General features: G+C 65.0%; 50 protein-coding genes (1 of these 50 only partly in view). 32 read left to right on the top strand and 18 right to left on the bottom strand.

All coding sequences use genetic code 11. The features are described from left to right. Positions 1-272: 272 nt before the first annotated feature. Together B6V73_RS07010 and B6V73_RS07015 are read right to left on the bottom strand one after the other, a co-directional pair. Positions 273-1,298, bottom strand: a complete 1,026-nt coding sequence (locus B6V73_RS07010) for an SH3 domain-containing protein (RefSeq protein WP_168174873.1) — start codon at positions 1,296-1,298, stop codon at positions 273-275. A 74-nt stretch (positions 1,299-1,372) separates the two neighbouring features. Beyond that, complete coding sequence (locus B6V73_RS07015) at positions 1,373-2,764, bottom strand: oligosaccharide flippase family protein (protein ID WP_088724869.1); 1,392 nt, start codon at positions 2,762-2,764, stop codon at positions 1,373-1,375. A 198-nt stretch (positions 2,765-2,962) separates the two neighbouring features. Here B6V73_RS07015 and B6V73_RS07020 point away from each other — a divergent pair, with 198 nt between their 5' ends. From B6V73_RS07020 to B6V73_RS07040, 5 genes are all read left to right on the top strand, one after another. After that, positions 2,963-4,201, top strand: a complete 1,239-nt coding sequence (locus tag B6V73_RS07020; protein WP_088724870.1) for a Coenzyme F420 hydrogenase/dehydrogenase, beta subunit C-terminal domain — start codon at positions 2,963-2,965, stop codon at positions 4,199-4,201. Further along, positions 4,198-5,361, top strand: coding sequence for a polysaccharide pyruvyl transferase family protein (locus B6V73_RS07025; protein WP_088724871.1), 1,164 nt, complete (start codon positions 4,198-4,200; stop codon positions 5,359-5,361). Before B6V73_RS07020 ends, B6V73_RS07025 begins: the two co-directional genes overlap by 4 nt. Continuing rightward, positions 5,361-6,221, top strand: coding sequence for a glycosyltransferase family 2 protein (locus B6V73_RS07030; protein ID WP_088724872.1), 861 nt, complete (start codon positions 5,361-5,363; stop codon positions 6,219-6,221). Before B6V73_RS07025 ends, B6V73_RS07030 begins: the two co-directional genes overlap by 1 nt. Positions 6,222-6,354: 133 nt before the next feature. Next, positions 6,355-8,496 (top strand): right-handed parallel beta-helix repeat-containing protein, encoded by a 2,142-nt coding sequence (locus tag B6V73_RS07035; RefSeq protein ID WP_088724873.1) that lies wholly within the window; start codon positions 6,355-6,357, stop codon positions 8,494-8,496. Further along, positions 8,496-9,896, top strand: coding sequence for an O-antigen ligase family protein (locus B6V73_RS07040; protein WP_088724874.1), 1,401 nt, complete (start codon positions 8,496-8,498; stop codon positions 9,894-9,896). The genes B6V73_RS07035 and B6V73_RS07040 overlap by 1 nt, the downstream gene beginning before the upstream one ends. Here B6V73_RS07040 and B6V73_RS07045 read toward each other — a convergent pair. From B6V73_RS07045 to B6V73_RS07055, 3 genes are all read right to left on the bottom strand, one after another. Next, positions 9,893-10,876, bottom strand: coding sequence for a glycosyltransferase family 2 protein (locus B6V73_RS07045; protein ID WP_088724875.1), 984 nt, complete (start codon positions 10,874-10,876; stop codon positions 9,893-9,895). The two genes, B6V73_RS07040 and B6V73_RS07045, sit on opposite strands and share 4 nt — an antisense overlap. A gap of 11 nt (positions 10,877-10,887) precedes the next feature. Continuing rightward, positions 10,888-11,448 carry an acetolactate synthase small subunit gene (ilvN, locus tag B6V73_RS07050; RefSeq protein ID WP_075775634.1) on the bottom strand — a complete coding sequence of 187 codons (561 nt, stop codon included), beginning with the start codon at positions 11,446-11,448 and terminating at the stop codon, positions 10,888-10,890. Between the two features lie 86 nt (positions 11,449-11,534). After that, positions 11,535-13,280: an acetolactate synthase 3 large subunit gene (locus B6V73_RS07055; protein ID WP_088720194.1), complete on the bottom strand. Its 1,746-nt coding sequence runs from the start codon at positions 13,278-13,280 to the stop codon at positions 11,535-11,537. A 549-nt stretch (positions 13,281-13,829) separates the two neighbouring features. Between B6V73_RS07055 and B6V73_RS07060 the strand changes: the two genes are divergently transcribed. The 4 genes from B6V73_RS07060 to B6V73_RS20745 all read left to right on the top strand — a co-directional run bounded on the left by B6V73_RS07060 (position 13,830) and on the right by B6V73_RS20745 (position 16,667). After that, the gene (locus B6V73_RS07060; protein ID WP_075775632.1) at positions 13,830-14,402 is read left to right on the top strand and encodes a TRAP transporter small permease subunit; all 573 of its coding nucleotides are present in this window, start codon (positions 13,830-13,832) and stop codon (positions 14,400-14,402) included. Beyond that, positions 14,402-16,153, top strand: coding sequence for a TRAP transporter large permease subunit (locus B6V73_RS07065; RefSeq protein WP_075775631.1), 1,752 nt, complete (start codon positions 14,402-14,404; stop codon positions 16,151-16,153). The genes B6V73_RS07060 and B6V73_RS07065 overlap by 1 nt, the downstream gene beginning before the upstream one ends. A 76-nt stretch (positions 16,154-16,229) precedes the next feature. After that, positions 16,230-16,400, top strand: coding sequence for a hypothetical protein (locus B6V73_RS20740; protein ID WP_166504604.1), 171 nt, complete (start codon positions 16,230-16,232; stop codon positions 16,398-16,400). Positions 16,401-16,499: 99 nt separating this feature from the next. Beyond that, the gene (locus tag B6V73_RS20745) at positions 16,500-16,667 is read left to right on the top strand and encodes a hypothetical protein (RefSeq protein ID WP_157771598.1); all 168 of its coding nucleotides are present in this window, start codon (positions 16,500-16,502) and stop codon (positions 16,665-16,667) included. A gap of 76 nt (positions 16,668-16,743) precedes the next feature. On the opposite strand, the gene B6V73_RS07075 is transcribed toward B6V73_RS20745, so the two are convergent. The 5 genes from B6V73_RS07075 to B6V73_RS07095 form a co-directional block, all read right to left on the bottom strand. Continuing rightward, a complete protein-coding gene (locus B6V73_RS07075) occupies positions 16,744-17,856 on the bottom strand; it encodes a TRAP transporter substrate-binding protein (RefSeq protein WP_075775630.1) in 1,113 nt (370 codons plus the stop codon). Between the two features lie 291 nt (positions 17,857-18,147). Beyond that, on the bottom strand, positions 18,148-19,245 hold the full coding sequence (locus B6V73_RS07080; protein WP_075775629.1) for a TRAP transporter substrate-binding protein: 1,098 nt from the start codon (positions 19,243-19,245) through the stop codon (positions 18,148-18,150). A gap of 235 nt (positions 19,246-19,480) precedes the next feature. Continuing rightward, positions 19,481-20,311, bottom strand: coding sequence for an arginyltransferase (locus B6V73_RS07085; protein ID WP_075775628.1), 831 nt, complete (start codon positions 20,309-20,311; stop codon positions 19,481-19,483). Between the two features lie 139 nt (positions 20,312-20,450). After that, complete coding sequence (locus tag B6V73_RS07090) at positions 20,451-20,906, bottom strand: DUF2852 domain-containing protein (RefSeq protein WP_075775627.1); 456 nt, start codon at positions 20,904-20,906, stop codon at positions 20,451-20,453. Positions 20,907-21,033: 127 nt separating this feature from the next. After that, entirely contained in the window at positions 21,034-21,501 is a 468-nt protein-coding gene (locus B6V73_RS07095) for a YbaK/EbsC family protein (protein WP_075775626.1), read from the bottom strand. Positions 21,502-21,627: 126 nt separating this feature from the next. Between B6V73_RS07095 and B6V73_RS07100 the strand changes: the two genes are divergently transcribed. Further along, on the top strand, positions 21,628-24,402 hold the full coding sequence (locus B6V73_RS07100) for a glutamine-synthetase adenylyltransferase (protein WP_088724876.1): 2,775 nt from the start codon (positions 21,628-21,630) through the stop codon (positions 24,400-24,402). A gap of 15 nt (positions 24,403-24,417) precedes the next feature. Further along, on the top strand, positions 24,418-24,684 hold the full coding sequence (locus tag B6V73_RS07105) for a hypothetical protein (RefSeq protein ID WP_075775741.1): 267 nt from the start codon (positions 24,418-24,420) through the stop codon (positions 24,682-24,684). An 8-nt stretch (positions 24,685-24,692) separates the two neighbouring features. Here B6V73_RS07105 and eda read toward each other — a convergent pair whose 3' ends face one another. Beyond that, entirely contained in the window at positions 24,693-25,334 is a 642-nt protein-coding gene (gene eda, locus B6V73_RS07110; protein ID WP_075775624.1) for a bifunctional 4-hydroxy-2-oxoglutarate aldolase/2-dehydro-3-deoxy-phosphogluconate aldolase, read from the bottom strand. 133 nt (positions 25,335-25,467) lie between these two features. After that, entirely contained in the window at positions 25,468-27,273 is a 1,806-nt protein-coding gene (gene edd / locus B6V73_RS07115; protein WP_075775623.1) for a phosphogluconate dehydratase, read from the bottom strand. Between the two features lie 240 nt (positions 27,274-27,513). Between edd and B6V73_RS07120 the strand changes: the two genes are divergently transcribed. The 7 genes from B6V73_RS07120 (at position 27,514) to B6V73_RS07150 (ending at position 34,116) form a co-directional block, all read left to right on the top strand. After that, positions 27,514-28,722 (top strand): class I SAM-dependent rRNA methyltransferase, encoded by a 1,209-nt coding sequence (locus B6V73_RS07120; RefSeq protein WP_088724877.1) that lies wholly within the window; start codon positions 27,514-27,516, stop codon positions 28,720-28,722. After that, positions 28,722-29,264, top strand: a complete 543-nt coding sequence (locus B6V73_RS07125; RefSeq protein ID WP_088724878.1) for a PIN domain-containing protein — start codon at positions 28,722-28,724, stop codon at positions 29,262-29,264. The genes B6V73_RS07120 and B6V73_RS07125 overlap by 1 nt, the downstream gene beginning before the upstream one ends. A 64-nt stretch (positions 29,265-29,328) precedes the next feature. Beyond that, complete coding sequence (locus B6V73_RS07130; RefSeq protein ID WP_088724879.1) at positions 29,329-29,829, top strand: DUF2478 domain-containing protein; 501 nt, start codon at positions 29,329-29,331, stop codon at positions 29,827-29,829. 106 nt (positions 29,830-29,935) lie between these two features. Beyond that, on the top strand, positions 29,936-31,390 hold the full coding sequence (zwf, locus tag B6V73_RS07135; RefSeq protein WP_075775619.1) for a glucose-6-phosphate dehydrogenase: 1,455 nt from the start codon (positions 29,936-29,938) through the stop codon (positions 31,388-31,390). Continuing rightward, positions 31,387-32,058: a 6-phosphogluconolactonase gene (gene pgl / locus B6V73_RS07140; RefSeq protein ID WP_088724880.1), complete on the top strand. Its 672-nt coding sequence runs from the start codon at positions 31,387-31,389 to the stop codon at positions 32,056-32,058. Before zwf ends, pgl begins: the two co-directional genes overlap by 4 nt. A 16-nt stretch (positions 32,059-32,074) precedes the next feature. Beyond that, on the top strand, positions 32,075-33,682 hold the full coding sequence (gene pgi / locus B6V73_RS07145) for a glucose-6-phosphate isomerase (protein WP_075775617.1): 1,608 nt from the start codon (positions 32,075-32,077) through the stop codon (positions 33,680-33,682). A 113-nt stretch (positions 33,683-33,795) separates the two neighbouring features. Further along, positions 33,796-34,116: a hypothetical protein gene (locus B6V73_RS07150; protein WP_088724881.1), complete on the top strand. Its 321-nt coding sequence runs from the start codon at positions 33,796-33,798 to the stop codon at positions 34,114-34,116. On the opposite strand, the gene B6V73_RS07155 is transcribed toward B6V73_RS07150, so the two are convergent. Next, entirely contained in the window at positions 34,113-34,538 is a 426-nt protein-coding gene (locus B6V73_RS07155) for a DUF1489 domain-containing protein (protein WP_075775615.1), read from the bottom strand. The genes B6V73_RS07150 and B6V73_RS07155 overlap by 4 nt on opposite strands. A gap of 159 nt (positions 34,539-34,697) precedes the next feature. Here B6V73_RS07155 and B6V73_RS07160 point away from each other — a divergent pair, with 159 nt between their 5' ends. After that, positions 34,698-36,962 carry an adenosylcobalamin-dependent ribonucleoside-diphosphate reductase gene (locus B6V73_RS07160; RefSeq protein WP_075775614.1) on the top strand — a complete coding sequence of 755 codons (2,265 nt, stop codon included), beginning with the start codon at positions 34,698-34,700 and terminating at the stop codon, positions 36,960-36,962. Positions 36,963-37,071: 109 nt separating this feature from the next. Here B6V73_RS07160 and B6V73_RS07165 read toward each other — a convergent pair whose 3' ends face one another. The 5 genes from B6V73_RS07165 to B6V73_RS07185 all read right to left on the bottom strand — a co-directional run bounded on the left by B6V73_RS07165 (position 37,072) and on the right by B6V73_RS07185 (position 41,419). Continuing rightward, complete coding sequence (locus tag B6V73_RS07165) at positions 37,072-38,205, bottom strand: ABC transporter permease (protein ID WP_088724882.1); 1,134 nt, start codon at positions 38,203-38,205, stop codon at positions 37,072-37,074. Next, entirely contained in the window at positions 38,202-39,176 is a 975-nt protein-coding gene (locus B6V73_RS07170; protein WP_088724883.1) for an ABC transporter ATP-binding protein, read from the bottom strand. The genes B6V73_RS07165 and B6V73_RS07170 overlap by 4 nt, the downstream gene beginning before the upstream one ends. After that, positions 39,173-40,126 (bottom strand): HlyD family efflux transporter periplasmic adaptor subunit, encoded by a 954-nt coding sequence (locus B6V73_RS07175; RefSeq protein ID WP_088724884.1) that lies wholly within the window; start codon positions 40,124-40,126, stop codon positions 39,173-39,175. Before B6V73_RS07175 ends, B6V73_RS07170 begins: the two co-directional genes overlap by 4 nt. After that, positions 40,119-40,775 (bottom strand): TetR/AcrR family transcriptional regulator, encoded by a 657-nt coding sequence (locus B6V73_RS07180; RefSeq protein ID WP_075775610.1) that lies wholly within the window; start codon positions 40,773-40,775, stop codon positions 40,119-40,121. Before B6V73_RS07180 ends, B6V73_RS07175 begins: the two co-directional genes overlap by 8 nt. A 248-nt stretch (positions 40,776-41,023) precedes the next feature. Then, positions 41,024-41,419, bottom strand: a complete 396-nt coding sequence (locus B6V73_RS07185) for a cupin domain-containing protein (protein WP_088724885.1) — start codon at positions 41,417-41,419, stop codon at positions 41,024-41,026. Between the two features lie 941 nt (positions 41,420-42,360). On the opposite strand from B6V73_RS07185, the gene B6V73_RS07190 reads away from it, so the two are divergent. The 13 genes from B6V73_RS07190 to B6V73_RS07250 all read left to right on the top strand — a co-directional run. Continuing rightward, entirely contained in the window at positions 42,361-43,599 is a 1,239-nt protein-coding gene (locus B6V73_RS07190; RefSeq protein ID WP_240504112.1) for an FAD-binding domain-containing protein, read from the top strand. A 150-nt stretch (positions 43,600-43,749) separates the two neighbouring features. Further along, on the top strand, positions 43,750-44,916 hold the full coding sequence (locus B6V73_RS07195; protein WP_075775608.1) for a putative peptidoglycan glycosyltransferase FtsW: 1,167 nt from the start codon (positions 43,750-43,752) through the stop codon (positions 44,914-44,916). An 18-nt stretch (positions 44,917-44,934) separates the two neighbouring features. Beyond that, positions 44,935-46,038: a UDP-N-acetylglucosamine--N-acetylmuramyl-(pentapeptide) pyrophosphoryl-undecaprenol N-acetylglucosamine transferase gene (locus tag B6V73_RS07200; protein ID WP_075775607.1), complete on the top strand. Its 1,104-nt coding sequence runs from the start codon at positions 44,935-44,937 to the stop codon at positions 46,036-46,038. Beyond that, complete coding sequence (gene murC / locus B6V73_RS07205) at positions 46,035-47,444, top strand: UDP-N-acetylmuramate--L-alanine ligase (protein ID WP_088724886.1); 1,410 nt, start codon at positions 46,035-46,037, stop codon at positions 47,442-47,444. Before B6V73_RS07200 ends, murC begins: the two co-directional genes overlap by 4 nt. 84 nt (positions 47,445-47,528) lie before the next feature. Continuing rightward, positions 47,529-48,719, top strand: a complete 1,191-nt coding sequence (locus tag B6V73_RS07210; protein ID WP_075775605.1) for an APC family permease — start codon at positions 47,529-47,531, stop codon at positions 48,717-48,719. Then, the gene (locus B6V73_RS07215; RefSeq protein WP_075775604.1) at positions 48,716-48,967 is read left to right on the top strand and encodes a DUF2484 family protein; all 252 of its coding nucleotides are present in this window, start codon (positions 48,716-48,718) and stop codon (positions 48,965-48,967) included. Before B6V73_RS07210 ends, B6V73_RS07215 begins: the two co-directional genes overlap by 4 nt. Positions 48,968-49,015: 48 nt before the next feature. Beyond that, positions 49,016-49,948, top strand: coding sequence for a UDP-N-acetylmuramate dehydrogenase (gene murB, locus B6V73_RS07220; protein WP_088720211.1), 933 nt, complete (start codon positions 49,016-49,018; stop codon positions 49,946-49,948). A gap of 66 nt (positions 49,949-50,014) precedes the next feature. After that, complete coding sequence (locus B6V73_RS07225; protein ID WP_075775602.1) at positions 50,015-50,929, top strand: D-alanine--D-alanine ligase; 915 nt, start codon at positions 50,015-50,017, stop codon at positions 50,927-50,929. Between the two features lie 53 nt (positions 50,930-50,982). Next, complete coding sequence (locus tag B6V73_RS07230; RefSeq protein ID WP_075775739.1) at positions 50,983-51,882, top strand: cell division protein FtsQ/DivIB; 900 nt, start codon at positions 50,983-50,985, stop codon at positions 51,880-51,882. Next, entirely contained in the window at positions 51,879-53,204 is a 1,326-nt protein-coding gene (gene ftsA / locus B6V73_RS07235; protein ID WP_075775601.1) for a cell division protein FtsA, read from the top strand. Before B6V73_RS07230 ends, ftsA begins: the two co-directional genes overlap by 4 nt. Positions 53,205-53,473: 269 nt before the next feature. Beyond that, positions 53,474-55,177: a cell division protein FtsZ gene (gene ftsZ / locus B6V73_RS07240; protein WP_088724887.1), complete on the top strand. Its 1,704-nt coding sequence runs from the start codon at positions 53,474-53,476 to the stop codon at positions 55,175-55,177. A 234-nt stretch (positions 55,178-55,411) separates the two neighbouring features. Beyond that, positions 55,412-56,332 carry a UDP-3-O-acyl-N-acetylglucosamine deacetylase gene (gene lpxC, locus B6V73_RS07245; RefSeq protein ID WP_088720215.1) on the top strand — a complete coding sequence of 307 codons (921 nt, stop codon included), beginning with the start codon at positions 55,412-55,414 and terminating at the stop codon, positions 56,330-56,332. A gap of 179 nt (positions 56,333-56,511) precedes the next feature. Beyond that, on the top strand, positions 56,512-56,879 hold the 5' end (the start) of the coding sequence (locus B6V73_RS07250; protein ID WP_075775738.1) for an outer membrane protein assembly factor BamD. It continues 481 nt past the right edge of the window; only the first 368 of its 849 coding nucleotides appear in the window; its start codon is at positions 56,512-56,514; its stop codon lies off the right edge, out of view.

Consider the following 56,879-nt stretch of genomic DNA (forward strand, 5'->3'; position numbering starts at 1 on the left):
GTAGGTGTTGGTGGCCTGGCCCGAAACCCGGCCGTCCCGGATGAATATCCCGCCGTAGCCCGGCGTGCAGGGCCGATCCATCACACGCATGCTCTGAGGGGTGTACCTACCGACCCAGTGCCCGTCGAGCGGGCTTGGCCGTCCGTCGGGTGGCTCTGGAACGCAGGCTGCGAGCGCGCTCAGGGTCACGCCCGCCAGGGCCGCGGTGGCGGCCCTGCGTGTGAGTGTCGTCCTCTTGGTCATTGGATTGTCCCTCCGGTTCGCGCCCGCGCTCACTCGATCCCGACGATCATCGTGAAGGGGGCAGGGGCGTCGCCGATATTGTACACCGTGATCCGGTTTTCGCCGTTGAGCCAGAGCTGTCCGCGATAGTCGCGCCTACCGCCGCGGCTCTCGTAGAGAAGCTGGCCGTCCGGGGTGAAGATGTTGAAATGCACCGCAGGCGAGCCTGTCTGGAGCTGCGCCGTGAGGAACTGCTTGGCCCGCGCGCCGAGCCGGTAGTTGACCGCAGCGCCGGGGGCGAGGGTTGATCTCAGCACCGCGCCGCTCGTGCCGGGGGCGAACTGGACCTGCTGATCGCGGGTCTCGGGTTCGGCCACGCGCGGTGGCGGGGCAGAGCCTTCTCGCAGATAGCGTCCTGCGACCCAGCCGGTCAGATAGCCCTCGGTGGCCGCGACCTGGCACCAGCGCTGACCCTCGGCCATTCGGCAGCCCATGTTGCGCAGGATCGCCCCCTCGGGGAACCGGCCGAGGATCGTAGCCCCGGTCGAGGGCCTCGCGCGCAGGTTCAGCGGATCGTTGATATCGCCGGTCTGGACCTGCCAGAAATCCGGCCCGCCCTGCAGCCCGTCGGCATAATCGCCCTGCACGATCGCGCCGGTCTCGCCGGTGATCCCGATCCGGATGTCGAAATTCGCAACCTCGTCGCGCCGCGCCGCCGAGCGCATCATGTAGACCGAGATCTTGTATGTCCCCGAGCTGGGCAGCGTGCCGGTGTAGTGGTTCAGCTCGGGCGTGAACTGGCTGTTGATGATCGCCTGATCGCCGGGCCCGCTCCCGGGACCGTAGAGGTTGAAATACGTGGCGGTGTGGTTCGTGGACAGCTTGATATCGATCGTCTGACCGGCCTCGGCGCCGATCGTGTAGATCACGCTGTCATAGCCCTTGATGCGATCGCTCAGAACCGCGTTATCCGCTCCGGCTGAGAAATACACCGGAACCTCGCGCATCTCCTCCGCGAGGGCAGGCGTTGCGAGTGAGAGCGCCGCGACGAAGACATAACCCAGAAACCGGTTCATACCGATCCTCCCTCTTTGGTTTATGGCGCGCGTCATCGGAGAGTGTAGCACGAAAATCGTACAGAGGCGCGGCGTCAGGCAGTGCTGGTGAGCGGGCGTCCGAAATAGGCCCGCAGATGGGGTAGGGCGGCAAGTTGCGCCGCGATCAGGAGCAGCGCGATCGGCCAGATCAGCAGCGTGCCGGGCGCGGCAAGTGTAATCAGCGGGATCGCGACCAGCACGAGTGCGGTCGTCAGCGCAGCGCGGCCAACCTGTGGCAGCGCCATGACCCGCGACAGCCGCCAGAGCGCCACGCCGAGACCGATCGCCTCGCCCGTGACCCCGAGCCAGATCACCGGCACGATCGAGCCGGTCTGGGCAAGCGCCCAATAGCTCAGCGGGAGAACCGCGATCCGGGGCAGGTTCCCCCAAAAGCCGTTATCGGTCTGCCCCGCCGAGAGCGCGACCGTGCTCGGCCCGTTCTTGATCGCGCGGAGCGCGTTCATAAGCGCGAAGGGGATCAGGAGCGGCAGGAGGCTTGCATATTTCGTCCCCAGAAGGGCGGTGACGACGAACGGTCCGATCAGGACCGTGCCCAGCAGGAGGGTCGATCCGGTGAGGAACATCCCCTCGAATGTCGCCCCGGCAAGCTGGCGATGCGCGGAGGCGTCCGCACGGCCATGTGCGGCCGAGAGTTTCGGTAAAAAGAGGTTCTGCACCGACTTCGCGCCGATCAGCGTGGGCGTCAGCGTCAGCGTCATGCCCATCGCGAAGACCGCCAGCGCCTCCATTCCTGCCAGACGCCCGACGATGATCTTGTCGCCCTGAAAGACGAGATACATCAGGGCCGCATTGGCCAGAAGCGGCGCGCCGAAACGCAGGTTCGCGCGCATCTCGGCGCGGTCGAGGCGCAGGCGGTAGCGGCGCTCGGCCATCAGGTGCGAGACCAGAACCCCGAGGGCCGCGTGCAGCAGGATCGCCCAAAGCGCCACCTGCCAGTCGTCGAAGGGACGCGAGAGCGGCCAGATCGCGATCAGCGCGGCCAGTGCGGGCAGGGCGCCTGTCAGCAGCATCGGGCGATAGTGGCCCCAGCGCTGGGCGCGGTGGATGTCGAAATGCTGCGCCGCCGTCAGGAGCGGTACCAGCGCGAGCCAGCGATAGGCAGAGGCGGCCTCCGGGATCGCGAGGAAGTCGGCGATCGGCCCCGCCAGCACGAACAGCGCCGCCGCCGCGATCACGCCGCGCAGCAGTTGAAAACCTTGCAGTGCGGCCTGAAACGCCGGGTCGTCGCCGCGCTTCGACTGCACGATCTGCTGCTGCAGCCCCAGCGTCGAGCCCATCTCGATCACCGCCATCACCATCGCGAAGGTCGCGGCCACGCCGTAATCGGCGACCGGGATCAGTCGCGCGATCACGAGGTTGCGCGCGAGCATCAGCGCCGAGGTGGCGGCGTTCCCGCTGAGGATGAGGATCGCGGTGCGAAGCATGTACTGTCCGATATGGGGCGGGGTTTGGCCGCCCGCGCATGTTTTGCGCCCATAATCCCGCCCCGGCTACCGCTTGGTCAAGCGCGGCATTACGGCTGTGGCCTGACGGCCACGTCAACCGAGGTCTCCGGCGGTATGCCGCCTTGCCAGATTCCCGGCTTTGCTGTTCAACTTCGTGAAAAAGCAGAGCGGCCGAGCATGAACCATCACAGCCATTTTCCGACACCATCGAGCGATGCGCTCTCGCAAGTCGCGGCGGGTGATCTCTGTGCAGGCTGCGGGCTTTGCGCGGCGGTCGCGCCTGACGAGATCGCCATGGCTCCGGATACGCGCGGCTTCCTGCGCCCGCTGCAAAGCGCCGAGATTTCCGCCCGCGCCGAGGCCGCCATCGCCGCCTGTTGCCCCGGCTTGGGCCAGAGCGCGCAGCGCGTCGCGCCCGGAGAGGAGCCGCTTTGGGGGCGGTTCATGGAGATGAAGAGCGGCCATGCCACCGACCCGGACCTGCGCCATGCAGGGGCCTCGGGCGGGGCGCTCTCGGCGCTGGCGCTGCATCTGCTGCAATCGGGTCGTGTCGATGCCATCGCCCAGATCGAACCCGACCCCGAGAAGCCGATCGGAAACCGGATGCGGCTGAGTACCACGCGGGACGAGGTTCTGGGGGCGGCGGGTTCGCGTTATGCGCCCTCGGCCCCACTGGCCGATCTGTCGTCGCTGATCGCGGATGGACGGCGCTTCGCGGTGATCGGGAAGCCTTGCGATGCGGTCGCACTGCGGGCGCTTGTGGCGCGCGATCCGAAACTCGCGCGGACTTTCCCGGTGATCCTGTCCTTCTTCTGCGCGGGCGTTCCCAGCGCGGAGGGCGCGCGGGAGTTGCTGGCGGAGATGGGCGCGCCCGAGGATCAACTGACAGGCCTGCGCTATCGCGGCAATGGCTGGCCGGGCAAGACGGTGGCCACGCTGCATGATGGCGCCACCCGCGAGACGAGCTATCACGCGGCCTGGGGCGGGGTGCTCTCGCGCCATGTCCAGCATCGCTGCAAGATTTGCGCCGATGGCACCGGGGTTGCCGCCGATCTGGTCTGCGCCGATGCGTGGGAAGCCGATGACGAAGGCTATCCGCTGTTCGAGGAGGCGCCGGGGCGCAGCCTGATCGTGGCGCGCACGCGGCTCGGCGCGGACATTCTGAGGGAGGCCGAGGCGGCAGAGGCGGTCGAGACCGCGCCGTTCGATGTGGCGGACCTCGCCGCGATCCAACCCGGTCAGCGCGAACGCCGCCGCGCCCTTTTCGCGCGTCTCGCCGCGCTCAAACTGATGGCCCGTCCGATCCCGCGCTATGAGGGGATGAACCTGCGCGCCTGTGCATTGCAGAACCCGGTCACGCGGAACCTGCGCAACTTCGCAGGCACGATGCGCCGCGTCTGGCGAGGACGGATATGAGCCGCACGCTGCGCGTCTGCCTGATCTTCCACTCGACGCGCTCGGACAATCTGGGTGTCGGCGCGCTGACCGTGTCGGAGATCGCCCTGCTGCGCGATCTGGCCACGAAAGCGGGGCGCGAGATCGCGATTACCGTGCTCGACTGGAAGGACCGGCGCGCGCCCTATGTCGCGGGCGATGACCTGCGGCTGATCGAGGTGGATGGCGCGTTTCTGAAATCTCCCAAAGGGTTGTGGGCCGAAGTTAAGGCCGCCGATCTGGTGATCGACATTGGCGGCGGCGACAGTTTCGCGGACATCTACGGCACCTCGCGGCTGGTGAAGATGTTCTGGATGAAGTTCGCCACCCATCTCGCGAGCACGCCTCTGGTGGTCGCGCCGCAGACGGTCGGGCCGTTCACCAAGGGCTGGTCGAAGCGGCTGGCGCGGATGAGCCTCAACCGTTCGGCTCTGGTGGCGGTGCGCGACGAACGCTCGCGCGCGGCGCTGGACGATCTGGGCTATCGCGGCGCGCCGGTTCTGGCCTCCGATCTGGCGCTGCGGCTGCCTTTTGATCCGCCCGCGCCGCGTGATGGTGGGCCGGTGCGCGTCGGTCTCAATGTCTCGGGGCTGTTGATGGCGGGGGGCTATCACGGGAGCAATGATTTCGGGATGGCGCTGGATTATCCCGCGCTGATCGCGCGCGCGATCGACTGGTTCAAGGGGCAGGGAGCGGAGGTCCATCTGGTCCCGCATGTGATCGTGCCCGAAGGCCCGATGGTGATCGAGGATGACCTGCGCGCCTGTGAGACGCTGGCGGACGAGCATGATGTGATCTGCGCGCCTGCCTTCGCAAGCCCCTCCGAGGCCAAGAGCTATATCGCCGGGCTCGATTTTTTCACCGGGGCGCGGATGCATGCCTGTATCGCGGCATTTTCGGCGGGCGTCGCGGTGGTGCCGCTCGCCTATAGCCGCAAGTTCGCGGGGCTTTTCGGCGCGCTTGGCTACGATCACACGGTCGATGCGACCACGGCGGATGCGGATACGGTGATGGCGGCGCTGGAGCGAGGGCTCGCCAATCGCGAGACGCTGGCCGCAGAGGCGCAATCGGCGCTGGCGCGGGGGATCGACCGGCTCGCCGCCTATGACGCGGCGCTGCTAAACCTGATGAAGGCGCTGTGATGGCCGAGGCCGCGATCATCATCCCGCATTACAATGACGTCTCGCGGCTGATGCGCTGCCTCGAGACGCTTGCGCCGCAGCTGGATGCGCGTTGCGAGCTGCTGGTGGTCGACAATGGCTCGACCGATGATCTTGGCCCCGTCCGCGCGGCCTATCCCGACCTTCGGATCGTCACCGAGACCAAAAAGGGCGCGGCAGAGGCCCGCAATCGCGGCGTGGCGGAGACGACGGCGGAGCGGCTGTTCTTCATCGACAGCGATTGCGTGGCCGATCCTGACTGGATCGCGACTGCCTTCGACGTGGCCGGGCAGGGCGATCTGGTCGGCGGTCATGTCTTCGTCTTCGACGAGACCCCGCCGCCGCGTTCCGGCGCGGAGGCGTTCGAGACCGTCTTCGCATTCGATTTCCGCCGCTATATCGAGGAAAAGGGGTTCTCCGGCACCGGCAACCTGCTGACCCGCCGCGATGTTTATGAGGCCACCGGCCCCTTCATCGTCGGGCTGTCGGAGGATCTGGACTGGTGCCACCGGGCGACCGCGAAGGGGTATTCTCTGGTTTATGCAGAAAGGCTGCGCGTGGGCCACCCGTCGCGGCAGGATTGGGCGGCGCTGTCGCGCAAATGGCGGCGCCTGACCGAGGAAGGCTTCGGCGTGAATGGTGCGAGCTTGCTCGCGCGGCTGCGTTGGGGCGCGAAGGCGCTGTTGATGCCGGTGTCGATACTCGCCCATCTGCCGAAGGTCCTGCGCCATCCCGAGCTGAACGGTGCGACCGAGCGTCGCCGCGCGGTGGGGACGCTCGCAAGGCTGCGGCTCGCGCGGATGGGCTGGATGCTGCGGCAGGCGATTTTCGGGCGGCTTTAGCGGCGCGAAGGCCACAAAGGCGACGTGAAAAGTTAAATCTGGGTTAAAGCGCTTGCTGCCTTGATCGCCCTCACGCTAGCGTGACGTCAAGACATCAGAGCCGCAAGAAGCGGCCCGGGACAGGCAGGCAGCGATGGAGCAGATCGCATTCACCACGAGGCATGCGGCCCGCGTCGGATGGCGTGGGCTTTTGGCCGTCGGATTTGTCATGCTCGGCGCATGGCCCGCAATGGCGCGCGATTGGCAGGTCTCGGATACGGAAGCACTCGCGCGGATCGGGGCGAAGCTGGAGCCGGGCGATACGGTCCTGATCGCGCCGGGCGACTATGACGCTCTCGAGCTGCGGGGTATGGCGGGGCGCGAGGATGCGCCGATCACCTTTCGCTCTGCCGATCCGGGCAACCCGGCGGTGATCGCGCGAATGGACCTGCAGGAGGTCAGTCATGTCGTGATCGAGGCGGTGATTTTCGACTATCGTTACGCAGAGGGCGACCGGTCCAACACGCGCCCGTTTCAGGTCTTTACCACGCGCAATCTGACAATCCGCAATGTGGTGTTCGACGGTGACCTCGCGCCGCCCGATCCCGAGTTGATCGAGCAGGGCCCGCTGCCGACTGCTTTCGGCCTCGCCGTGCGCGCCTCGACCGGGATCACGGTCGAGAGCTCCGAGTTCCGACGCTTCTATCGCGGCGCGATCTTCACCGATTGCACCGATCTGAATCTGGTCGGCAACGACATCCACGACATGCGGATGGACGGGCTGAACTTCGCCCAAATCGAGCGCGCCGAGATCGCGGGCAACCACATTCACGATTTCCGTCGCGCGGTCGCGTCCGGCGATCATGCCGACATGATCCAGTTCTGGACCGCAGGCACCGAACGCCCCAGCCGCGACATCGCGATCCGGGGCAATCTGCTCAATTCCGGGGAGGGCGGCTTCACCCAGTCGATCCTGATGCGCAACGAGCTGGTCGATCGCGGCAAGGCCGGGGCGGAGATGTTCTACCGCAACGTCGAGATCAGCGGGAACGTTATCATCAACGCCCACCTGCACGGGATCACTTTGGGGGAGGCGGATGGCGTGAAGATCGCCAACAACACGCTCATCCATGATGTCTATTCCGAGGGCGAGAAACGCGACCCGGTTCTCTGGATCCCGCAGATCCGCGTGGCGCGCGACGCCCGCGCCGTCGAGATCGCCCGCAATGTGGTGAGCGAGATCGCAGGGCCCGCGGGGCAGCCCGACTGGAGAGTACGGGACAACCTGCTGATCCAGGACATCACGCCGCAGCGGGCGGGCTATTACGACGATATTTTCGTCGCCGCGCGCACCGGTGCGCCGCGTGAGATCGCGAATTACGCCTATCTGCCGAGTGGTCCATTGGCCGGGAGCGGGATCGGTGCGCCGATGCTGGATATCCTCGGCGGTCCGGATGCGTTCCAGCCGGTCATGCGGTTTGCCCGCGGCGAGGGAGGCGGCACGACGCTGCAATTCGATGCGCGCGCGAGTGTGCTTCCCGAAGGCGTGGACCCCGCCGAGGTCGCCTATGAATGGCAGATCGACGGGCAGGCCAGTCTCGAAGGTTCGCAGGTGCCGGTGGGCTTCCGAATGCCGGGTCGGCACAAAGCGACCCTCTCGCTCACGCTGCCCGATGGGCGGAGCGCGCAGAGCACCGGCTACGTCATGGTCCGCGACGACCGTATCCTCAGCTACGATCCGCAACTGGGCCGGGTGATCTCGCATGCCGGGTCGCAGCCGAAAGTGCTCGACTCGATCCCGCTCAGCCCCGGCGCGTTGGAATTCGGGCTCGGCGGGGGCGCAGTGGTGATCCCGCGCGAGATGGTCGCCCCTCTCTTCGGAGCAGATCGCTTCTCGCTGCATATGAGCCTGCGAGCGATGGGCGATTACAAATCCGCGGGAGAGCTGTTGCGCCTGCATCAATCGCTGATCGTGCGGGTTACCGGGCGCGGTACCTTCGAGGTCGAGTTCTGGCCCGAGAGTGGGCAGCGGCTGTTCCTTCGCACCAAACGCGTGCCGATCTATGACGGAAAATGGCACGACATCACCTTCCGCTACGCCTCGGAGGATAGTCTTTTCGAGGTGCTGGCGGGCGAGGAGGTGATCGGCAAAGGCACCGTCTCGGGGCGGCTCAAGCCGATGGAATATTGGGGCCTTGCGCTGGGCAATCCCTTCGGCAAGGGCAGCTTCCACGGCGAGCTTGAAGCCCTTGATCTGACCGCGAGCCGCCCGGCGGTGAGCGGGGCGATGCGCTGATGCGCGCCGGGGCGCTCGGTGGCACCATGCCGGAGCATGCGCGCCCGACACGCCGTGCTGGTGGGCGAAACCGCATTGCCGAGACCGCCGCGCTCGCGACCGCGAAACTGCCGTGGCCGGTGCTGCTGTTCGTGCTGTCGATCCTGCTGCCCTTCAAGTTCAACCTCGGCCCGCTTGCGATCACCGGAAGCCGTCTCGTGCTGATGTTCTTCATCCTGCCCGCCTTCGCGCGGGTCTTCAGCGGGCGCGCGGGGCGGATATTGCCGGTGGACTGGCTGTTCCTGTTCCATGCGCTGTGGCTGTCGGTCGCGCTCGCGGTCAACAACCCGGATCGCGTCATTCAGCAAGCGGGCTCGGTGGGGCTCGAGGTGCTGGGAGGCTACCTGATCGGGCGCGCCTATATCCGCTCGCGCGAGGATTTCGCGGCGCTGGGCAAGGTGCTGATCTGGTCGGTGCTGATCCTGACGCCATTTTCGCTTTACGAGACCAAGACCGGCACGACCCTGATCCCGACGCTGATCGACAAGCTGCCGGGAATGAGCACGATCACCTACAACTTTCAGGAGCCGCGCTTGGGGCTGGAGCGTGTGCAGGGCCCCTTCGCCCATCCGATCCATTTCGGGCTCTATTGCTCGGTCGTCTTCGCCTTCGCCTTCGTGGCCTTCGACGGGATCAAATCGCTCGGGTGGCGGGTGGTGGCGAGCGGGATGATCCTGCTCAACGGCTTTCTTGCGCTGTCTTCGGGCGCGCTTCTGTCGCTGCTGCTGCAACTGGGGCTGATCGGCTGGTATATCACCTTCGTGCGGATCGAATGGCGCTGGTGGCTGCTGACGGGGCTCTTCGCTTTCGCCTATGTCACGGTTGACCTGCTGTCGAACCGCTCGCCGATCATGGTGTTTCTCAGCTACGCGACCTTCTCGGCCCATACCGCCTATTGGCGCACGATCATCTTCGAGTGGGGGTTGAAGAATGTCTGGGCCAACCCGGTCTTCGGGATCGGCCTGAACGACTGGGTGCGACCGTGGTACATGTATTCTGGCTCGATGGATAATTTTTGGCTGGTGATGGCGGTGCGCTATGGCATCCCCGGCTTCCTGCTGGTCACGAGCGGCTATGTCTGGGGGCTGTTCAAGGTGATGTTCCGGGATTTCAGCGGCGATACGCGGATGCAAAATTTCCGTCGCTCCTGGGTGTTCACCTTCGCGGGGATGACCTTCACGCTCTGCACCGTCTATGTCTGGGAGTCGATCTACGCCTTCACCTTCTTCCTGTTCGGCGCCGGCATGTGGATGCTGACCGAAGCGGTGAAAGAGCGGGCCGACGCCCCCGAGGACGCGGCGCGGCCTGAGGCGCGTGCCACCAGCTACACGCGGTTTGCACAGAGTCATCGGCGGGATTAACGGCCGATCTTTGCCCGCGCCTCCGGGCTGAGCGCGGCCAGAACCGGATCGGGCGGTGCCATTCCGAAGAAACCCCGCAACAGGGCCGCGGCTTCCGCTCCATGCCCCTGCGCCCGCAATTGCGCGGCTTTGGCAAGCGACCACGCCGCGCCGCCGATCAGCCCGGCGGGGAAATGGCGGCGCAGGAACATCGCCCGTGCGCGATGCTTGAAATATTGCGAGAACGGCGAGGCGACCGAGCCCATCCGCTGCGAGCCGATCGCCGTGCCCGCAACGTGATGAACGATTGCGCCTTCGCAATAGGAGATCGGCAGATTGCCCCGACGCAGCGCCCAGTCGACCTCCTCGTAATAGAGGAAATAATCTTCCGTCAGAGGCCCCGCGCGCTCGAGATGGGCGCGGGTGGCGACGAGGCTCGCGCCGGTGACGAAGTCGATGTGCTCCGGGTCCGGAGCAGGGCTGTCCGCGGGGGCAAACTGGTTCAGGTTATGGGTGATCCCGGTGCGCCGGTCGATCACTCCGCCGTCAATCTGGATCGTATCGGGCGCGTCACCATAGACCACCCGATGCGCGATCATCGCGGCGCCTCGCGGTCCGGGATCATGCGAGGCGAGGGCGGCAGGCGTCTCGGGCGGCACCACGCAATCGGGGTTGAGCAGCCAGAACCGGTCGAGCGCGGGATTGGCCGCGAGCCGCGCCAGCCCCAGATTGATGCCCGCCGCGAACCCGCCGTTGGCCCCCGCCTCGATCAGCGCGATGCCGTCCTGACCCGCCTCCGCGGCCCCCATCAGATCGGGGACGGCTGCACGGATCACCTCGACCGTGTCATCGGGCGAGGCATTGTCGACTACCACCACATGCAGCGCCACGCCGGTCGCCGCCCGCAGCGAGGCGATGCAAGCCGCGATCACGTCCGAGGACCGATAGGTGACGATGACGACACCCAGAGCAGGACCGGTGGCGGGATGCGGCTCGGCCATGTCGCTCGGGCTCAGGCCCCGCGCGACAGCGCCGCGACCCCGGTGCGGGCCACTTCGGCCAGACCCAGCGGGCGCATCAGATCGGCGAAAGCGTCGATCTTCTCGGGCGTGCCGGTGATCTCGAAGACAAAGCTCTCCAGCGTCGAGTCGACCACATTGGCGCGAAAGATCTCGGCCAGACGCAGCGCTTCGATACGCTTGTCGCCGGTGCCTGCGACCTTGATCAGCGCCAGTTCGCGCTCGACCGGATAGCCCTCGACGGTCAGGTCCTTCACTTCATGAACCGGCACGATGCGGCCCAGCTGTGCCTTGATCTGGTCGATCACGTTCTCGGTGCCGCGGGTGACGACGGTGATCCGGCTGCGATGGCCCTTATGGTCCACCTCGGCCACGGTCAGGCTGTCGATGTTGTAGCCGCGGCCCGAGAACAGCCCGATCACACGGGCCAGAACCCCGGCCTCGTTATCCACGATCACGGCGAGCGTATGGCTGCGCTCAATCTGATCGTGGCTGTCGCGCAGGTCGTAAGCGGAATGGCTCGAGGAGCCTTTCTTGATTTTCAGAGCGGCCATTGCCTCTCTCCTTTTCCTAGTTCGGACCCGATCTTCGGCTTGGTCCAAATATCCCGGGGGTCCGGGGGCAGAGCCCCCGGCGTCGCTCACACCAGCGCCGCGCCTTCCTTGAAGACATCGGCATCGGCCGCCAGCAGCATCTCGTTATGCGGCTTGCCGGACGGGATCATCGGGAAGCAGTTCTCGTGCTTCTCCACGAGGCAGTCGAACAGCACCGGGCCGTCATGCTTGATCATCTCCATGATCGCATCGTCGAGATCGGCGGGGTCGGAGACCTGCATCCCCTTCCAGCCGAAGCTCTCGGCGAGTTTCACGAAATCGGGCAGGCTTTCGGACCAGCTATGCGAGTACCGCTCGCCATGCAGCAACTCCTGCCACTGGCGGACCATGCCCAGACGCTCGTTATTGAGGATGAACTGCTTCACCGGTACGCGGAACTGGGTCGCGGTGCCCATCTCCTGCATGTTCATCAGCCAGCTCGCCTCGCCCGCCACGTTGATCACGAGGCTCTCGGGATGGGCGATCTGCACGCCGATCGAGGCGGGGAAGCCATAGCCCATCGTGCCCAAGCCCCCGGAGGTCATCCAGCGGTTCGGATCCTCGAAGCCGAGGAACTGCGCGGCCCACATCTGGTGCTGACCCACCTCGGTGGTGATGTAGCGATCCATGCCCTTGGTCAGCTCTTCGAGCCGCTGCAGCGCATATTGCGGTTTGATCGTCTTTTCCGAGTTGGTGTAGGCGAGGCAGTTCACCTTCTTCCACTCGTCGATCTTCTTCCACCATTTCTCGATCGCGGGCTTGTTCACCTTGCGCCCGCGCGACTTCCAGACCTTGAGCACGTCTTCGAGCACATGGCCGATGTCGCCGAGGATCGGCAGGTCGACGGCGATGATCTTGTTGATCGAGGAGGCGTCGATATCGACATGCACCTTGGTCGATTTCGGCGAGAAGTCCGCCACGCGGCCGGTGATCCGGTCGTCGAAGCGCGCGCCGAGGTTGATCATCAGATCGCAGCCATGCATCGCGAGGTTGGCTTCATAGAGGCCGTGCATGCCGAGCATGCCGAGCCAGTTCTTGCCCGAGGCGGGGTAGGCGCCCAGACCCATCAGCGTCGAGGTGATCGGGAAACCGGTTGCGTCGACCAGCTCGCGCATCAGCTGGCTCGCAGCGGGGCCCGAATTGATCACGCCGCCGCCGGTATAGAAGACCGGCTTCTCGGCGGTTTCGATCAGCTCGACCAGCTTGGTGATCGCGTCGAGATCGCCTTTCACCTGCGGCTGGTAATGGTCGACCTTCGCGGCTTTCGGCTCGCAGTAAGTGGCCACCGCGAATTGCACGTCCTTGGGCATGTCGATCAGCACCGGGCCGGGGCGGCCCGAGGTCGCCACGTGGAAAGCCTGATGGATCGTCTCGGAGAGTTTCGCGGGGTCTTTCACCAGCCAGTTATGTTTGGTGCAGGGGCGGGTGATGCCCACCGTGTCGGCCTCCTGGAAACCATCGGTGCCCACGAGGAAGGTCGGCACCTGACCCGACAGCACGATCAGCGGGATCGAGTCCATCAGCGCGTCGGTCAGACCCGTCACCGCATTGGTCGCGCCCGGGCCCGAGGTCACCAGCGCCACGCCCGGCTTGCCGGTCGAACGCGCATAGCCTTCGGCCATGTGGATCGCGGCCTGCTCGTGGCGGACGAGAATGTGACGGATGTCGTTTTGCTGGAAAATCTCGTCATAGATGGGAAGGACCGCGCCGCCGGGATAGCCGAAAATTACCTCGACCCCGTGATCCTTCAGCGCCTGAACCACCATCTTCGCGCCGGTCATCTGCCGTGCCATATGCTCACTCCATCCTTGCGCGAGGGCCACGCCGCCCGCCGCTACCTCTCAAGCGTCCAATCGTCCAATAAAAAGCCCCCGGCTTTGAGGCGGGGGCGCATGGGAACCTTCATGGTCTAACCGTTACCGGCCCATGCGCTTGGCTCCTACGACGACAAGAAGAATCGCATCCATTGCGGATCCCTTTCGGACTGCTTTGCGCGGACATTATGAGCGGGTGCAGGAGGCGTCAATGCCCAAACGCTGAATAAAATGTCGCTAAGGGAGGAAATTTCTTCCCGATTGTTGCGCATCGCGACCTGCGAGTCGCAACTTTGAGAAATCATAAGCGGCATGCGACGCGGGTGCCGCTAGGTCAGTCGCATCAAAGTGATCCCGTTGACGCTTCGTCAGTCGCCAGGTCGGCGCTGGGGAGCGATGTTTTTAGGTCGATCTGGTCAAGTGAACAGACCAGATAGGGCCTTAATTGCTTGACCTTTCGCCTCCACTCGGCCAATCACGGGCAAAGCCTCGGGCAGGCTTTCGGGACAAAATTAGGGAGGAAGTGAGATGGGCGCTTTGCTGGCCCTTTCACGCGCGATCGACCGGATAAACGAGACCATCGGCAAGGCGGTGTCGTGGCTTATTCTGGTGTCGGTCCTCGTGAGTGCGACCAACGCCATTGTACGCAAAGCCTTCGACATGTCGTCGAACGCTTGGCTGGAATTGCAATGGTATCTTTTCGGCGCGGCGTTTCTGGGCGCTGCCGCTTACACGCTCAAGCAAAACGAGCATATCCGCATCGACATCATCTATGGTGCGTTCTCGCGGAAAGTGCAGCACTGGATTGATCTGCTCGGGCATATCTTCTTCCTGATGCCGTTCGTCGTGCTGATGCTGTTCAAGCTGACTCCCTTCGTGATGATCTCGATCCGCTCGGGCGAGATGTCGACGAATTCGGGCGGTCTGATCCTGTGGCCGGCCAAGCTCCTGCTGCTGATCGGCTTCTGGCAGCTGTTCTTCCAGGGCGTGTCCGAGATCATCAAGAAGATCGGCGTGATGCGTGGGTTGATCGCGGATCCCCATGCCGACAGCGCGGGCCATCACGGCCATGATCCCATCGCCGAAGAGGAGGGTCTGTAATGCTCGAGCTTATTGCTCAGAACATGGCCCCGATCATGTTCATCTCGCTGATCGTCTTCCTGCTGATCGGCTATCCTGCGGCCTTCGCGCTCGCGGCCAACGGTCTTTTGTTCTTCGTCATCGGCGTTGAACTGTCGGGCTATTCCGGCGGGACGATCAATCTTGACTGGCCGTTGTTGAATGCGATGCCGCAACGGTTCTACGGGGTCTTGTCGAACGAGACCCTACTTGCCATTCCATTCTTCACATTCATGGGCATCGTGCTCGAGAAATCGGGCATGGCCGAGGATCTCCTCGACACGATCGGTCAGTTGTTCGGTCCGGTGCGCGGCGGTCTCGCCTATGCGGTGATCATCGTGGGCGCGCTTCTGGCGGCGACCACGGGCGTGGTCGCGGCGTCGGTGATCGCTATGGGCCTGATCTCGCTGCCGATCATGTTGCGCTACGGCTATGATCGGAAGGTGGCCACAGGTGTCATTGCGGCGTCTGGGACACTGGCGCAGATCATTCCGCCTTCGCTGGTGCTGATCGTTCTGGCTGACCAGCTGGGTGTTTCGGTGGGTGACATGTACAAGGGCGCGCTGATCCCCGGTATGGTGCTGACCGGCATCTACCTCGGCTACGTGCTCGTGATGTCGATCATCAAGCCGAAGTCGATGCCGGCCCTGCCGAAAGAGGCGCGTACGCTCGGCTCGGGTGTGATGTCGCTCCTCGTCGCGCTGGCAGGTGCGGTCGCGGTCTTCATCTTCGCCGAGAAGTATTTCGAGGCGAGCGGGTCGAGCGTCAACAACTCCGAGATCCTGGCTGCCGGTGCCGCCGTGATCGTCGTCTATATCGTGGCCTTGCTCGACAAGGCGCTGAAGATCAACCTGATGAGCCGTCTGGCCCAGCAGGTGGTCATCGTGCTGATCCCGCCGCTGGCGCTGATCTTCCTGGTGCTGGGCACGATCTTCCTGGGTGTTGCGACTCCCACCGAAGGCGGCGCCATGGGCGCGGTCGGCGCGCTGGTGCTGTCGGCGGTCAAGAAGCGTCTGACCTTCCCCGTCGTGCGTGACGCGCTGGCGGCGACGACGCGTCTGTCGGCCTTCGTGCTGTTCATCCTGCTGGGCGCGCGGGTCTTCTCGCTCACCTTCTACGGGGTGAACGGGCAGGTCTGGGTCGAGCATCTGCTGACCTCGCTTCCGGGTGGCCAGTTGGGCTTCCTGATCGTGGTGTCGTTCCTTGTGTTCTTCCTCGCCTTCTTCCTCGATTTCTTCGAGCTGGCCTTCATCATCGTGCCGCTTCTGGCGCCTGCCGCGCAGGCGCTGGGGATCGATCTGATCTGGTTCGGCGTGATCCTGGGCGTGAACATGCAGACCTCGTTCATGCACCCGCCCTTCGGCTTCGCGCTGTTCTACCTGCGCTCGGTCGCGGCCAAGGTGCCCTATATCGACAAGGTTACCGGCAAGAAGATGGAGCCGGTGAAGACCTCGCAGATCTACTGGGGCGCCATTCCCTTCGTGTTCATCCAGGTTGCGATGATCGCCATCGTGATCGCCTTCCCGGCCATGGTGATGCACTACAAGGGGCCGCAGGTTGATCTGAAGGACGTCGAGATCAAGCTGCCCCAGATGCCGGGCATGGGCGATGGGGGCGGCCTCGGTGGACTGCCGTCTCTGGCGCCGCTCGGTGGGTCGACCTCTGGCGGGTCAAGCTCGGGAAGCGCGGCTCCGGGCGGGCTGCCCCCGCTTCCCACACCGGGCAGCAACTGATCGACCGTAAAATGAAAGATCGGGGCGGCCTTCAGGGGCCGCCCCTTTTTTATAGAGAGAGAGTGGAGGGCGAGGGATGCGGTATCCTCTTCTGGTGATTTTCGGGGTTTCGTTGCTTGCGCTGGCGGGCTGTGGTGAGACCAAGGAGCAGCGGGCGGCGACGGGCGGCGTGGCCGGTCTCGTCGTGGCGGGCCCTGTCGGAGCGGTCGTCGGGGCCGGGCTAGGTGTGGTGACGCGCAGGAACTGACGAGCAGCCTTTCACGGAGCTTGGGAACCGCGAAAGGCGTCTCGGCGTCTTGTCCTTGAGAAGGTCGCGCGTTGCGGCTGCTATCGAAAGGACGAGAAGATGCGAATTGCGACGATTGTGATGGCGGGCGGCCTGCTAGTTTCGCTCGCGGCCTGTGGAGATACCACCACCGAACGCGCAGCCACTGGCGGCGTCGGCGGGCTTGTCGTGGCCGGACCCGTGGGGGCCGTGGCAGGCGCGACGGCAGGGGCCGCGACCACGAAGTGAGGTCGGGCCGCACCCGGATCGAAAAAGGCCCCGGGGCGCGAACCCCGGGGCCTTCTCGTTTCACGCTGGGCGTGGTTCAGATCTTCAGATTGCCGGCAGCCTGCTGGCGCATCATGAAGTAGTCGAAGTTGAACTCCGACAGCTGCCACCAGCCATAGGCGTCGTTGCGGAAGCTGAACTGGCTGTCGTAGATCTTCTTGAACGCCTCGTTCGAACTGTTGATCTCGTCGTAGACCTCGTTCGCGGCGTTGAAGCAGGCTTCGAGGATATCCTGGCTGAACGGACGCAGCTGTGCCCCTTGGCCGAGGAGCTTCTTCAGCGCGGTCGGGTTCTTGTAGTCATAGGACGCCATCATATCCGAGTTCGCCGCCTGCGTCGCTGCCTGCAGTGCGACCTTGTAGGCCTCGGGCAGTTGCTCGTAAGCGTTCTTGTTGAACATGGCGTGCAGACAGGCGCCGCCTTCCCACCAGCCGGGATAGTAGTAATAGGGTGCGACCTTGTAGAAGCCGAGCTTCTCGTCGTCATAGGGGCCGACCCATTCGGTGGCGTCGATCGTGCCTTTCTCGAGCGACGGGTAGATGTCGCCGCCGGCGATCTGCTGCGGCACGACGCCGAGCTTCTCCACGACCTTGCCGCCGAAGCCGCCGATCCGCATCTTGATGCCCTTGAGGTCTTCGGGCGTGTTGATCTCCTTGCGGAACCAGCCGCCCATCTGGGCGCCGGTGTTGCCACAGGGGAATGCGGTGATGCCGTAGTTCGCGTAGAACTCGTTCATCAGGTCGTTGCCGCCGCCATAGTAGAACCAGGCGTTCTGCATGCGCATGTTCAGGCCGAACGGCACTGCGGTTGCGAAGGCGAAGGTCGGATCCTTACCCCAGTAGTAATAGGACGCGGTGTGGCAAGCCTCGACGGTGCCGTTCGACACCGAATCCATGGCCTGCAGGCCGGGCACGATTTCGCCCGCCGCGAAGACCTGAATGTTGAATTTCCCGTCCGTCATTCCCTTGACGTAATTCGCCATCGTCTCGGCGGCGCCGTAGATCGTGTCGAGCGATTTGGGGAAAGACGAGGTCATGCGCCACGTCACGGTAGGGGTTTCTTGCGCGATAGCAGGTGCGGCGAGTGCGCTACTGGCAGCTGCGGCTGCCCCGCCAAGCGCACCTTTGCGCAGGAAAGAACGACGATCCATATGGTTTCCTCCCAAGTCGTGGATGTCTGTCAATTTTTCTGACCACACCGCTCCATTGATGGCGTTCCCTCCGGTGTGGACATTGCGGTCACTTTACTTGACCGGTTCCGGGTGTAAACCGGGCATCACGCAATTTTATGTCGTGTGTGGTCACAGTTCTGAAACCATGCTGCAATGTAGCATTGCGCGCGCAGAATGTCCGCCCGGCGCCTGGTCTCGTGCAGGCATAGAAAAAGCCCCAGCGCGCAGCGCGTCGGGGCTTCGGTTCTCTGGCTTGACCAGTTTGGCGGCTTACAGCTCGCCCTTGTTGGCTTCGCTCATCATGAAGTAATCGTAGTTGAACTCGGCCAGCTGCTCCCAGGTGAACCAGTCCTTGCGGAAGTCCTTGATCGAACCCCAGATCTTCGCGAATTCGGGGTTGTTCGCTTCCATCTCCGAATAGACCTCGTTGGCCGCCTTGAAGCAGGCCTGCATGATCTCCGGCGAGAAGGCGCGCAGTTGGGTGCCGTTGGCGACGAGGGTCTTGAGCGCCTTCGGGTTCTTCATGTCATATTTCTGCAGCATGTCCGCATCGGCGGCCTGAGCGGCGGTGTGGAGAAGTTGCTGATACTGCTTCGGCAGGCCTTCCATCTTTTCTTTCGAGAACATGAAGTGGACCGTCGGGCCACCTTCCCACCAGCCGGGGTAGTAGTAGTAGGGCGCGACTTTATAGAAGCCGAGCTTCTCGTCATCGTAGGGGCCGACCCATTCGGTCGCGTCGATCGTGCCTTTTTCGAGCGCCGGGTAGATGTCACCGCCGGCGATTTGCTGCGGCACGAGGCCGAGCTTTTCCATCACCTTGCCCGCGAAGCCACCAACGCGCATCTTGAGGCCCTTGAGATCCTCGACCGTCGAGATCTCCTTGCGGAACCAGCCGCCCATCTGTGCGCCGGTGTTGCCGCCCGGCAGACCGTAGAGGCCCTGCTTGCCGAGGAACTCGTTATAGAGCTCGATACCGCCGCCGTGGTAGTGCCAGGCGTTCATGCCGCGCGCGTTGAGCGAGAACGGCACTGCCGCGCCGAGCGCCCAGGTCGGATCCTTGCCCCAGAAGTAGTAACCCACGGTATGGCAGGCTTCGACCGTGCCGTTCATCACAGCATCTGCGACCTGAAGACCGGGGACGATCTCGCCTGCGGCGAAGACCTGGATCTTGAAGTTGCCGTCCGAGGCTTCCTCGACCATCTTCGACAGGACTTCCGAGCCGCCATAGATCGTGTCGAGCGACTTCGGGAAGGACGAGGCGAGACGCCAGGTGATCTGCGGGTTGCTTTGTGCGATCGCGGGGGCTGCCAGCGTGCTCGCAGCCGCACCACCCAGCGCGGCTTTCGTCAGAAAGGAACGACGGTCCATTTAGGATCCTCCCATTATTGCTCCGTTGCGCGAGGACGCGCCTCGCCACCCACCTCGTATCCTCCGTGGCGGGTCTGCCGGGACCGTTTCACCACAGGCCGGGAGTGTCCAGAGTTCACGCGCGCGTAATCAACGGAAGTCGTGGAAAAGTTTTAAAAAAAATCATTTGACATACGGCGAGTGCCGAACGGTTGAGCAGTCGTCTGCGAGAGCGTCGGCGGCGCGTGGTGGTGGCTCAACTGTTGCGTGTGTCGGGGAGCTGGATTCGCGCGACCTGTTCTGCGATCGGCGGCACCGAGAGCGGATGCGTCTCGGTCTCGTGCTTGGCGGGATCACCGATATCGGTCCATTTGCCGCCCTTGTAGATCTCGAGCGCGGAGAAGTTCGCCTTGTAGTTCATCTTCGGCGAGCCGGGTACCCAATAGCCCAGATAAACGTAAGGAAGGCCCACGCGCTTCGCGATCTCGACATGGTCGAGAATGAGGTATGTCCCGAGGGAGTCGCGGATGCGTTCAGGCTCGTAGAAGGAATAGACCATCGACAGCCCGTCATCGAGCACATCGGTCAGGCAGGTCGCGATCAGCGCGCGCATGCTGTCGGGAGTGGCCGCGGTCTCGCGATATTCGATGACCCGCGATTTCACGGGCGTCTCCTCGATCATCGCGGCGAATTCGAAGATATCCATGTCGGCCATGCCGCCATCGGCGTGGCGCGCATCGAGATAGCGGCGGAACAGGGCGAATTGCTCTTCTGTCGCCCAGGGAGACGTCGCGGTGCGCCGCAGGTCGCCGTTCTTTTTCATCACCCGGCGCTGCGATTTCGACAGTTTGAAATCGGCGACCCGTATGCGGGCCGACAGGCACGCGGTGCAATCGGCGCAGGACGGCCGATAGAGCACGTTCTGTGACCGGCGAAAGCCTTGGCGCGACAGCGCGTTGTTGAGCTTCTCGGCGGACTCGCCCTGCAAGGCGGTGAACAGTTTTCGTTCCGACCTGCCGTCCAGATAGGGGCAGGGCTGCGGCGCGGTTACATAGAACTGCGGTGCAAGCGGAAGCGAATGGCGCATCAAAAGCCTCGTTGGGGAGGGGTGGCGGCAGGCTAGCAAAGGAGCGCTCACCCGCCAAGTGTTTCATGGTGACGACATAGAAAGCGCCCCGGTCAGGTCAACCGGGGCGCTGAATTCGCGTCGCGAACTGTCTATATGGTTAGGCTTTCGCCTCTTCGGAGGTGTTCTCCGACTGGGCCGCTTCCTTGGCGCGCTCTTCCATGTACTGGTCGAACTCTGCCTTGTCGCGGGCTTCGCGCAGACGGCCGAGGAACTCTTCGAATTCCTGCTGTTCGCGCTGCAGTCGCTCGAGCGTGTCGGCCTTGTAGGCGTCGAACGCGGCGTTGCCGGTCGAGCGCGAAACATGGACGCCACCGGCGCCGTAGCAGCCGAAGCCGCGTTTCTGCACCGCCTGACCCGTGCGCCAGCGACGCCCGAAGCGGCCGGTGAACAGGATGAAGGCGAGAATGACGAGGCCGAGGGGGCCTGCGAAGATGAAGCCGGCCACCATCAGCGCGATCCAGGCGCCGGGGCCGTTCCCATCCATCCAGTTAACGGCGCGGGTAAACCAGTTACCAACCGCGACGGGCATGGAGTTGGTGGAATAGGCGGACATTGGAACCTCCGGGTTGAGTATGTGAATTCCTTTCACATCTCCAAGATCGGAAGTCGGACCGTGTCTTGCAAGGGGGGATGTAAACGATTTTTACATTTTTGCCGCAAGGCACCGAAATTGCTTTGTTTTATTCGGTGAAATCGGCCCGTTTCGCGCCGCTGATCCGTTCCAGATCGGCCGGGGCGATGGCAAAAACGTGCCGAGGCGTGCCCGCTGCGGCCCAGACGGTATCGAAATCGAACAGCCGGGGGTCGAGGAAAGCCGTTACCGGCCCGACATGACCCAGCGGCGCGACGCCGCCGATCGCGAAGCCGGTCTCCGCGCGGATCAGCCCCGCGTCTGCCTTGCCCAAGGGCTGGCCCGCGACAGCGCTCGCCTTCTCGGCGCTCACCCGGTTGCCGCCTGCGGTGATGAAGAGCACGACATGGCCGCTGTCTTCTCCGCGAAAGATGATGGATTTCGCGATCTGGTCGACCTCGCAGCCCACCGCCTGCGCCGCCATCTCGGCAGTTCGGGCCTCGCCCGGTTCGGTGATCTCGAAAGGCGCGCCTGCGGCTTCGAGGGCGGCACGAACGCGTTTCAGGGATTTGCTCATGGCGAGGCTCCGGACGGTCTGCGGTCAGGGCGCGGATGCGCCCCGGGGCGGGGTGTAGTTATGGCCAGATGGCGCGTGACAGCAATCCCCATTGACCGGCCCGCTTGGCGGCGTAAGCATGGCGCCATGCCGTTTGCCTCGCGTCTCACCCGTTCGCCCCTGCCTTTCGAGCCCGACCGCGCCGCCGAGGCCGAAGAGCTGTTTTCCGATCTCGCGCCGGAGTTGCGCGAATTGTTAGGGGGCACGGCGGGTTGCAGCCCATATCTCAAAGGCCTGATGGAGAAAGAGGCCGAGTGGCTGCGGTCTGCGATTTCAGTCAATCCGGAAGCTGCGCTGGCCGATGAATTCGCGCGGATCACGCCCGTCAGCCTCGCCGATCTACCGAGCGAACTGCGCCGGGCGAAGCGGCGGGTCGCGCTGCTCGCGGGGCTGGCCGATCTCGGTGGCGTCTGGTGTCTCGAGGAAGTGACCGGCGCCTTGACGCGGCTTGCCGATATCGCGGTCGATCTGGCGATGAAGCGGCTGGTGGCCGAGGAAATCCGCCGCGGCAAGATACCCGGTGCGAGCGACGATGATGTCGAGAGCGCCGCCGGGATGGTCGCGCTCGCGATGGGCAAGATGGGGGCAGGGGAGCTGAACTACTCCTCCGATATCGACCTGATCTGCCTTTTCGATGAAAGCCGGTACGACCCCGATGACGCGATGGAGGCGCGCAGCGCACTGATCCGGGCGACGCGCAAGATGGCGGCGATGCTAAACGATCGCACGTCCGAGGGTTACGTCTTTCGCACCGACCTGCGCCTGCGCCCCGATGCCGCCGTCACGCCGGTCTGCATCTCGATGGGATCGGCGGAGCTCTATTACGAGGCCGAAGGCCGGACATGGGAGCGCGCGGCCTATATCAAGGCACGTCCCTGCGCGGGGGATCTCGCGGCGGGGGAGCAGTTCCTTGAACGCCTGCGGCCTTTCGTCTGGCGCAAGCATCTCGATTTCGCGGCGATTCAGGACGCACACGACATGCGCCTGCGCATCCGCGAACATAAGGGGCTGCACGGTCCGATCGAGGTGGCAGGCCACAATATCAAGCTCGGTCAGGGCGGCATCCGCGAGATCGAGTTCTTCACGCAGACCCGGCAACTGATCGCAGGCGGGCGCGACGAGACGCTGCGCGACCGGACCACGGTGGGCGGGCTGCGTGCGCTCGCCGCGAAGACTTGGGTGGCCGAGGATGTCGCGGAGGAACTGATCGGTCATTACCGCGAGCATCGCGAGATCGAGCACCGTCTGCAGATGGTGGGCGACGCCCAGACCCAGATTCTGCCCGGCAATGAAGAGGGGCTCGCCCGGATCGCCGCTATGATGGGCGAGGGCGATGTGGCCCGCTGGCGCGATCGGCTGCGCGACCGGCTGGAGCGGGTCGAAAGCCTGACGAATGATTTCTTCGCCCCCGATGCCGCCGCCGAGCGCCCCGAACTGAGCGACGCCGCGCGTGAGATCGTCGAGGGCTGGACGGGCTATCCGGCGCTCCGATCCGAACGGGGGCGCGCGATCTTCAAGCGGCTGGAGCCGGAACTGCTCGACCGGATGCGGCGCGCAGCAAACATGGAGGAAGCACTCACCCAGTTCGACGGCTTCCTCAAGGGGCTGCCCGCGGGCGTGCAGCTGTTCTCTCTGTTCGAAGCCAATCCGCAACTGGTCGATCTCATTGTCGACATCTGCGCCACGGCGCCGGGGCTCGCGAGCTACCTGTCGCGCAATGCCGGGGTGCTGGACGCGGTTCTCGGCGGCTCGTTCTTCGCGCCCTGGCCGGGAAAATCTGCGCTGGAAGCCGATCTCGCCCGGCTGATGGAGCGCGCCGACGATTACGAGGCCGCGTTGATTGCGGCGCGGCGTTGGGCGAAAGAGTGGAAATTCCGCGTGGGCGTGCATCATCTGCGCGGTCTCGTCGATGCGTCAGAAGCCGCGGGCCAATATGCCGATGTGGCCGGCGCGGTGCTGGGCGCGCTCTGGCCGGTCGTGCAGGGCGAATTCGCGCGCCGCTACGGGTCATGCCCGGGCAAGGGGGCGGTGGTTCTGGGCATGGGTAGCCTCGGGGCCGAGCGGCTGAATGCGCAATCCGATCTCGATCTGATTGTGATCTATGACGCCGATGGGGAGGAGTTCTCGGATGGCAAGAAGCCACTTGCCTCAAGGGCTTACTATGCGAAGCTCACGCAGGCGCTGATCACCGCGCTCAGCGCGCCGATGCCGGAAGGGACGCTCTACGAGGTGGATATGCGGCTGCGCCCCTCGGGCAAGCAGGGGCCTGTCGCGACCTCGGTGCAAAGCTTCGATAGCTACCAAATGGAGGAGGCCTGGACCTGGGAGCATCTGGCGCTCACCCGGGCGCGCCCGGTCGCCGGCAGCGCCGATCTGGCCGACCGGGTCGAGGCGATCCGTCTCAAGGTTCTGGAGGCGAAAGGCGGCGGCGCCGAGGTGCTCCACGAGTTGGCGCAGATGCGGGCGCGGATCTTCGCGGCCAAAGCTCCCGATGGCGATTGGGAGGCGAAGGTCGGCCCCGGGCGATTGCAGGATATCGAACTGCTCGCCCAGAGCTTCGCGCTGCGCGCGGGCGTCCCGGCGCGCAAGGTCGAGGCGCAACTGCGCGCAGGCCCCCGCGGCGGGTTCGTGACCCGCGAGGAGGGCGAACAGCTCGCCACTGCCTATCGCTTCTTGTGGCGGTTGCAGGCAGGCGGGCGCTTGCTGAGCGAAAAACGTCTGGATATGGCGGCGATCGGAGAAGGCGGCCGCGCTTTCCTGTTGCGCGAGACGGGGCTGGATGATCTCGATGCTCTGGCGGCGCGTCTGAGCGAGGTCACGACCGAGACAGCCGCCATCGTGGACAGGGCTCTGGAGGGCTGAATGGCGCGCAAACTTATGGAATTGAGCGAGGCGGACCCGAAAGGGCTGATCCGCGAGAGCTTCAAGATCGACGGGATCACTATGGAAGAGTGCCGCTCGATCTTCATGGACTGGGCGTTGAGCCTCGGGCCGGGGATGGATGCGAGCGAAGCGATGCGCACCGTGCTCGCGGCGTATCAGGCGCCGCCCGAGCACCCGATGACCCGGGTGCTCGAAGAAGGTCTGACCCGCGAAAGCGCCCCGCCGATGCGGCGCGGCGGCTGGCGGGCGCGTCGTCCCTAGCAGGGTGATTAGCGCGGCAGCGCCGCCGCCTCGCGCGCAAGCGCTTCGATCCCGGCCCAGTCGCCCGATTGCACCATTGCATCGGGCGCGACCCAGGAGCCGCCTGCGCAAAGAACGTTGGGCAGGCTCAGGTAATCATTGGCGTTCTTCATGCTGACGCCGCCCGTCGGGCAGAAGCTGACCTGCGGGATCGGGGCCCCGATCGCCTTCAGCGCAGGCGCGCCGCCCGAAGCTTCCGCCGGGAAGAACTTCAGCACGTCGTAACCCATCTCGAGAAGCTTCATCACTTCGGATGCAGTGGCCGCACCGGGCAGCAGCGGCAGGCCTTCATCTTCGCAGGCCTTCACCAGCGTTTCGGTCGCGCCGGGCGACACGCCGAATTTCGCGCCCGCGGCTTTCGCGGCTTTCACATCGGCGGGGGTCAGCAGCGTGCCCGCGCCGACCACGCCGCCTTCGACATCGGCCATGGCGCGGATCGCGTCGAGCGCGCAGGGCGTGCGCAGCGTCACTTCCAGCGCAGGCAGGCCGCCCGCGACGAGCGCCTTGGCAAGAGGGGCGGCATGGGCCACATCCTTCACCACGATCACCGGCACGATCGGGGCCAGTTCGCAGATCTTGCGGGCGGATGCGGATTGTTCACTCGGGGTCATCGGATCACTCCAGTCTGGGTCGCCCATGCGGGCGGAGAGGGCAGGACGCTCCGCGGGGGATATTTCTTGCCAAGCCGAAAGCAGAACCCTGTTTTCGCCTTGGCGGAAATATCCCCGCCGGAGGCAAGAAAACTCAAAGCACCACTGAGGCGCCTTTGGTGGACGGGCCGACATGGGTGCGGAAGGCGCCGAACAGCTCGCGGCCGAGGCCGAACTGGTTGCCGCTGAGGTCGGGTTCGACCGGCGCGCGGCTCTCGAAGCCTTCGCTCAGGCAGGTCAACTCGCCCGTCGTCGCGTCGAGCCGCACCATATCGCCGTCCTGCAGCTTCGCAAGCGGCCCGCCATCGGCGGCCTCGGGGGAGACATGGATTGCTGCGGGAACCTTGCCCGATGCGCCCGACATCCGGCCATCGGTGACCAGTGCCACTTTCAGCCCGCGATCCTGCAGCACTGCGAGGGTCGGCGTGAGCGAGTGCAACTCCGGCATCCCGTTCGCCTTAGGTCCCTGGAAGCGCACCACGACGATCGTGTCCGAGGTGAATTCGCCCGCCTTGAAGGCGTCCTTCACCTCGTGCTGTTCCTTGAAGACGCGGACCGGCGCCTCGATCACATGGCGCTCCGGCGCGACGGCGGAAACCTTGATCACGCCGCGGCCGAGATTGCCTTCGAGCTGCTTCAGGCCACCGGTCTTCTGGAACGGATCGGCGGGTTTGCGCAGAATCTTTTCGTTCTGGCTCTCGGGATCGGCCTCTTCCCAGACCAGACCGTCCTCGGTGATCTTCGGCTCCTGCGTGTAGCGGGTCAGCCCGTCGCCCGCGACGGTCTTGGCGTCCTCGTGCAGCAGGCCCGCGTCGAGCAGATGACGGATCATGAATTGCAGACCGCCCGCGGCGTGGAAGTGGTTAACGTCGGCGAGGCCGTTGGGGTAGACTTTCGCCATCAGCGGCACGACCGAGGAAATCTCGTCGAAATCTTCCAGATCGAGCACGATCCCGGCGGCGCGCGCCATCGCCGGCAGGTGCAGCACATGGTTGGTCGAGCCACCGGTGGCCATCAGCCCCACCATGCCGTTCACGAAGGCCTTCTCGTCGAGCACTTCCGACGCCGGGCGGTAGTCATTGCCGAGCGCGGTGATCTCGGCGGCGCGCTTCGCGCCTGCCACCGTCAGCGCCTCGCGCAGCGGTGTGTTCGGGTTCACGAAGGAGGCGCCGGGCAGGTGAAGACCCATGAACTCCATCAGCATCTGGTTGGTATTCGCGGTGCCGTAGAAAGTGCAGGTGCCTGGACCATGATAGGAAGCCATCTCTGCGGCCATCAGCGCGTCGCGGCCGACTTCGCCGGCGGCGAATTGCTGGCGCACCTTGGCCTTCTCGTCATTGGGCAGGCCGGTCGTCATCGGCCCCGCGGGGATGAAGATCGCCGGGATATGCCCGAAGGTCGCGGCGGCCATGATGAGCCCGGGCACGATCTTGTCGCAGACGCCGAGGTAGAGCGCCGCGTCGAAGGTGTTGTGGCTGAGCGCCACCGCCGCGGCCATCGCGATCACGTCGCGCGAGAAGAGCGACAGGTCCATACCCGGCTGGCCCTGTGTGACGCCGTCGCACATCGCGGGCACCCCGCCCGCGACCTGTGCCGTCGCCCCCACCTCGCGCAGCGCAGCCTTGATCGTCTGCGGGAAGGTTTCGAAGGGCTGGTGGGCCGAGAGCATGTCGTTATAGGCGGTCACGATGCCCACGTTGGGGGCGCGTTCGCCGGCGAGCTTGTCCTTGTCCTCTCCCATCGCGGCATAGGCATGGGCCTGGTTGCCGCAGCTGAGATGCGCCCGGGCGGGCCCTGCATCGGCGGCGGCCTGCATCCGGGCGAGATAGTCGCCGCGCGGGCCTTCGGAGCGGGCGCGGATTCGGTCGGTCACACGGGCGATTGTGGCATCGAGGGTCATCGGCGGGGCCTTTCCTTGCTATGCATCTGATGCGGAACATGCAGCCCGTAAGGGCCGCTCGCGCAGCGGGCGCGGATCGCGGTTGCGTCCTCGCTATCATGTTAGCGCTAACGTCGCAACCCGTTCCCTTTGTCGATTATCTGGGGCAGAGCGGGGATGCGGCAAGCGCGAGGCCTTTCGCGCCGGGTCGCTTGGCGCTAGGAAGGCCGCGCCTGAGACAGCGCGCGCAAGGAGCCCCCGATGAGCCAGTCCGAAGACCCCGCCACCCGTCCGACCGTCCGGCTGCGCCCGAAAGCCGAGGCCCGCGCGATCCGCCACGGCTTTCCCTGGGTTTATGCGGACGAGCTGGTGACCGACCGCCGCACCAAGACGATCGCGCCCGGCACGATCGCGACGCTGGAGGATGGCGAGCGCCGTCCGCTCGCGACGGTTACGGTCAATCCGAACTCCAAAATCATCGCGCGGGTGATGAGCCGCGACGCCGAGGCGGTGATCGATCGCAACTGGATCACTGTGAAGCTGGCCCGGGCGCTCGAGATGCGCGTGCGCCTGTTCGATGCGCCTTTCTATCGCTTGGTCCATGCCGAGGCGGACGGGCTGCCCGGTGTCATCATCGACCGGTTCGGTGACGCGGCGGTGATCCAGCCGAACGCGGCATGGTCGGAGGTGATGATCGCGGATCTCGAGGCCGCGCTGGCCGAGGTCACGGGCGTCACCACGATCATCAAGAACGGCGCGGGCCGGGCCCGCAATCTCGAAGGTCTCGACGAGGAGATGGTCACGCTCCGTGGCGGGATCGACGCCCCGGTCGAGGTGCCGATGAACGGTGCAATTTACCTCGCCGATCTGATGGGCGGGCAGAAGACTGGGCTTTTCTACGACCAGCGCCCGAACCACGCATTTGCGGCGCGGCTGGCCGAGGGCGCGCGGGTGCTGGATGTCTTCTCTCACGTGGGCGGCTTCGCCTTGGCCGCGCTGGCCGGTGGCGCGCAATCCGCTTTGTCGGTCGATGCGTCTGCGTCGGCGCTCGAGCTGGCAAGCAAGGGCGCCGAGGCGATGGGCGCAAGCGCCCGGTTCGCGACGCGTCAGGGGGACGCCTTCGATACGCTCGACGCTTTGGGTCAAGAAGATGAGCGGTTCGATCTGGTGATCTGCGATCCGCCCGCCTTCGCCCCCGCCAAGCCCGCGCTGCAAGCGGGGCTGCGTGCCTATGAGCGGATCGCCCGGATGGCCGCGCCGCTGGTCGAACCGGGCGGCTATCTGGTGCTGTGCTCCTGCTCGCACGCCGCCGATCTGTCGCAATTCCGCGCAGCTTGCACGCGTGGCATCGGCAAGGCGGGGCGGTCCGCGCAGCTGATCCACACCGGTTATGCCGGGCCGGACCACCCGATGCTGCCGCAGCTGGCGGAATCAGGTTACCTGAAATCACTGTTCTTCCGGCTCGACTGATGCGGGTCGTGCTCGATGCCTGCGTGCTCTACCCGACGGTGCTACGCGAAATTTTGATCGGGGCGGCGAAGGCGGGGCTCTATCGTCCGCTCTGGTCGGCGCGGATTCTCGAGGAATGGGCGCGGGCCGCCGCGCGCCGCGCGCCCGCCGACGAAGCGGTTGCGCGGGGCGAGATCGCGCTGCTGCGCGCCACCTTCCCGAAGGCCGAGGTGGCGGCGCAGCCGGGGATCGAGGACCGGCTGGTCTTGCCCGACGAAAACGATCTGCACGTTCTGGGCGTGGCGATCGCGGGCAGCGCCGATGCGATCCTGACCTTCAACGCGCAGGACTTCCCGCGTGGGACACTGGCGGGCGAGGGGCTGGAGCGGCGCGATCCGGACGGGTTCCTCTGGCAGCTTCTGTCCGAGCACCCCGAGCAGATGCGTGCCATCACCGAATCCGTACGCGCCGAGGCAGAGCGTTTGTCGGGCGAGCCGCAGCCGATCCGGGCGCTGATGAAACGGGCGCGTCTGCCGCGCTTCGGCAAGGCGCTGGCGGCGTGATCTTGCGCTCCGTCTCAGGGCGTGGCCCCTTGACCGCCCGCGAAAGCCTCGCCAAACAGGCGCAATGATCGGGTTCATCACATGCCAAGAGCGCGGCGCGGCCGACAAGCTCCTTGCCCAGCTCGCCGACAGGCTACTGTCGCAAGGGCGCGACGTGATTGGCATGGTGCGCGCCGAGGTGCCGCAGCGGTTCGAGTGCGAGATGCATCTGCGCATCCTCCCCGAGGGCGAAACCCGCACAATTTCGCAGGATCTGGGGCAGGGCGCGGGGGCGTGTTCGCTCGACGCGGGTGCGCTCGAAGAGGTCGTCGCACAGGTAGGCTATGCGCTCGAGATGGCGCAACCGGGCACCATCGTGATCCTCAACAAGTTCGGCAAACAGGAAGCCGCGGGGCGCGGCTGTCGCGACCTGATCGCCCAGGCGATGGCCTCCGATTTTCCGGTGCTTCTGTCCGTTCCGCCCGAAACGCGCGCGGATTTCGCGGCGTTCACGGATGGTTTGGCCGAAGAAATCCTGCCGGATATTCAGGCGCTTGAGGCATTTCTCTCGCGTGAGAGCGCTTAATCCGCGCCCTTACGTTGTCTCGCGCCGCTGCCATGCTAGACTTGTTCCGCTAAGGTGAGTACAAGGGGGTCGTTAGCGCTAACGGACCCCAAACACGGAGCAGCCCATGGTTTCGCGCGTCATTCCCGTCGAACGTTTCGACCTGGTGATTTTCGGCGCCACTGGCGACCTCGCCAATCGCAAAATTCTCCCCGGCCTGTTTCGGCGCTATTGCGCGGGACAGATTCCCGAAGGCTCCACCATCATCGGTGCCGCGCGCTCGGAGATGACCCCGGATGAATTCCGCGATCAGGTCCGCGCGGCGATCGCCGAATTCGGTGGCAGCAAATGCGACGACGAAGGAGCGCTGGACGGGTTCTTGCCGATGCTCGACTATGTCGCGATCGATGCGAAAGGCGATGGCGGCTGGGATGATCTGAAATCGAAAGTCCGCGGCGACACGGTCAACGCGTTCTACTTCTCGGTGGCGCCCTCGCTGTTCGGCGACCTCGCGGAGCGGCTGCACAAGCGCGGGATCGCGGGGCCGGATGCCCGGATCGTCGTGGAAAAGCCCTTCGGGCGCGACCTCGCCTCTGCCAAGGCGCTCAACGCCGTCCTCGCGGAGTATTTCGACGAGACACAGATCTACCGGATCGACCATTATCTCGGCAAAGAAACCGTGCAAAACCTGATGGCGGTACGCTTCGCCAACATCCTGTTCGAGCCGCTCTGGAACAGTCAATTTGTCGATCATGTGCAAATAACGGTCGCCGAAACGGTCGGCGTAGGCGGTCGCGGATCGTATTATGACAAGTCGGGCGCGATGCGCGACATGGTGCAGAACCACCTGATGCAGCTTCTGTGCCTGATCGCGATGGAGCCGCCTTACCACTTCGACCCCGATGCGGTGCGCGACGAAAAACTCAAGGTGATCCGGGCTCTGCAGCCTGTCGCACCTGCCGATATCGTGCGCGGCCAATACGTGGCGAGCAAGGACGCGCCCGGCTATCTGGAAGATGCCGAGGACCCGGAGTCGACGACCGAGAGTTATATCGCGATGAAATGCCATGTCGCGAACTGGCGCTGGGTCAACACGCCCTTCTACCTGCGCACCGGTAAGCGGCTGCGGGCCCGCACGTCCGAGATCGCGATCACCTTCAAGCAGCCGCCGCACCAGATCTTCGACGAGGCCGAGGGCGAGTGGCGCGAGAACGTGCTCGTGATCCGGCTCCAGCCCAACGAGGGTATGAACCTGAAGATGATGATCAAAGAGCCGGGGCCGGGCGGCATGCGCCTCGTGCAGGTGCCGCTCGATATGTCCTTCGCGGACGCTCTGGGCGAAGAGGCCGACATCACCGACGCCTACGAGCGGCTGATCATGGACGTCATCCGCGGCAACCAGACGCTGTTCATGCGTGGCGACGAGGTTGAAGCGGCTTGGGCCTGGACCGATCCGATCATCGAAGGCTGGGAGTCGCGCGGCGACAAACCTCAAAGCTATGACAGCGGTTCGTCGGGCCCCGATGACGCGTTGATGCTGATGCATCGGGACGGCCGCCGCTGGCGGGAGATTCGCGAATGAATTTCGAAAGTTACCCCGATCGCGAGATGCTGATGATGGGGCTTGCGGACCGCATCGCGAGCCAGCTTCGCGCGGCAATCAACAACGAGGGCCGCGCGACCTTGTCGGTGCCGGGCGGCTCCACGCCCGGACCGATATTCGATATCCTCTCGGATATCGATCTCGACTGGTCCAAGGTCGCGGTGCTGCTCAATGACGAGCGTTGGGTGCCCGAAACCTCGGAGCGGTCGAATACGCGCCTGATCCGCGCGCGGCTCCTGACGGGCCGGGCGGCGGCGGCGACGCTGGTGCCACTCTATGCTGAAGCGGAGCGGCCCGAGGACAAAATGACGGAACTGGCCGCCGGGATCGAACCGCATCTGCCGATCTCCGTCCTGCTTCTGGGTATGGGCGCGGATATGCATACGGCGAGCCTGTTCCCCGGTGCCGACCGCCTGAAAGAGGCGTTGTCGAACGACGCGCCGATCCTTTTGCCGATGCGCGCCGAAGCTGCGGGCGAGCCGCGTATCACGCTCTCGGCACCGGTGCTGCGCGATGCGATGCACACGCATATCCTGATCACAGGGCCGGAGAAGCGCGCGGCGATCGAAGCGGCGGAAAAGCTCCCCGTGGAACAGGCGCCGGTGCGCGCCGTTCTCAAGGACGCGACCGTGCACTGGGCTGAATAAGGGAGCACTTTCACCGATGACCATCTGGCAAGACCTCCTCGACAAGGCGCAATCCGTGCAGTCCCGCGAAATCGCGGAATTGTTCGAAAAGGACAATCGCGCGTCCGGTTTCAGCCGCGAAACCGGGCCATTCCTGTTCGATTTCTCCAAGACCAACATCGACTCGGAAACGCTCGACCTGCTGGTGAAGCTGGCCGAGGAGAAGGGCGTCGCGGCCCGCGCGGAAGCGATGTTCACCGGTGAGAAAATCAACGACACGGAAGGCCGCGCGGTGCTGCATACCGCGCTGCGCAATCTCGACACGGACGTGTTCGTCGATGGCGAGAACGTCATGCCCGAGGTCCGCGCAACCTATGCCCGTATGGAAGCGTTCGCCCGCGACGTTCGCGAGGGCAAGTTCAAGGGGGAGGGCGGCAAGATCACCGATGTGGTCAATATCGGCATCGGCGGCTCGGACCTTGGCCCGGCGATGGCGACGCTGGCGCTTGCGCCTTATCACGACGGTCCCCGCTGCCATTTCGTGTCCAATGTGGACGGGGCGCATATCCATGACACGCTGGCAGGTCTGAGCCCGGAAACGACGCTGGTGATCGTCGCCTCCAAGACCTTCACCACGATCGAGACGATGACCAACGCCGAGACGGCAAAGCGCTGGATGGCCGAGAAGGTCGCGGACCCGGCGCAGCAATTCGCAGCGCTCTCGACCGCTGCCGACAAGACCGCCGCATTCGGCATCGACGAGGCACGGGTCTTCGGGTTCGCCGATTGGGTTGGCGGGCGCTATTCGATGTGGGGGCCGATCGGGCTGTCGCTGATGATTGCGATCGGGCCGGAGGATTTCGCAGATTTTCTCAAAGGCGCCGCTAAGATGGATGCCCATTTCCGCGCCGCCGATTACAAGGACAACCTGCCGGTTCTGCTGGCGCTGGTAGGTATCTGGCACAACCAGTTCTGCGACTACGCTACCCGTGCGGTTCTGCCCTATGATCAAAGGCTTGCGCGGCTGCCAGCCTATCTTCAGCAACTGGAGATGGAGAGCAACGGCAAGCGCGTGAGCATGGATGGCAAGAACCTGCCTTACAATTCGGGCCCCGTCGTCTGGGGCGAGCCGGGCACCAACGGCCAGCACGCATTCTACCAGCTGATCCACCAGGGTACGCGGGTCATTCCCTGCGAATTCATGGTCGCGGCCGAGGGGCATGAGCCCGATCTGGCGCATCAGCACATGTTGCTCGTGGCCAACTGCCTTGCCCAATCCGAGGCGCTGATGCGGGGCCGCTCGCTGGCCGAGGCGACCGAGATCATGCGCAAGAAAGGCTTCGAGGGCGATGAGCTGGACCGTCAGGCGCGGCACCGTGTTTTTCCGGGCTCGCGGCCATCGACGACGCTGCTCTATCCGAAACTGACCCCCGAGGTCTTCGGCGGGATCGTCGCGCTTTACGAGCATCGCGTCTTCGTCGAGGGCGTGATCCTCGGCATCAACAGCTTCGACCAATGGGGCGTGGAGTTGGGCAAGGAACTGGCGCTTGCGCTCGCGCCGGTGCTCAAAGGCGAGGATGCGGGAGAGGGCAAGGACGGCTCGACCCGGCAGCTTGTCGCCCGGGTCCAGTCGCTGCGCGGCTGATCCAAACGTGTTCGGCGGTCCCGCCTGCGGGCGGAACCGCGTCGGTTATCCTTCCGTTCATCTTGCAGGCCGGGACGCTCCACCCGCCAAGGTTCGAGTGAAGGATTTTCGCGATGATCGAGAAGATGGAAGATGGACCCGAAGGCGTCGCGGCACTCCGCGCGTCGGGCACCGTTCTCAAGCATGACGTGACCGAGGCGATGCGCCTCGTAGGCACGGCGGACCGGATGATGGTCGTCGTCGCGCCGCGCTTCGATGGCTACATGGCCGAACTGATCGGCGGGCTGCGCCAAAGCTGCGAAGACGGTCAGGCCGGGCGCTGCGCGCTGGTCGTGCCGGAGGATATGCGCTCCGAGGCGGATTTGCAGGGCGAGGGCGGCGCGTTCCGCATCTTTACCGTGCAGGCGGAGGCGGAACGCTGGCTCGGCTCTTAGCGCAGGCCGATTTCCGAGAGCGCCACGGCGAGCTCGCGGGGCAGAGCCTCTTCGCGGGCACGGCCCTTGGGCAGATCGCGGGGTGCATCCTCGGGGCTGAGATAACGCCAGCCCTGGAAGGGACGACGCGACAGGGCCTCTGTCCGGATCACCTCGCGGTCGAGCACGATGGCGCAGCGCGCGATCCCGTCCGCGCCCATCACCTCGGACAGTTCCAGAATGCGCTGGCGCGCCAGCACCGCGCCCTTGAAGACCCAGTACAGCGACCCGCCGTTGAGGATTTCGTCCGCGCGTTTCGGCCACATGCGCGTGACATGCATCGCCGGCCCTTTGCCATATCGGCTGGCCTGCCACGCGATCAGGTCTTCGACCTTCTCGGCACCGACGCACAGTTTTATCAGATTCACCACTTTGTCACCCATGCCCCTTAACTAGGATTTCGTTCCCGCGACGGCAATGTCCGATTTGCGTCTGGTCATGCGAGGAGGCCTTAGGTATAGTGTCAGCCCGCCCCCGACGCACGATATGCGGCGGGGGCTTTCGATTTCTGACCTCACTCGAACTGCTGCCACGAGGACCTCATGAGCCGTTTTGCCGCCCCGATTGCCGAACAGATCTGGGACATGAAATACCGCCTGAAAGAGCAGGACGGGACCCCGATCGACGCCACCGTGGAAGACAGCTGGCGGCGTATCGCGCGCGCCTTGGCCGAGGTCGAGGATAAGCCCGCGAAATGGGAAGAGAAATTCTACGGCGCGCTGGAAGATTTCAAATATCTCCCCGCCGGCCGGATCGCCGCAGGTGCCGGCACGGGCCGCGCCGTGACACTGTTCAACTGTTTCGTCATGGGCACGATCCCCGACAACATGGGCGGCATCTTCGACATGCTCAAGGAAGCCGCGCTGACGATGCAGCAGGGCGGGGGAATCGGCTACGACTTCTCGACCATCCGTCCGCGCGGGGCCGAGGTGAAGGGTGTCGCCGCCGATGCCTCCGGCCCGCTGAGCTTCATGGATGTCTGGGATGCGATGTGCCGCACCATCATGTCGGCGGGCTCGCGCCGTGGCGCGATGATGGCGACGATGCGCTGCGATCACCCCGATATCGAGAGCTTCATCACCGCCAAGCAGGATTCGGCCCGTCTGCGGATGTTCAACCTGTCCGTGCTGGTGACCGACGCGTTCATGGAGGCCGTGAAGGCGGATGGTCCGTGGGATCTGAAATACGGCGACAAGGTCTATCACACTCTGAACGCCCGCGATCTGTGGAACAAGATCATGCGCGCGACCTATGACTACGCCGAGCCGGGCGTGATCTTCATCGACCGCATCAACAAGATGAACAACCTCAACTATGTCGAGCAGATCGCCGCGACCAACCCCTGCGGCGAGCAGCCCCTGCCACCCTATGGCGCCTGCCTGCTGGGCTCGATCAACCTCGCGCGGCTGGTGACGAACCCGTTCGAGGCGGATGCCGGGCTGGATCCCGAGCAGCTCGACGAGATGGTGCGCCTTGCGATCCGCATGATGGACAACGTGGTCGACGCCTCGCGCTTCCCGCTGGAGCAGCAGCGCGAAGAGGCGCAGAACAAGCGCCGCATCGGGCTGGGTGTGACCGGTCTGGCCGACGCGCTCCTGATGCTGGGCCTGCGCTATGGCTCGGAAGAGGCCGCGGCACAAACCGAAGCCTGGATGAAGCAGATCGCGCGGGCGAGCTATCTCGCCTCGGTCGATCTCGCGAAGGAGAAGGGGCCGTTCCCGCTGTTCGACGCCGAGAAATACCTCGCTTCGGGCAACATGATGCAGATGGATGACGACGTGCGCGAAGCGATCCGCGAGCACGGCATCCGCAATGCGCTGCTGACCTCCATCGCGCCCACGGGCACGATCTCGCTCTACGCGGGCAACGTATCCAGCGGCATCGAGCCGGTCTTCGCCTATGCCTACAAGCGCAAGGTGCTTCAGCCCGACGGTTCGCGCACCGAGGAAGAAGTCGTCGATTACGCGGTGCAGATGTGGCGCGACAAGTTCGGAGACAAACCGCTGCCCGACTATTTCGTCAATGCTCAGACGCTCGCGCCGATGGACCACGTCCGGATGCAGGCGGCGGCGCAGAAATGGATCGACAGCTCGATCTCCAAGACCATCAACTGCCCCGAGGATATCCCCTTCGAGGCGTTCAAATCGGTCTATATGGAAGCTTGGGACACCGGCTGCAAAGGTTGCACCACCTACCGTCCGAACGACGTCACCGGCTCGGTTCTCAGCGTTTCCGAGAAGTCCGAAGACGCGCCGGAAGTCGATGAGGGCGCCGATGTGGTCTACCTGACCGAGCCGCTGGACCGTCCCGCGGCGCTCGAAGGCTCGACCTACAAGATCAAGTGGCCGGGCTCGGAGCACGCGATCTACATCACGATTAACGACATCGTCCAAGGCGGCCATCGCCGTCCCTTCGAGGTCTTCATCAACTCCAAGAACATGGAGCATTTCGCCTGGACCGTGGCGCTGACCCGGATGATCTCGGCCGTGTTCCGGCGCGGTGGCGATGTCTCCTTCGTGGTCGAGGAGCTGAAAGCCGTGTTCGATCCGCGCGGTGGCGCTTGGATGCAGGGCAAATACATCCCCTCCATGCTCGCGGCGATCGGCGGCGTCATCGAGCGTCACATGATCTCCATCGGCTTCCTCGAAGGCGAGGGCATGGGCCTGAAATCCGACCCCGAGGCCGACCGTATGGCCATCGGCGAAGCCCCCCGCGGCAAGGCCTGCCCGTCCTGCGGCTCCTACGCCCTCCGGATGGTCGAAGGCTGCATGACCTGCGCCGATTGCGGCCATTCGAAATGCGGCTGAGCTGATCCGGCTATTGATTTGAAAAGATCTGCCCCTGACCGTCTGGTCAGGGGCTTTTCTGTTCCAGCGGGTTACGATCTTCGATCTGATTTCATTCGCTGGATCGGCATCAATCCAGCGTCTGCCGGTAGCGCAGCAGCGAGATGACGATGATCGCCACGCCGATGATCAGGATCGCGCGCAGGTCGCCGGTGATGTCGGCCAGGTGGGCGCCTTTGAGCATCACCTTGCGCACGATCCGCAGGAAATGCGTGGCCGGGATCGCCGCGCCGATTGCCTGTGCCCAGCCCGGCATGCCTGCATAGGGGAACATGAAACCCGAGAGCAGGATGGTCGGCAGGATCGTCATGAAGCTCGCCTGCATCGCCTGCATCTGGGTGCGCACGAGGGTCGAGATCAGGAAGCCGAGGGCGAGGTTCACCACGATGTAGAGGTTGAAGCCGATGAAGAAGGCCAGACCCGATCCGAGGAACGGCACCCCGAACAGAAGCTTCCCGGCGATCAGGAACACTATGGTCTGGATGTAGCCTATCACAACATAGGGCAGGATCTTGCCCAGCATCACCTCGAGCGGTCGGACCGGTGTCGCGATCAGGGTCTCCATCGTGCCGCGCTCCGTCTCTCGTACGATCGCGATGGCCGTGATCAGCACCATGGTCATCGCGAGGATCACGGCGATCAGCCCCGGCACGATGTTCAGGGAGGTTTCGCCTGCCGGGTTGAATTGCTTGTGCACGACGACCGAGAACGGCGGCGACTGCCCCGCGACCGGGGCGAGGGGGCCCTCGAACGTTTGCTTCACCGCGGTGTCGACGATCCCCGACAGGGCCCCTACGGCCGTCCCCACCGCCGTCGGGTCGGAGGCATCGGCGCTGACCAGCAGCTTCGGCGAGAGGCCCCGCACGATGTCGCGTTCGAAATTGGGCGGAATGACCACGACGAAATTCGCGGTGCCGTCGCGAAGCGCGCGAGCGCCCTCTTCGGCGCTGGTCACGATGCCCTCGAATTTGAAGTAATCCGAGGTTTCCATGCCTGACAGCACCGCGCGCGCCACCGGGCTCTCGTCGGCCATCTCGATCAGGGTTGGCAGGTGATGCGGGTCGGAATTGATGATGTAGCCGAACATGATCAGCTGCAGGATCGGGATGCCGATCATCATCGCGAAGGTCATCCGGTCGCGCCGCATCTGGATGAATTCCTTGTAGAGCACCGCTCCGAAACGCGACAGAGAGAACCAGCTCATGCGGAGGGGCCTCCGTTGACACCGAAATTGTCGGCCGCTGTCGCCATCAGGTAGATGAAGACCTCTTCGAGCTCGGCCTCTTTCTTCTCCCATTTGCGTGCGTCGTTTTCGTTCCGCTTTTCAGCGACGACCGCGTCAAGCCCGGCGCTGTCGGTCGAGGAGACATGAAGCTGGGCGCCGAACCGCGCCACCTGTTCGACCCTGGGATCGGCGCGCAGATCGTCTTCTAGCTGGATCAGATCGCGGCCGGAGACCCGCCAGGTGGTCAGGCCGACCTGATGGGGGATCTCGGCCGCCGGCCCGTCGATCAGCTTCTTCCCGTAGGCGATATAGGCGATGTAGTCGCATTGCACCGCCTCATCCATGTAATGCGTCGAGACCAGCACCGTGACGCCCTGCTTGCTGAGCTGGCGGATCTCGTCCCAGAAGTCGCGTCGCGCCTTCGGGTCGACCCCGGCGGTGGGTTCGTCGAGCAAGAGGAGCGCGGGTTTGTGCTGCATGCACGCAGCCAGCGCGAGGCGCTGTTTCCAGCCCCCCGACAGCGTGCCTGCCAACTGCTTGCCGCGACCCTCGAGGCCGAGCGTGCGCAGCGTCTCGTCCACCACCTTCTTGCGGTTTTTCACCCGATACATCCGCGCCATGAAGTCGAGGTTCTCACGGATCGTCAGATCGCCATAGAGCGAGAACTTCTGCGTCATGTAGCCGACGTTTTCCTTGATCAGGCGCGCGTCCTTGCGGATGTCGTAGCCAAGGGTGTGACCTCCGCCACCATCGGGGGTGAGCAGGGCACACATCATCCGGATCGTGGTGGTCTTGCCCGAGCCGTTGGGTCCGATAAAGCCGTAGATCGCGCCTTTCGGCACCGACATGTCCACCGCGTCCACGACCTTTTTGCCACCATAGATTTTCGTCAGCCCGCGCACTTCGATCGCGGGTTCGGGCTCGGAGGTCGCGGCGGGCGTCGTGGTCATTTCACTCGCCTCAGGCTGACCGGCTGGCCGGGCAGGAGCGTCGCGCCCGCAGGAATGCGCGCCTCGGCGCGGAACACGAGCCGCGACCGTTCTTCGCGGGAATAGATGATTGGCGGCGTGTATTGCGGCTCGGAAGCCATCTTGCTGATCGTCACCTTGATGCCGGTGTCACAGCCGTCGCACTCCATCTCCAGCTGATCGCCGAGCGCAAAGTCGGCGCGCTCGGCCTCGGGCAGGAAGAACAGGACCTTGAGCGCGTTCGGCGGCAGGATCGACAGCACGGGCGCCCCCGCTGCGGCCACTTCCCCGGCCTTGTAATAGACCGTCTCGATCCGCCCCTCCACCGGCGCGGCGACCGTCATGTCATCGAGTTGCGACCGCGCGAGATCGGCATCGGCCTGTGCTGCCTCGAGGGTTTTCTGGGCAGCCAGAAGCTGTGCGCTGCGCGCGGGCAGGGCGGCCACTTCGAGCTGAGCCTTGAGTTGGGCGACCTGCGCCTCGGCCTCTTCGAGCGCAGCGCGGTCGACATCCACCTTGGCCTGCGCGACGATCTCGCCGGCGAACAGATCTTCGGTGCGCTTCAAAGCGGATTCCGCGAGATTGCGATGCGCGATGGCCTGTTCCAGCGAGGCCTTGATTACCTCGATCTCCGGGTCGCGAGAGCCGGTTTCGAGGTTGTTCAGATTGGCGCTCGCGGTCCCGATCTTGGCTTCGGCGGCGCGGACCGCAGCCTGCTGCTTGGTCGAATCCATGTCGAACAGGAACTGGTCGGCCTTCACCGTGTCGCCTTCCACCACCGCCAGCGTCTTGATGCGTCCGGTGACCGAGGGGGCGACGTAGACATATTCGCCTTCGACATAGCCCGAGTAATGCGGCATCGGGGCGTCCCCGTAGCCGGGAATGATCGCGGCGAGCAGTGCGCTGATCCAGGCGAGGATGGTATCAAGCATCGGTCGAACCTTCTGTGGACAGGAAAACGCCGTGGAACAGGATATCGAGGTGGTTCTCGATCAACTGGTCGATCGCGAGCCCCCCCTCCGGCACGACGTTGAAGATTTCCGCAAGCAAGAGATGCACGACGATCGGACCGATGACCGAGCGCAGGGTCAGTTCGGGATCGACCGGGCGTAGTTGGCCTGACGCGATGCCCTGCCGCACCATTTCAGTCGCTGCGGGCAGGACGTGGTCGAACACCTCGCGCCGATACATCGCGGCGATCTCGGGGGCGACGACGGCTTCGCGGATCACGACCTTGGGGATCGCCAGCACCTTCGGGTCCGAAAGCGAGGTCGCTATCAGCGAGAACAGCGCGCGCAACGTGCCGCGCGCGTCGTCGGAGCTCAGTTCGACAAGGGCTTGCGCCCGCGCGGCGATCGGAGAGACAGCCCGCCGCACCAAGCCTTCGAGAATGGCCTGTTTCGAGGGGAAATAGAGGTAGACCGCCCCCTTGGAGAGCCCTGCGGTCTTGGCGATCTGGGCCACGGACGTATGGGCGTATCCCTTCTCTTCGAAGAGCGTGAGGGCCGCGTCGAGCACCTCGTCGGGCCGCGCCTCGGCGCGACGGCGGAATTTGGGCTCGGGCGAGTCGGAGGTCGTCATGGAAAGAAAGTAACTGACCGGTCGGTCAGTAGCAATGATTTTGAATACTTCCTCGCCGGTTCAATGCAGTCCGCGAAAGAGTAGGGCTCGGTGCCGGCCACGCTGTGGTCGCTGGATAAAGGTGCGGTCGGGAGTGCGGGAGATGGAGAGCGGATCCAGCCGCTTGCGACGAGCGGTACTCGCGGAAGCCGCTCGCATCGTTTCGTTCTTGGAGAGAAGGCCGAGCCGCGCGGGCCCGGCCATCAGGGTCAGCCGTTATAGTCTTCGTCGGCGACTTTCTCGAGCCATGTGACCGGCGAGCCGTCGATGCTCTCCTGAATCGCGATATGGCTCATCGCGGTCTCGGACGAGGCGCCGTGCCAGTGCTTTTCGCCTGCCGGGAACCAGACGACATCGCCCTGGCTGATCTCTTCGACGGGGCCGCCTTCGCGCTGGACGCGGCCGCGCCCGAAGGTGACGATCAGGGTCTGGCCCGCCGGGTGGGTGTGCCATGCGGTGCGCGCGCCGGGCTCGAATGTGACATGGCTGCCCGAGGTGCGGCCGGGCTCTTCGGCCTGAAACAGCGGGTCGACGCGGACGGTGCCGGTGAACCAGTCTTCGGGACCCTGCATCGAGGCGTTGGTGCCGGAGCGAATGATCTTCATGGGAAAACTCCTTTCTTGGGGGAGGGGGGTGCGGGGCTCAGCCGCGCAGGTTCTCGAAATCAGAGCTGCCCGCCATAGACGGGACGTTTGAAGTGCACGACCTCGGTTCATGTCCTGCAACCTAGTGCGGCAGGGGCGACAGGATAACCGGTGGAATCTTTACAGCACTCATGAGCAAGAGCCATGAATGCGCAGGTTCATTCAACCGAGCGTGATAATGGGAGCCCGGTCAACTGCGCTCCCGCAGGGCTTCCAGAACCGCCCCGAAGGCGGAGGGCGGGCGCTATCGGCTGGGGTAATAGAGGTGGCGCGTGGTTCATGACGTCCACGGATTATACAGTGCGTCATTTCAGGTAGCCTGCGTCGCTACCTGCGCGCCCCAGGTCGCAACAGCTGAGCGCCGTTCATCTGTGGCAGTATTGCCTCCAGCAGCGTGAGGCACCGGCCATGCGCTTTCCGAGGTTTCTCAGACCCGTCGCGGCGCTGTTAACGTCGCGAGCATGGCCAGCGATCAGGAAGCGAAAGGAGACAGCATGATCCCGATCATAGTGACCGTGACCGCAGGCGAGACGGTGCTGACCGCGAAGCTGGACGACACGCCCGCGGGAGCGCGATTTCGCGAGCCTGATCCGCTGGGGCTGACCCTGTGAGACGTCCACGGCGTCGAGAAGATCGCCGACCTACCGCGCGAACTCGACACGACCAACGCGCCTCGGAGCTATGAGCCGAAGACGGGCGACATCACGCTTGATGCGCCGTGGGGCAATCTCGCGATCTTCTACAAGCCCTTCGCCAACTCGCCGGGCCTCGTGCGGCTGGGTACGTTCGACGGGTCGGTCGAGGTGCTGATGAGTAACCCGACGGTGCGGTTCGAACTGGCCGAGTGATCGCATATCTTCTTCGCGGCGTAGATCGGTAGTCCTGACCCAAAAGGAGACGCCGTGACTGCAGCCGAGCCTTTGCCATGTTTCGCCGCCACCCGCGCTGCGGGCGAAGAGCGCCTCGCGCGCTTCACGCCGAGGATGGGCGCGGCTTACGCGCAGGGGCGCAATTTCGATCACGGGGCCGGTCGGCACAGGGATGTCTCGCAACTCTCTCCCTATCTGCGCCGCCGTCTTGTGCTGGAGCGGGATGCGGTGGCGCGGGCACTGGACGCCCATGGGGCAAAAGCTGCGGAGAAATTCGTGCAGGAGGTTCTCTGGCGAGGCTATTTCAAGGGCTGGATGGAGCATCGTCCGGCAATCTGGATGCGCTATCGCGACGGCTTGGCGCATGACCTCGCGACTCTCGAGGAGAGCCCCCAGCTAGCGGCGCGTCTGAACGACGCCGAGGCGGGACGCAGCGGTATCGCCTGTTTCGACGCATGGGCGACAGAGCTGCGCGAGACCGGTTATCTGCACAACCACGCCCGGATGTGGTTCGCCTCGATCTGGATTTTCACGCTTCGGCTGCCGTGGCGGATCGGGGCGGATTTCTTCTATCGCAACCTGCTCGATGGCGATCCGGCCTCGAACACGCTCAGCTGGCGCTGGGTGGCGGGGCTGCATACGCGGGGCAAGTTCTATGCCGCCGAAGCCGCCAATATCGCGCGCTATACCGGCGGGCGGTTCGCGCCCGATCCCGCACAATTTGCGGCGGTGAGTGCGGGGCTGGAGGTGCAAGAGCCAGAGGGGCTGCCCCCGGTCGCCCCGTTACGCGCGCCGCGCGCCCCGCAGCCGGGGCTGCCCACGGCGCTTCTGATTACCGAGGAAGACTGCCGCGTCGAGGATTTCGATCTGGGCGCGCTCGACCTGCGCGGGGTGGCGACCGTCAGCGCAAGCCATCTGCGCTCGCCGCGCGCGGTGGCCGAACATGTCGCCCGGTTCGAGCGTGACGCGCTCGCCGATGCTACGGTTCGCTCAGGAATCTCTGAAGGGCGGCCCATGGGAGCCGACGATCTGGCCGTGCTCGTGGAATGGGCGCTAAGCCTTGGCGCCAAGCAGATCGTCACGCCCTTTATCCCGGTCGGTCCGCTTGGCGACTGGCGGGAGAGGGCGGACGCGGCGCTGGGCCAGCACGGTATTGCGCTGTGCGAGGTCAATAGGGATTGGGATCGCGCTATCTGGCCCCATGCCACGGCCGGTTTCTTCAAGATCAAGAAGAAGCTCCCGCGCATCCTCGAGGAGCTCGACCTGACCTGAGGGCGGTGGCCATTGCGCCTGCCCTTGCCGATCATCGCCGAGTGATCGCGTCGCAGTTGAATTTTCCTAGTCATCTCAAAGCTTTTGGGCTACGATTCCATCCAGACCCGGAAAACGGGCGTATTCGAGGCAGTAACGGCAGTATAGCCCATGACAGAAATGGCATTCGGCACCGTCCCCGTGCGGGTCGGTGAACCCGTCTTACCGAAATGGTGGCGCACGATCGACAAATGGGCGCTCGGCGCCGTTTTGGCGTTGTTCGGCCTTGGCATGCTTCTGGGGCTCGCAGCCTCGGTGCCGCTGGCAGAGCGCAACGGACTCGAGCCCTTCTATTACGTGAAACGACAGGCGGCCTTCGGCGTGTTGGCGCTGTGCGTGATGCTGGGCATCTCGATGCTCGATCCGAAACAGGTGCGCAGGCTCGGCGTGATCGGCTTCGTGGGCGCGTTCATCGCGGTGATGTTGCTGCCGGTGCTGGGCACCGATTTCGGCAAGGGCGCGGTGCGCTGGTATTCCTTCGGCTTCGCCTCGATCCAGCCCTCCGAATTCCTGAAACCCGGTTTCGTCATCATCACCGGCTGGTTCATGGCTGCAGCGCATGAGGTCGGCGGGCCGAAGGGGCGGCTCTATTCCTTCCTGCTGATGGTGATCATCGTCGTGGCGCTCGCGCTGCAGCCCGACTTCGGTCAGGCCTCGCTGGTGCTCTTCGCCTGGTCGGTAATGTATTTCATCTCGGGCGCGCCGATCGCGCTGCTGACGGGGATCGGGGCGATGACCGTCGCAGGCGGCTTCTTCGCCTATAACTTCTCGGAACACTTCGCGCGCCGGATCAACGGGTTCCTGTCGACGGATGTCGACCCGCGCACCCAGATCGGCTACGCGACGAATGCCATCCAGGAGGGCGGGTTCTTCGGCGTGGGCGTCGGGCAGGGGTCGGTGAAATGGTCGCTGCCCGATGCGCATACCGACTTCATCATCGCGGTCGCCGCCGAGGAATACGGCCTCATCCTTGTCCTCGTCATCATCGCGCTCTACGCGACGGTCGTGATCCGGTCGCTGCTGCGCCTGATGCGCGAGCGCGACCCGTTCACCCGGCTCGCAGGCGCGGGTCTGGCATGCGCCTTCGGCGTTCAGGCGATCATCAACATGGGCGTCGCGGTGCGCCTTCTGCCCGCGAAAGGCATGACTTTGCCGTTCGTCAGTTACGGGGGCTCTTCGGTCATTGCTTCGGGGATTGCGGTGGGTATGTTGCTCGCGCTGACTCGGACCCGGCCGCAGGGGCAGATTTCGGATATTCTCGCCCGGCGCGGTCGCTAAAACCCTCAGGAGGGGGACATGGCCAAGGACACGACCCCGCTACTGCTGATCGCCGCTGGCGGCACCGGCGGGCACATGTTCCCCGCACAGGCGCTGGCCGAGGCGATGGTGCGCCGGGGCTGGCGCGTCAAGCTGTCCACGGATGCGCGCGGGGCGCGCTACGCGGGCGGCTTTCCTCATACGGTGACGGTAGAGCAGATCGCCTCGGCGACCTTCGCGCGCGGCGGGGCGCTCGGCAAGCTGGGCGTGCCCTTCAAGATCGCGGGCGGTGTGGCCTCGGCCATCCGCAAGAACCTGTCGGACAAGCCGACGGTGGTCGTGGGTTTCGGCGGCTATCCGACGATCCCGGCGCTGTCCTCGGCGGTCGCACTCGGCATTCCGCGTGCGATCCATGAACAGAACGGCATCATGGGCAAGGTGAACCGCGTCTTCGCCAAGAGGGTGAACCGCTTCGCCTGCGGCACCTGGCCGACCGATCTGCCCGAGGGCGTGCAGGGCGAGCACACGGGCAATCCGGTGCGGGCTTCCGTGCTGGAGCGTGCGGGGGCTGCCTATATTCCACCGGGCGATTACCCGATGTCGGTCCTCGTGATCGGCGGCTCGCAGGGCGCGCGCATCCTGTCTGACACGGTTCCGGCCGCGATGGCGAGCCTGCCCGAAGCCGCCCGCGCCAATCTGCGCGTCTCCCATCAGGCGCGCCCCGAAGATCTCGACCGGGTCGTGGCCGCCTATGAGGCCGCGGGCATCACCGCCGAGGTCGAGCCCTTCTTCAACGACGTGCCGCGCCGCCTCAGCGAATGTCAGCTGGTGATCTCGCGCGCGGGCGCATCATCGGTCGCGGATATCTCCGTCATCGGGCGGCCCGCAATCCTGATCCCCTATGCCGCCGCCGCTGGCGATCACCAAGCGGCCAATGCGCGCGGTCTCGCGAAGACCGGCGGCGCGATCACCATCCCCGAAAGCCAGCTCTCGGCAGAGAGCCTCGCGGATCAAATTTCACTGGTGCTGGACAACCCTGAGGGCGCGCTGCAGATGTCGCGCGCGGCCCTCTCCTACGGGGTGCCGGACGCCACCGAGCGGCTTGTCGCCCTCGTCGAAGACCTAGCAGGAAAGACTCAATGAACGCGACCAAACTGCCCGGAGAACTCGGCCCCATCCATTTCGTCGGTATCGGCGGGATCGGCATGTCCGGCATCGCCGAAGTGCTGATGACGCAGGGCTTTACGGTTCAGGGCTCGGATGCGAAATCCTCGAAAATTACCGACCGCCTGGCCACGCTGGGCGCGACCATCTTCGAAGGCCAGCGCGCCGAGAATATCGGGGAGGCTGGAGTCGTGGTGATCTCCACCGCGATCAAGCCGGGCAATCCCGAGCTGGAAGAAGCGCGCCGCCGCGGTCTTCCGGTCGTGCGCCGCGCCGAGATGCTGGCCGAGCTGATGCGCCTGAAATCGAACATCGCGATCGGCGGTACCCACGGCAAGACGACGACCACGACACTGGTCGCGACGCTTCTGGACAAGGGCAATTTCGACCCGACCGTGATCAATGGCGGGATCATCCACGCCTATGGCTCGAATGCGCGCGCAGGCGCGGGCGAGTGGATGGTGGTGGAGGCCGACGAGAGCGACGGCTCGTTCAACCGTCTGCCCGCGACCATCGCCATCGTGACCAATATCGACCCCGAGCATATGGAGCACTGGGGGTCCTTCGACGCGCTGCGCAAGGGCTTCTACGATTTCGTTTCGAACATCCCGTTCTACGGGTTGGCTGTCTGCTGCACCGATCATCCAGAGGTGCAGACGCTGGTCGGCAAGCTCAATGACCGCCGCGTCGTGACTTTCGGCTTCAACGCGCAGGCCGATATCCGCGCGATCAACCTGCATTACGAGGCGGGCGTCGCGCATTTCGACATCGCGCTGCAGGGCGAAGAGGGCAAGCCGGTGATCGAGGGCTGTACGCTGCCGATGCCGGGCGATCATAACGTCTCGAACGCGCTGGCCGCCGTCGCGGTGGCGCGCCACCTCGGGATGAAGATGGACGAGATCAAGGAGGCGCTTGCGGGCTTCGGCGGTGTGAACCGGCGCTTCACCAAGGTGGGCGACGTGCTGGGCGGGGTGACGATCATCGACGATTACGGTCACCACCCGGTCGAGATCGCCGCGGTGCTGAAAGCGGCGCGTCAGGCGGTGAAGCCCGGTGCGCGTGTGATCGCGGTCCACCAGCCGCACCGATATTCGCGTCTGCATTCGCTGTTCGACGATTTCTGCACCTGTTTCAACGAGGCTGATGTGGTCGCCATCGCCGAGGTCTTCTCGGCGGGCGAGGAGCCGATCGAGGGGGCGACGCGCGACGATCTGGTCGCCGGTCTGATCGCGCATGGTCACCGTCATGCTCGTGCCATCTTGTCGGAAGATGATCTGGCCCGGCTGGTGCGTGAACAGGCGCGTCCCGGCGATATCGTCGTCTGTCTCGGGGCGGGGACGATCTCGACCTGGGCGAACAACCTGCCTGCGAAGCTGGGGGGCTGAGCAGGCGCCGGGGTGACCCGGCACGACATCCAAAAGGCTTGCGGCGCTGCCACGTCGTCTCATGTGGGCAAGGAAAGCCACACTATGCGTGACGAGGCGCATCTGAAACGTCGATTGGGTCCGTGGTTGATGACCGGCTACGGGGTCGGCGTCATGGTGGGCGCGGGTATCTACGTGCTGGTCGGCGCGGTCGCGGCGCAGGCAGGGATCTGGGCGCCGCTGGCCTTCGTGCTTGCGGGGCTGATCGCGGCCCCCTCGGCGCTTTCCTATGCCGAACTCTCTTCGCGCATCCCCGAAGCCGCCGGGGAGGCGGCCTATGTCGAAGAAGGGCTGCGCAGCCATGCGCTGGCTCTGATCGTGGGGCTGGGCATTGTCGTGGCAGGCACGGTCTCCGCGGCGGCGGTGCTGCGCGGTGGGGCGGGGTACCTGACGCTGCTGGTGCCGTTGCCGGTCGAGGGCGTGATGATCGCCTTCGGGCTGGCGCTGATCGGCGTCGCATGCCTCGGCGTGCTCGAATCCGTCGGTCTCGCCGCGGCGCTGACGCTGGTCGAGGTGGTCGGGCTCGCGCTGGTCATCTGGGCGGGGCTCTCCGCCGATCCGAGCCCCGATCTCACGCCGCTGCCCGCGCCGCACTGGGCCGGGATCGCGGCGGCCGCCTCGCTCGCTTTCTTCGCCTTCATTGGTTTCGAGGACATGGTGAACATGTCCGAGGAGATGCGCGACCCCATCCGCGACATGCCGCGCGCGATCCTCGCCGCGCTCGCGATCACCGCCGTTCTGTATCTGACCGTGAGCTATGCCGCCGTGCGTGCGGTGCCGCTGGCCGATCTCGCCCGCTCCGAACAGCCGCTGGCGCTGGTATGGCAATCGGCGGGGCACGCGCCCGGAATCCTCGCCGCGATCGCGGTGGCGGCGGCGCTGAACGGGGTGCTCGCGCAGGTGGTGATGGCGGCGCGCGTGCTGTTCGGTCTCGGTCGCCGCAGCCCCGCGCTTTCGGTTTTTCATCAGGCGCATCCGCGCTTTGGCACGCCGGTTCTCGCGACACTTCTTTGCGGCGTGGCGATGATTGCGCTTGCGCTCGCCGCCCCGGTCGAGCAATTGGCCGGTATTACCTCGAAGGTGCTTCTGGGCGTCTTCCTTCTCGTTAACTTGTCGCTTGTCGCGCTGAAAAGCCGGTCCGACTATGCGCCGTTCAAGGTGCCGATGGCGGTTCCGGTGGTGGGCGCATTGGTCGCCGGAGCGGCCCTGATTGCAGCCTTGGGAGGTTTCTCATGACCGTCTCGCTCTTTCTCGCTTGTGTCTGGGCACTCATAGCCACGCTGATCGCGATGGGGCCGCGGCGGTTTCATTGGCCGGGCGCGTGGGGGCTGATCGCGGTGGGCGTGCCGCTGGTCGGCTGGGTGACCTATCAGAACGGTCCGATCTGGGGGCTGCTGGTCATGGCGGGCGGGATGTCCGTGCTGCGCTGGCCGGTCATTTTCCTCGTCCGGGCGCTGCGCGGCACGCGCGACACTGCTGAGTGAGCTCACGATCGCTTGCTTCGCCCCGCGCGCGAGGCTACGAAACGCGCCATGACCGATTGCCCCTCGACCTATACTCCGCGCGGCGCTCTGACGCCGAACCGTCCGCTTGACTCGCTGACCTGGCTTCGCGTGGGCGGCCCGGCCGACTGGCTGTTCCAGCCTGCCGACGAGGATGACCTTGCCGCCTTCCTGAAAGGCCTGCCCGAAGAGATCGCGGTCTTCCCGATGGGCGTCGGCTCGAACCTGATCGTGCGTGATGGCGGTCTGCGCGCGGTGGTGATCCGCATGGGGCGCGGTTTCAACGGCATCGACTGCGAGGGCGAGACCGTCACCGCAGGTGCGGCGGCGCTGGACGCTCACGTTGCGCGCAAAGCGGCGCAGGCGGGGCTCGATCTGACTTTCCTGCGCACGATCCCCGGCGCGATTGGTGGCGCGGTGCGGATGAACGCGGGCTGCTACGGCAGTTACGTGGCCGACCACCTGATCGAGGCGCGTGCGATCACGCGGGCAGGGCAGCGGGTCACGCTCACGCCCGCCGATCTGAACTTCGCCTATCGTCAGAGCGATCTGCCCGAGGGCTGGGTGCTGACGGGCGCGACATTCCGCGCCGAACCCGGCGATCCGGCGGCGCTCGAGGCGCATATGGCTGAACAGCTGGCCAAGCGCGACGCGACCCAACCCACCAAGGAGCGCACCGCCGGATCGACCTTCCGCAACCCGGCGGGCTTTTCCTCGACGGGACGCGCCGATGACACGCATGAGTTGAAGGCGTGGAAGGTCATCGACGACGCCGGCATGCGCGGCGCGCGCATCGGCGGCGCGCAAATGTCGGAAAAACACAGTAACTTTATGATCAACACTGGCGGGGCGACCGCGGCCGATCTCGAAAATCTCGGGGAAGAGGTGCGCAAAAAGGTTGTGCAATCGAGCGGAATTTCGCTAGAGTGGGAAATCATGCGTGTAGGAGAATTCGAGGCATAAGACCTCCACCCTACAACGCAATTACCGGACGGGGGCCAACCCCCGCATGAGGCGAAAGTAGCGGGTATGTCGAGCAGGGCATCCCACCGTGTGGCGGTTCTTCTGGGCGGCCCTTCTGCTGAGCGGGAGGTGTCTCTGTCCTCGGGGCGCGAATGCGCCAAGGCATTGCGCACGGCGGGTTTCGAAGTGATCGAGATCGACGCGGGAGAGGATCTTCCGCAACGGCTGAACGATGCCGCGCCTGACTGTGTTTTCAATGCTTTGCACGGTCGCTGGGGCGAAGATGGCTGCGTTCAGGGCATGCTCGAATGGCTCCGTATCCCCTATACTCATTCCGGCGTTCTGGCCTCTGCGCTGGCCATGGACAAGGCCCGCGCCAAGCAGGCCTATGCCGCCGCGAACCTGCCCATCGTGCAATCGGTGATCGCCTCCAGGGGTGACGTGATGGCGCGGCACGTGCTGCCCGCGCCCTACGTCGTGAAGCCGAATAACGAAGGATCGTCCGTCGGCGTCTACCTGGTGATGGACGGCGCGAATTCTCCGCCGCAGCTGTCGGCCGAGATGCCCGAAGAGGTGATGGTCGAGACCTACGCCCCGGGCCGCGAATTGACCGTTTCCGTGATGGGCGAGCGCGCGCTCTGCGTGACCGAAATCATCACCGAGGGCTGGTACGACTATGACGCGAAATACCGCCCCGGCGGATCGCGTCACGTCCTTCCCGCCGAAATCCCCGTCGAGATCACCGAAGCCTGTCTCGATTACGCAATTCGCGCACATCAGGTGCTGGGCTGCCGGGGGCTCTCGCGCACCGATTTCCGCTGGGACGAGGGCAGGGGGCTCGCCGGTCTCGTGCTGCTGGAAACCAACACCCAGCCCGGCATGACGCCCACCTCGCTTTCGCCCGAACAGGCGGCCCATTGCGGCATCGACTTCCCGGAGCTTTGCGCCTGGTTGGTGGAGGACGCCTCATGCGGCCGCTGAACGGGACCCCGCCGCGCGAAGCCCCCGGGCATCGCAAAGGCCCCCCGGGCGGCATGGCTCCTCGCGTTTACCAACGCTCCAAACGTCCCGCGCGCCGCGATCCCGCGCCGTCGCGGCTCGCTTTCAAGCTCGAACGGCTGTGGCTGACGCCCGCCGTGCGCGCCTTCACCCGGATCGGCCTTCCGCTCGTGTTGATCGTTGCGGGGCTAGGGGTATGGCTCGGCGATCCCGGCCGCCGCGCCGAGCTGGTCGCGCAGGTGCAGGATGTGAAGGACGCGATCGAGCATCGCCCCGAATTCATGGTCAAGCTGCTCAAGATCGAGGGTGCGAGCCCCGAGGTCGCGCATGCCGTGCGCGCGATGCTGCCGGTGGGGCTGCCCGCGTCCAGCTTCGACATCGACCTTGATGCCTATCGCGATACGATCCGCCGACTCGATGCGGTGGCTGATGCGCGCCTCGTGATCCGCCCCGGTGGCGTGCTCGAGGCCGACGTGACCGAGCGCGTGCCCGCGATCCTCTGGCGGCAGCCAGCGGGTCTGGAAATGCTCGACGCCTCCGGCCACCGGGTCGCCACGCTGATTTCGCGCGACGCGCGCCCCGATCTGCCGGTGATTTCCGGCATGGGCGCGGACAAGGCGGTGCCCGAGGCGCTGGAGATCATCGCCGATGCCGGTCCGATCCTGCCGCGCCTGCGCGGGCTGGAGCGGTTGGGCGAGCGGCGCTGGGACATGGTGCTCGATCACGATCAGCGCATCATGCTCCCCGAGACCGATCCCGTCGCCGCTCTCGACCGCATCCTCGCGCTCAATACCGCCGAGGATCTGCTCGCCCGCGATTTCACCGTGATTGATTTTCGAAACAAGGACCGTCCGACGATCCGGCTCAGCGATAATGCGCTCGCCGAATTCCGCCGGGTGCAGTCAGACATTCTCAAAGCGAGGGCCACGCAATGACCGATCTCTACGAGTTCCAGCGCGCAATGCGCAACATGCGTAAGGCAGCGATGCAACGGGGCGTGATCGCGCTCCTTGATGTCGGCAGTTCCAAGATCGCCTGCCTCGTTCTGAAGTTCGACAATCCCAACGGGACCGAGGATGAAGGCTCGCTGGCGGGTCACGCCTCCGTGCGTGTGATCGGGGCCGCGACGACGCGCTCGCGGGGGGTGCGCTTCGGCGAGATCGACGCGATGGCCGAGACCGAGCGCGCGATCCGGACCGCCGTGCAGGCGGCGCAGAAGATGGCCAATACCCGTGTCGATCACGTCATCGCCTGTTTCGCGGGCGCCGAACCGCGCTCCTATGGTCTCGCCGGTGAAATCGAAGTGCAGGGCGATCAGGTCACCGAGGTGGATGTGAGCCGCGTGTTGGCGTCGTGCGATATCCCACCGCTCGGGGCAGGGCGCGAAGTGCTCCATGCGCAGCCAGTGAACTTCGCGCTCGACCATCGCTCGGGTCTGGCTGATCCGCGGGGCCATGCGGGGCAACGGCTCGCGGTCGACATGCATTTGCTGACCGTCTCAGACACTGCGATCCAGAACCTGATTTACTGCATCCGGCGCTGTGATCTCGAACTCGCGGGTATTGCGAGTTCGGCCTATGTTTCCGGCGTCTCCAGCCTTGTCGAAGACGAGCAGGAACTGGGCGCTGCCTGCATCGACATGGGCGGCGGTGCGACCGGCGTGTCGATCTTCATGAAGAAACACATGATCTATGCCGATGCGGTGCGTCTGGGTGGCGAGCATGTCACACGCGACATCGCGGCGGGGTTGCGGGTGCCGATGTCGGTGGCCGAGCGGATCAAGACCTTCCACGGCGGCGTTGTCGCCACCGGCATGGACGATCGCGAGATGATCGAGCTGGGCGGCGACTCCGGCGACTGGGAGAAAGACCGCCGCCAGGTAAGCCGGGCCGAACTGATCGGCATCATGCGTCCGCGCGTCGAGGAAATCCTCGAAGACGTGCGTGCGATCCTCGATGCCGCAGGGTTCGAGCATCTGCCCTCGAAGCAGATCGTGCTGACCGGCGGGGCGAGCCAGATCCCCGGCCTCGACGGGCTGGCTGCGCGAATCCTCGGCCAGAATGTAAGGCTCGGGCGACCGATGCGGGTGCAGGGGCTGCCGCAGGCCGCGACCGGGGCGGGTTTCTCTTCCGTGGTGGGGCTCTCGCTTTTCGCGGCGCATCCGCAAGACGAATGGTGGGATTTCGAAATGCCGCCCGAAACGCTGGGCGGGCGCTCGCTGCGCCGGGCCATCCGCTGGTTCCGCGATAATTGGTGAAATGTTGCAAAAGTGAAAATCGACTGATCTCAGACGCCTGTCGCGCGAACTTCAAGTTCGCGTAGCGGCGGCGGTCTGACCGCACGATCCACACAATATCCTGACGTTTGCGCGAAATACCGCTGGTCACGGAATCTGGAGCTCCAGATTTTGTGGTTCGGGACGGTTTTTTGCGTGACGCTGCGGCGATTCATCGCTAAAATCGGTCTAATTTCCATCGAAATCGGCCTGGGACAGGGTCGGGCAGCAACAACAGGCGGACATACCACATGGCGTTGAATTTGATGATGTCAGAGCACGAGGACCTCAAGCCCCGGATCACCGTATTCGGCGTCGGGGGCGCGGGCGGGAACGCGGTCAACAACATGATCGAGCAGCAGCTCGAGGGCGTGGAGTTCGTGGTCGCGAATACCGACGCTCAGGCGCTGCAGCAGTCCAAGTCGCAGGCCCGGGTCCAGATGGGCACCAAGGTCACCGAGGGGCTGGGCGCAGGCGCGCGTCCCACGGTGGGCGCGGCCGCGGCCGAAGAGAGCATCGAGGCGATCGTCGATCACCTTGCCGGTGCGCATATGTGCTTCATCACCGCCGGCATGGGCGGTGGCACCGGCACCGGCGCGGCGCCGATCATCGCGCAGGCCGCGCGCGAGCTTGGCGTGCTGACCGTTGGCGTCGTGACCAAGCCCTTCCAGTTCGAAGGCTCCAAGCGGATGCGTCAGGCCGAGCAGGGCCTCGAGGAGCTCCAGAAGGTCGTCGACACGCTGATCATCATTCCGAACCAGAACCTGTTCCGTCTGGCCAACGAGAAAACCACCTTCACCGAAGCCTTCTCGATGGCCGACGACGTTCTGTATCAGGGCGTGAAAGGCGTGACCGACCTGATGGTCCGCCCGGGCCTCATCAACCTCGACTTCGCCGACGTGCGCGCGGTGATGGACGAGATGGGCAAGGCAATGATGGGCACCGGCGAAGCCACCGGCGAGGATCGCGCGGTTCAGGCGGCCGAGAAGGCGATCGCGAACCCGCTGCTCGACGAGATCTCGCTCAAGGGCGCGAAAGGCGTGCTGATCAACATCACCGGCGGCTACGACCTGACGCTGTTCGAACTCGACGAGGCGGCGAACCGGATCCGCGAAGAGGTCGACCCGGACGCAAACATCATCGTGGGTTCGACGCTGGATCCCGAGATGGAAGGCGCGATGCGCGTCTCCGTCGTCGCGACCGGCATCGACGCGCTGGCGAGCCCGGCGGAAATCCCGGTGCCGCGCCGCTCGCTGGCCGAGCCGCTGAAGCCCGCGGAAACCGCAGCCGAGGCCACCATCGAGCATGCGCCCGCCGCAGCCGCCGCTCCGGCGCCGCAACCGGCACCGCAGCCTGCGCCGCAGCACGCGCCGGCCGCTCAGGCAGCCCCGCAGCCTGCGCCGCAACCCCAGCAGACCGCGCAAGAGCGGACCCTGTTCGATGCGCCCGCGGCGCGCGCCACGATGGATCAGCCGCGCGCCCACGAGGCCGCCGACGATCTGCCGCCGCCGGCCTACCGTCCGCAGCCTGCGCCCACGCAGGACCTGCATGTCGAAGACGGCGCGCATGACTATGTCGCACCGCGTCCGCGTCAACCCGGCACCCCTTCGCCGGAGGCGCTGCGTCGCCTCGAGGCGGCGGTGAACAAGACCCCGTCGAACGCGCCCGCGCAGCGTCCGATGGCTGCGACTCGCCCCGCAGCGCAGCAGCAGCCGCAGCCGCAGGCAGAGCGTCCGCGTTTCGGGATCAACTCGCTGATCAACCGCATGACCGGTCACGGCCATGGCGAGCAGGGCCACGCGCCGCAGCAGCACGCTCCGCAGCAGCCTGCGCCGCAGCCCCAGCAGCAGCGTCCGCAGACAGCTCAGCCGCGCGCGGAAGCCTATGATGACGAGCAATCCGACGATCAGGATCGCATCGAGATCCCGGCATTCCTGCGTCGTCAGGCGAATTAATCGGTCACAAAGACTTCACGAAACATCGAAAAGGGCCTGCGCGAGCGGGCCCTTTTCTATTGGAGAACAAAGGTTTACGTCCTCATACGCGGTGTTCCGCCAGATCACGGTCGCAATGTTTCAGGCCGTTACAAAGAGTGAATTGTTAACCGCGCCCTCTCTGACTAACTGATGCTGCGGCTCCCGAACCCGTGTGTTCGTTGATCGCCAGAGAAAAAAGTTGTGAGGTCTTTCGTGCAGACGACGCTTGCCAAATCCGTGGCCTTTTCCGGCGTTGGGCTCCATTCGGGCGCCCCGGTCGAGATGCATGTGCATCCGGCGCCGTCGGGCCATGGCATCGTGTTCCGTCGCACCGATGTGTCCGGCGTGAACCCCCGCGTACCCGCCTTGTGGAGCAACGTGCCGAGCGCGACGCTCTGCACGCTGATCGAAAACGAGGATGGCGTCCAGGTCTCGACGATCGAGCATCTGATGGCGGCACTCGTCGGTTCGGGCATTCACAATGCGCTGATCTCGCTCGACGGGCCTGAAGTGCCGATCCTCGATGGCTCTTCGGCCCCGTTCGTCGCCGAGTTCTGCGAAGCCGGTCTGCGGCACCTCGCCGCGGAACTGCGCGCGATCCGCATCCTCAAGCCAGTCGAAGTGCGCAACGGCAAGGCCGTCGCGCGGCTCGAACCGGCCGCCAGCCTCGAGATCGATTTCGCGATCGACTTCACCGACGCCGCCATCGGCCGTCAGAGCAAGCGTCTCAAGATGGCCAACGGCGCCTTCGTGCGCGAGCTGATGGACAGCCGCACCTTCTGCCGCCTCGCCGATGTCGATGCGATGCGCGAGAAGGGGCTGAGCCTCGGCGGCACCTTCGAGAATGCCGTGGTCGTCGATGGCGACAAGGTTCTGAGCCCCGGCGGTTTGCGTCACGCGGACGAACCAGTGCGCCACAAGATGCTCGACGCGCTTGGCGATCTCGCGCTCGCGGGCGCGCCGATCCTCGGTCGTTATCGCGGCAACCGCGCGGGTCACGCGATGACGAACCAGCTTCTGCGGGCGCTGTTTGCGCGCCCCGATGCGTGGTGCTGGGAAACCTGCTCGCCCGCACAGGCTTACAGCCTGCCCGGAGCTGGTGTATGCTCGGCAGCGGCACTGGCATCGGCCTGAACGCATCGCGGCCCGGTCACGGGTTCGCGGGCATCGGGAAAAGGGGCATCAAAACCCGCAAAGGCATTTTGCGCCCCGGATTTTTCTGTGCTAGGACATGCCGAACGGCCTCCGAACCGGGGCAGTGATTGACGGGTCCGGGGCCTTTCTCCGGCAACGAAAGAGGGATGGGGCAGGGCATGGCGCGCGGCAAATTAGCGGCAGCGAAACTCGGGGCTCTTGGTCTTGTTATGGCGCTTTCCGCCTGCGGTCCTGATCCGAACAAAGCACCGAACCTCGAAAACTTCACGGCCAAGCAAATCTACGAGCGCGGCGAATACGAGCTCGAGGTCGGCAATCCGCGGCGTCCCAACACCGCGCTGAAATATTTCTCCGAGGTCGAGCGGCTTTACCCCTATTCGCAGTGGGCCAAGCGCGCCTTGATCATGGAAGCCTATGCTCAGCACAAGGCGAAGAATTACGAAGAAGCCCGCGCCTCGGCGCAGCGATTCCTCGACACCTATCCGGGTGACGAAGACGCGGCCTATGCGCAGTATCTTCTGGCGCT

It is taken from the genome of Thioclava sp. JM3 (genome assembly GCF_002213185.1).
GTDB classification, from domain to species: domain Bacteria; phylum Pseudomonadota; class Alphaproteobacteria; order Rhodobacterales; family Rhodobacteraceae; genus Thioclava; species Thioclava nitratireducens.

Bases quoted from the DNA above. Each gene is read 5' to 3' on its own strand.
- B6V73_RS07210 (WP_075775605.1), top strand. From the start codon at position 47,529: ATGCGTGACGAGGCGCATCTGAAACGTCGATTGGGTCCGTGGTTGATG.
- B6V73_RS20740 (WP_166504604.1), top strand. From the start codon at position 16,230: ATGCGGTATCCTCTTCTGGTGATTTTCGGGGTTTCGTTGCTTGCGCTG.
- B6V73_RS07230 (WP_075775739.1), top strand. From the start codon at position 50,983: ATGGCTCCTCGCGTTTACCAACGCTCCAAACGTCCCGCGCGCCGCGAT.
- murB (WP_088720211.1), top strand. From the start codon at position 49,016: ATGACCGATTGCCCCTCGACCTATACTCCGCGCGGCGCTCTGACGCCG.
- B6V73_RS07100 (WP_088724876.1), top strand. From the start codon at position 21,628: ATGCCGTTTGCCTCGCGTCTCACCCGTTCGCCCCTGCCTTTCGAGCCC.
- B6V73_RS07180 (WP_075775610.1), bottom strand. From the start codon at position 40,775: ATGACGACCTCCGACTCGCCCGAGCCCAAATTCCGCCGTCGCGCCGAG.
- B6V73_RS07165 (WP_088724882.1), bottom strand. From the start codon at position 38,205: ATGAGCTGGTTCTCTCTGTCGCGTTTCGGAGCGGTGCTCTACAAGGAA.
- pgi (WP_075775617.1), top strand. From the start codon at position 32,075: ATGACCATCTGGCAAGACCTCCTCGACAAGGCGCAATCCGTGCAGTCC.
- B6V73_RS07075 (WP_075775630.1), bottom strand. From the start codon at position 17,856: ATGGATCGTCGTTCTTTCCTGCGCAAAGGTGCGCTTGGCGGGGCAGCC.
- B6V73_RS07065 (WP_075775631.1), top strand. From the start codon at position 14,402: ATGCTCGAGCTTATTGCTCAGAACATGGCCCCGATCATGTTCATCTCG.
- B6V73_RS07095 (WP_075775626.1), bottom strand. From the start codon at position 21,501: ATGAGCAAATCCCTGAAACGCGTTCGTGCCGCCCTCGAAGCCGCAGGC.
- B6V73_RS07060 (WP_075775632.1), top strand. From the start codon at position 13,830: ATGGGCGCTTTGCTGGCCCTTTCACGCGCGATCGACCGGATAAACGAG.
- B6V73_RS07045 (WP_088724875.1), bottom strand. From the start codon at position 10,876: ATGGCCGAGCCGCATCCCGCCACCGGTCCTGCTCTGGGTGTCGTCATC.
- B6V73_RS07150 (WP_088724881.1), top strand. From the start codon at position 33,796: ATGATCGAGAAGATGGAAGATGGACCCGAAGGCGTCGCGGCACTCCGC.
- edd (WP_075775623.1), bottom strand. From the start codon at position 27,273: ATGACCCTCGATGCCACAATCGCCCGTGTGACCGACCGAATCCGCGCC.
- B6V73_RS07010 (WP_168174873.1), bottom strand. From the start codon at position 1,298: ATGAACCGGTTTCTGGGTTATGTCTTCGTCGCGGCGCTCTCACTCGCA.
- B6V73_RS07040 (WP_088724874.1), top strand. From the start codon at position 8,496: ATGCGCGCCGGGGCGCTCGGTGGCACCATGCCGGAGCATGCGCGCCCG.
- B6V73_RS07120 (WP_088724877.1), top strand. From the start codon at position 27,514: ATGAGCCAGTCCGAAGACCCCGCCACCCGTCCGACCGTCCGGCTGCGC.
- B6V73_RS07035 (WP_088724873.1), top strand. From the start codon at position 6,355: ATGGAGCAGATCGCATTCACCACGAGGCATGCGGCCCGCGTCGGATGG.
- B6V73_RS07090 (WP_075775627.1), bottom strand. From the start codon at position 20,906: ATGTCCGCCTATTCCACCAACTCCATGCCCGTCGCGGTTGGTAACTGG.
- B6V73_RS07025 (WP_088724871.1), top strand. From the start codon at position 4,198: ATGAGCCGCACGCTGCGCGTCTGCCTGATCTTCCACTCGACGCGCTCG.
- B6V73_RS07175 (WP_088724884.1), bottom strand. From the start codon at position 40,126: ATGCTTGATACCATCCTCGCCTGGATCAGCGCACTGCTCGCCGCGATC.
- B6V73_RS07155 (WP_075775615.1), bottom strand. From the start codon at position 34,538: ATGGGTGACAAAGTGGTGAATCTGATAAAACTGTGCGTCGGTGCCGAG.
- B6V73_RS07225 (WP_075775602.1), top strand. From the start codon at position 50,015: ATGTCGAGCAGGGCATCCCACCGTGTGGCGGTTCTTCTGGGCGGCCCT.
- ftsZ (WP_088724887.1), top strand. From the start codon at position 53,474: ATGGCGTTGAATTTGATGATGTCAGAGCACGAGGACCTCAAGCCCCGG.
- murC (WP_088724886.1), top strand. From the start codon at position 46,035: ATGAACGCGACCAAACTGCCCGGAGAACTCGGCCCCATCCATTTCGTC.
- B6V73_RS07055 (WP_088720194.1), bottom strand. From the start codon at position 13,280: ATGGCACGGCAGATGACCGGCGCGAAGATGGTGGTTCAGGCGCTGAAG.
- ftsA (WP_075775601.1), top strand. From the start codon at position 51,879: ATGACCGATCTCTACGAGTTCCAGCGCGCAATGCGCAACATGCGTAAG.
- B6V73_RS07160 (WP_075775614.1), top strand. From the start codon at position 34,698: ATGAGCCGTTTTGCCGCCCCGATTGCCGAACAGATCTGGGACATGAAA.
- B6V73_RS07130 (WP_088724879.1), top strand. From the start codon at position 29,329: ATGATCGGGTTCATCACATGCCAAGAGCGCGGCGCGGCCGACAAGCTC.
- B6V73_RS20745 (WP_157771598.1), top strand. From the start codon at position 16,500: ATGCGAATTGCGACGATTGTGATGGCGGGCGGCCTGCTAGTTTCGCTC.
- B6V73_RS07015 (WP_088724869.1), bottom strand. From the start codon at position 2,764: ATGCTTCGCACCGCGATCCTCATCCTCAGCGGGAACGCCGCCACCTCG.
- B6V73_RS07020 (WP_088724870.1), top strand. From the start codon at position 2,963: ATGAACCATCACAGCCATTTTCCGACACCATCGAGCGATGCGCTCTCG.
- B6V73_RS07030 (WP_088724872.1), top strand. From the start codon at position 5,361: ATGGCCGAGGCCGCGATCATCATCCCGCATTACAATGACGTCTCGCGG.
- B6V73_RS07200 (WP_075775607.1), top strand. From the start codon at position 44,935: ATGGCCAAGGACACGACCCCGCTACTGCTGATCGCCGCTGGCGGCACC.
- B6V73_RS07080 (WP_075775629.1), bottom strand. From the start codon at position 19,245: ATGGACCGTCGTTCCTTTCTGACGAAAGCCGCGCTGGGTGGTGCGGCT.
- B6V73_RS07215 (WP_075775604.1), top strand. From the start codon at position 48,716: ATGACCGTCTCGCTCTTTCTCGCTTGTGTCTGGGCACTCATAGCCACG.
- B6V73_RS07105 (WP_075775741.1), top strand. From the start codon at position 24,418: ATGGAATTGAGCGAGGCGGACCCGAAAGGGCTGATCCGCGAGAGCTTC.
- B6V73_RS07170 (WP_088724883.1), bottom strand. From the start codon at position 39,176: ATGACCACGACGCCCGCCGCGACCTCCGAGCCCGAACCCGCGATCGAA.
- ilvN (WP_075775634.1), bottom strand. From the start codon at position 11,448: ATGGCCGCTCTGAAAATCAAGAAAGGCTCCTCGAGCCATTCCGCTTAC.
- eda (WP_075775624.1), bottom strand. From the start codon at position 25,334: ATGACCCCGAGTGAACAATCCGCATCCGCCCGCAAGATCTGCGAACTG.
- B6V73_RS07085 (WP_075775628.1), bottom strand. From the start codon at position 20,311: ATGCGCCATTCGCTTCCGCTTGCACCGCAGTTCTATGTAACCGCGCCG.
- zwf (WP_075775619.1), top strand. From the start codon at position 29,936: ATGGTTTCGCGCGTCATTCCCGTCGAACGTTTCGACCTGGTGATTTTC.
- B6V73_RS07195 (WP_075775608.1), top strand. From the start codon at position 43,750: ATGACAGAAATGGCATTCGGCACCGTCCCCGTGCGGGTCGGTGAACCC.
- pgl (WP_088724880.1), top strand. From the start codon at position 31,387: ATGAATTTCGAAAGTTACCCCGATCGCGAGATGCTGATGATGGGGCTT.
- B6V73_RS07125 (WP_088724878.1), top strand. From the start codon at position 28,722: ATGCGGGTCGTGCTCGATGCCTGCGTGCTCTACCCGACGGTGCTACGC.
- B6V73_RS07185 (WP_088724885.1), bottom strand. From the start codon at position 41,419: ATGAAGATCATTCGCTCCGGCACCAACGCCTCGATGCAGGGTCCCGAA.